The sequence below is a fragment of the Psychrobacter sp. PAMC 21119 genome (genome assembly GCF_000247495.1).
Lineage (GTDB): Bacteria > Pseudomonadota > Gammaproteobacteria > Pseudomonadales > Moraxellaceae > Psychrobacter > Psychrobacter glaciei.
Genome location: NZ_AHVZ01000041.1, coordinates 1 through 57,671 on the forward strand (window position 1 = coordinate 1; position 57,671 = coordinate 57,671).

43 protein-coding genes and 1 pseudogene (1 of these 44 running past the window's edge) are annotated in these 57,671 nt (G+C 43.0%); 18 read left to right on the forward strand and 26 right to left on the reverse strand.

What is annotated here, in order from left to right; genetic code table 11:
• Nucleotides 1–1,176: pseudogene (locus RH96_RS13490) on the forward strand (FAD-binding oxidoreductase); the annotation flags it as partial.
• 86 nt (nt 1,177–1,262) lie between these two features.
• On the opposite strand, the gene RH96_RS13495 reads toward RH96_RS13490, so the two are convergent.
• A complete protein-coding gene (locus RH96_RS13495) occupies nt 1,263–1,889 on the reverse strand; it encodes a BLUF domain-containing protein (RefSeq protein ID WP_010201745.1) in 627 nt (208 codons plus the stop codon).
• A 591-nt stretch (nt 1,890–2,480) separates the two neighbouring features.
• Here RH96_RS13495 and RH96_RS13500 point away from each other — a divergent pair.
• The 4 genes from RH96_RS13500 to lspA all read left to right on the forward strand — a co-directional run bounded on the left by RH96_RS13500 (nt 2,481) and on the right by lspA (nt 8,761).
• Entirely contained in the window at nt 2,481–4,118 is a 1,638-nt protein-coding gene (locus tag RH96_RS13500) for a carbon-nitrogen hydrolase family protein (RefSeq protein WP_010201746.1), read from the forward strand.
• Nucleotides 4,119–4,271: 153 nt separating this feature from the next.
• Complete coding sequence (locus tag RH96_RS13505; protein ID WP_010201747.1) at nt 4,272–4,823, forward strand: protein disulfide oxidoreductase; 552 nt, start codon at nt 4,272–4,274, stop codon at nt 4,821–4,823.
• 433 nt (nt 4,824–5,256) lie between these two features.
• On the forward strand, nt 5,257–8,118 hold the full coding sequence (gene ileS, locus RH96_RS13510; RefSeq protein ID WP_010201748.1) for an isoleucine--tRNA ligase: 2,862 nt from the start codon (nt 5,257–5,259) through the stop codon (nt 8,116–8,118).
• Complete coding sequence (lspA, locus tag RH96_RS13515; RefSeq protein ID WP_010201749.1) at nt 8,111–8,761, forward strand: signal peptidase II; 651 nt, start codon at nt 8,111–8,113, stop codon at nt 8,759–8,761. The genes ileS and lspA overlap by 8 nt, the downstream gene beginning before the upstream one ends.
• An 87-nt stretch (nt 8,762–8,848) precedes the next feature.
• On the opposite strand, the gene RH96_RS13520 is transcribed toward lspA, so the two are convergent.
• Nucleotides 8,849–9,514: a DUF1294 domain-containing protein gene (locus RH96_RS13520; protein ID WP_010201750.1), complete on the reverse strand. Its 666-nt coding sequence runs from the start codon at nt 9,512–9,514 to the stop codon at nt 8,849–8,851.
• 152 nt (nt 9,515–9,666) lie between these two features.
• Complete coding sequence (locus RH96_RS13525; RefSeq protein ID WP_010201751.1) at nt 9,667–9,984, reverse strand: hypothetical protein; 318 nt, start codon at nt 9,982–9,984, stop codon at nt 9,667–9,669.
• Nucleotides 9,985–10,319: 335 nt separating this feature from the next.
• Here RH96_RS13525 and RH96_RS13530 point away from each other — a divergent pair, with 335 nt between their 5' ends.
• Complete coding sequence (locus tag RH96_RS13530) at nt 10,320–10,817, forward strand: FKBP-type peptidyl-prolyl cis-trans isomerase (protein ID WP_010201752.1); 498 nt, start codon at nt 10,320–10,322, stop codon at nt 10,815–10,817.
• Between the two features lie 48 nt (nt 10,818–10,865).
• Nucleotides 10,866–11,906, forward strand: a complete 1,041-nt coding sequence (locus RH96_RS13535; RefSeq protein ID WP_010201753.1) for an aldo/keto reductase — start codon at nt 10,866–10,868, stop codon at nt 11,904–11,906.
• A 134-nt stretch (nt 11,907–12,040) separates the two neighbouring features.
• On the opposite strand, the gene RH96_RS13540 is transcribed toward RH96_RS13535, so the two are convergent.
• Nucleotides 12,041–12,841 carry a lysophospholipid acyltransferase family protein gene (locus RH96_RS13540; protein ID WP_010201754.1) on the reverse strand — a complete coding sequence of 267 codons (801 nt, stop codon included), beginning with the start codon at nt 12,839–12,841 and terminating at the stop codon, nt 12,041–12,043.
• A gap of 323 nt (nt 12,842–13,164) precedes the next feature.
• On the opposite strand from RH96_RS13540, the gene hflX reads away from it, so the two are divergent.
• The 4 genes from hflX to RH96_RS13560 all read left to right on the forward strand — a co-directional run bounded on the left by hflX (nt 13,165) and on the right by RH96_RS13560 (nt 17,423).
• Nucleotides 13,165–14,625, forward strand: a complete 1,461-nt coding sequence (gene hflX / locus RH96_RS13545) for a ribosome rescue GTPase HflX (RefSeq protein ID WP_010201755.1) — start codon at nt 13,165–13,167, stop codon at nt 14,623–14,625.
• Nucleotides 14,626–15,053: 428 nt separating this feature from the next.
• Nucleotides 15,054–15,482: a CidA/LrgA family protein gene (locus RH96_RS13550; protein ID WP_026037380.1), complete on the forward strand. Its 429-nt coding sequence runs from the start codon at nt 15,054–15,056 to the stop codon at nt 15,480–15,482.
• Between the two features lie 22 nt (nt 15,483–15,504).
• Nucleotides 15,505–16,194 carry an LrgB family protein gene (locus RH96_RS13555; protein ID WP_010201757.1) on the forward strand — a complete coding sequence of 230 codons (690 nt, stop codon included), beginning with the start codon at nt 15,505–15,507 and terminating at the stop codon, nt 16,192–16,194.
• Between the two features lie 407 nt (nt 16,195–16,601).
• Nucleotides 16,602–17,423 (forward strand): lytic transglycosylase domain-containing protein, encoded by an 822-nt coding sequence (locus RH96_RS13560; protein WP_010201758.1) that lies wholly within the window; start codon nt 16,602–16,604, stop codon nt 17,421–17,423.
• A gap of 146 nt (nt 17,424–17,569) precedes the next feature.
• Here the strand turns inward: RH96_RS13560 and tsf are convergent, their stop codons facing one another.
• From tsf to RH96_RS13610, 10 genes are all read right to left on the reverse strand, one after another.
• Nucleotides 17,570–18,454: a translation elongation factor Ts gene (gene tsf / locus RH96_RS13565; protein ID WP_010201759.1), complete on the reverse strand. Its 885-nt coding sequence runs from the start codon at nt 18,452–18,454 to the stop codon at nt 17,570–17,572.
• Nucleotides 18,455–18,935: 481 nt separating this feature from the next.
• Nucleotides 18,936–19,739 (reverse strand): 30S ribosomal protein S2, encoded by an 804-nt coding sequence (rpsB, locus tag RH96_RS13570; RefSeq protein WP_010201760.1) that lies wholly within the window; start codon nt 19,737–19,739, stop codon nt 18,936–18,938.
• A gap of 450 nt (nt 19,740–20,189) precedes the next feature.
• Nucleotides 20,190–20,639, reverse strand: coding sequence for a chemotaxis protein CheX (locus tag RH96_RS13575; RefSeq protein ID WP_010201761.1), 450 nt, complete (start codon nt 20,637–20,639; stop codon nt 20,190–20,192).
• 41 nt (nt 20,640–20,680) lie between these two features.
• Nucleotides 20,681–21,130 carry a chemotaxis protein CheX gene (locus RH96_RS13580; protein WP_010201762.1) on the reverse strand — a complete coding sequence of 150 codons (450 nt, stop codon included), beginning with the start codon at nt 21,128–21,130 and terminating at the stop codon, nt 20,681–20,683.
• A 30-nt stretch (nt 21,131–21,160) separates the two neighbouring features.
• Nucleotides 21,161–21,523, reverse strand: coding sequence for a response regulator (locus tag RH96_RS13585; protein WP_010201763.1), 363 nt, complete (start codon nt 21,521–21,523; stop codon nt 21,161–21,163).
• A 20-nt stretch (nt 21,524–21,543) separates the two neighbouring features.
• Complete coding sequence (locus tag RH96_RS13590; protein WP_010201764.1) at nt 21,544–23,781, reverse strand: ATP-binding protein; 2,238 nt, start codon at nt 23,779–23,781, stop codon at nt 21,544–21,546.
• Between the two features lie 12 nt (nt 23,782–23,793).
• On the reverse strand, nt 23,794–24,675 hold the full coding sequence (locus RH96_RS13595; RefSeq protein ID WP_010201765.1) for a substrate-binding periplasmic protein: 882 nt from the start codon (nt 24,673–24,675) through the stop codon (nt 23,794–23,796).
• 420 nt (nt 24,676–25,095) lie between these two features.
• Complete coding sequence (locus RH96_RS13600) at nt 25,096–26,355, reverse strand: multidrug effflux MFS transporter (protein WP_037033740.1); 1,260 nt, start codon at nt 26,353–26,355, stop codon at nt 25,096–25,098.
• Between the two features lie 243 nt (nt 26,356–26,598).
• Nucleotides 26,599–27,411: a crotonase/enoyl-CoA hydratase family protein gene (locus RH96_RS13605; protein ID WP_010201768.1), complete on the reverse strand. Its 813-nt coding sequence runs from the start codon at nt 27,409–27,411 to the stop codon at nt 26,599–26,601.
• A 166-nt stretch (nt 27,412–27,577) separates the two neighbouring features.
• The gene (locus tag RH96_RS13610) at nt 27,578–31,144 is read right to left on the reverse strand and encodes an ATP-binding protein (RefSeq protein WP_010201769.1); all 3,567 of its coding nucleotides are present in this window, start codon (nt 31,142–31,144) and stop codon (nt 27,578–27,580) included.
• A 575-nt stretch (nt 31,145–31,719) separates the two neighbouring features.
• On the opposite strand from RH96_RS13610, the gene cysM reads away from it, so the two are divergent.
• From cysM to RH96_RS13640, 6 genes are all read left to right on the forward strand, one after another.
• Nucleotides 31,720–32,679 (forward strand): cysteine synthase CysM, encoded by a 960-nt coding sequence (gene cysM / locus RH96_RS13615; RefSeq protein ID WP_010201770.1) that lies wholly within the window; start codon nt 31,720–31,722, stop codon nt 32,677–32,679.
• Between the two features lie 24 nt (nt 32,680–32,703).
• Entirely contained in the window at nt 32,704–33,528 is an 825-nt protein-coding gene (locus tag RH96_RS13620) for a 3'-5' exonuclease (protein ID WP_010201771.1), read from the forward strand.
• A 68-nt stretch (nt 33,529–33,596) separates the two neighbouring features.
• The gene (rlmD, locus tag RH96_RS13625; protein WP_010201772.1) at nt 33,597–35,138 is read left to right on the forward strand and encodes a 23S rRNA (uracil(1939)-C(5))-methyltransferase RlmD; all 1,542 of its coding nucleotides are present in this window, start codon (nt 33,597–33,599) and stop codon (nt 35,136–35,138) included.
• A 396-nt stretch (nt 35,139–35,534) separates the two neighbouring features.
• Nucleotides 35,535–38,087 (forward strand): RelA/SpoT family protein, encoded by a 2,553-nt coding sequence (locus RH96_RS13630; RefSeq protein ID WP_010201773.1) that lies wholly within the window; start codon nt 35,535–35,537, stop codon nt 38,085–38,087.
• 63 nt (nt 38,088–38,150) lie between these two features.
• A complete protein-coding gene (gene mutM, locus RH96_RS13635) occupies nt 38,151–39,101 on the forward strand; it encodes a bifunctional DNA-formamidopyrimidine glycosylase/DNA-(apurinic or apyrimidinic site) lyase (RefSeq protein WP_010201774.1) in 951 nt (316 codons plus the stop codon).
• Between the two features lie 468 nt (nt 39,102–39,569).
• Nucleotides 39,570–40,010 (forward strand): hypothetical protein, encoded by a 441-nt coding sequence (locus tag RH96_RS13640; protein WP_010201775.1) that lies wholly within the window; start codon nt 39,570–39,572, stop codon nt 40,008–40,010.
• A 99-nt stretch (nt 40,011–40,109) separates the two neighbouring features.
• Here the strand turns inward: RH96_RS13640 and mscL are convergent, their stop codons facing one another.
• The 3 genes from mscL to RH96_RS13655 all read right to left on the reverse strand — a co-directional run bounded on the left by mscL (nt 40,110) and on the right by RH96_RS13655 (nt 44,314).
• Nucleotides 40,110–40,559: a large conductance mechanosensitive channel protein MscL gene (gene mscL, locus RH96_RS13645; RefSeq protein WP_010201776.1), complete on the reverse strand. Its 450-nt coding sequence runs from the start codon at nt 40,557–40,559 to the stop codon at nt 40,110–40,112.
• A gap of 254 nt (nt 40,560–40,813) precedes the next feature.
• The gene (typA, locus tag RH96_RS13650; RefSeq protein ID WP_010201777.1) at nt 40,814–42,661 is read right to left on the reverse strand and encodes a translational GTPase TypA; all 1,848 of its coding nucleotides are present in this window, start codon (nt 42,659–42,661) and stop codon (nt 40,814–40,816) included.
• 357 nt (nt 42,662–43,018) lie between these two features.
• Nucleotides 43,019–44,314, reverse strand: a complete 1,296-nt coding sequence (locus RH96_RS13655) for an OmpA family protein (protein ID WP_010201778.1) — start codon at nt 44,312–44,314, stop codon at nt 43,019–43,021.
• Nucleotides 44,315–44,894: 580 nt separating this feature from the next.
• On the opposite strand from RH96_RS13655, the gene RH96_RS13660 reads away from it, so the two are divergent.
• The gene (locus RH96_RS13660) at nt 44,895–45,620 is read left to right on the forward strand and encodes a GspH/FimT family pseudopilin (RefSeq protein WP_227500975.1); all 726 of its coding nucleotides are present in this window, start codon (nt 44,895–44,897) and stop codon (nt 45,618–45,620) included.
• 42 nt (nt 45,621–45,662) lie between these two features.
• On the opposite strand, the gene recO is transcribed toward RH96_RS13660, so the two are convergent.
• The 9 genes from recO to RH96_RS13705 all read right to left on the reverse strand — a co-directional run.
• Nucleotides 45,663–46,433: a DNA repair protein RecO gene (gene recO / locus RH96_RS13665; protein WP_010201780.1), complete on the reverse strand. Its 771-nt coding sequence runs from the start codon at nt 46,431–46,433 to the stop codon at nt 45,663–45,665.
• Nucleotides 46,434–46,480: 47 nt separating this feature from the next.
• A complete protein-coding gene (gene era / locus RH96_RS13670; protein WP_010201781.1) occupies nt 46,481–47,614 on the reverse strand; it encodes a GTPase Era in 1,134 nt (377 codons plus the stop codon).
• Nucleotides 47,615–47,811: 197 nt separating this feature from the next.
• Nucleotides 47,812–48,609, reverse strand: a complete 798-nt coding sequence (gene rnc, locus RH96_RS13675) for a ribonuclease III (RefSeq protein WP_010201782.1) — start codon at nt 48,607–48,609, stop codon at nt 47,812–47,814.
• Nucleotides 48,610–48,875: 266 nt separating this feature from the next.
• Nucleotides 48,876–49,271 (reverse strand): DUF4845 domain-containing protein, encoded by a 396-nt coding sequence (locus RH96_RS13680; protein WP_010201783.1) that lies wholly within the window; start codon nt 49,269–49,271, stop codon nt 48,876–48,878.
• Between the two features lie 174 nt (nt 49,272–49,445).
• On the reverse strand, nt 49,446–50,348 hold the full coding sequence (gene lepB / locus RH96_RS13685) for a signal peptidase I (RefSeq protein ID WP_010201784.1): 903 nt from the start codon (nt 50,346–50,348) through the stop codon (nt 49,446–49,448).
• A gap of 80 nt (nt 50,349–50,428) precedes the next feature.
• The gene (gene lepA / locus RH96_RS13690) at nt 50,429–52,225 is read right to left on the reverse strand and encodes a translation elongation factor 4 (RefSeq protein WP_010201785.1); all 1,797 of its coding nucleotides are present in this window, start codon (nt 52,223–52,225) and stop codon (nt 50,429–50,431) included.
• 274 nt (nt 52,226–52,499) lie between these two features.
• Nucleotides 52,500–53,720, reverse strand: a complete 1,221-nt coding sequence (locus RH96_RS13695; RefSeq protein ID WP_227500976.1) for a capsule biosynthesis protein — start codon at nt 53,718–53,720, stop codon at nt 52,500–52,502.
• A 156-nt stretch (nt 53,721–53,876) separates the two neighbouring features.
• Nucleotides 53,877–56,414, reverse strand: a complete 2,538-nt coding sequence (locus tag RH96_RS13700) for a capsular polysaccharide biosynthesis protein (protein ID WP_010201787.1) — start codon at nt 56,412–56,414, stop codon at nt 53,877–53,879.
• A 65-nt stretch (nt 56,415–56,479) separates the two neighbouring features.
• Nucleotides 56,480–57,671: the 3' portion of a polysaccharide biosynthesis/export family protein gene (locus RH96_RS13705; RefSeq protein ID WP_010201788.1), read on the reverse strand. The gene runs 590 nt beyond the window's last position; 1,192 of the gene's 1,782 nt are visible here — the last part of the coding sequence; its start codon lies off the right edge, out of view; the stop codon is at nt 56,480–56,482.

A 57,671-nucleotide genomic window follows, 5' to 3' on the forward strand; every position in this document is an offset into this window, starting at 1 on the left:
CAGGACTCTCTGCTGGTGCTGTCGCCGCCAATGGCGAGATTGTCGTCAGTATGGATAAAATGAACCGTATCGGACAATTCTACCCTGCCGATCGCATGGTCGAGATTGAAGCAGGTGTGGTCACTCAGCAGTTGCAACAGTTCGCAGAGTCTAAAGACTTATATTACCCTGTCGATTTTGCCTCAGCAGGGTCAAGTCAAATCGGTGGCAACATCGGCACCAATGCTGGCGGTATTAAAGTCATTCGTTATGGCATGACCCGTCAATGGATTATGGGGCTGACTGTGGTCACTGGTAAAGGTGATATCTTGCAGCTGAATCGCGGTATGGTAAAGAACGCCACGGGTTATGATTTGCGTCAACTGTTCATCGGTAGCGAAGGCACGCTAGGGTTTGTCACCCATGCACAAATCAAGCTTGAGCGTCAGCCGCAAGACTTAAACGTCATGGTGCTCGGTATGGACAGCTTTAATGATGTGATGAATGTGCTATCTGCCTTTCAAGCGCAGATTGACTTAACCGCATTTGAGTTCTTTGACGATGTGGCGATTGAGAAGCTAATGGCACATGGTCAAGTACAAGAGCCGTTTGAGTCGCGTACCAAGTTTTATACATTGTTAGAGTTTGAAGCACCATACGAGCCGATCATGGATAAAGCCATGGCGATATTTGAGCACTGCATGGAGCAAGGTTGGGTCGTCGATGGGGTGATGAGTCAAAGCCTCGCGCAGGCTGAAGAAGCTGTGGAAATTGCGTGAGTATATCTCTGAGACTATCTCAATATTTACCCCTTATAAGAATGATGTCTCTGTATTAATTAGTTATGTGCCTGAATTTATCACCAAGATTGATCACATTGTCAGCAGTAACTATCCTGACTTTGAAGTGTGCTGGTTCGGTCATATCGGCGATGGCAATTTGCATCTGAATATTCTAAAACCTGAAAACATGAGCAAAGATGATTTCTTTGCAGAGTGTCAGATCGTCAACAAACACGTGTTTGAGACGGTACAGAAGTATGGCGGCTCAGTCTCTGCCGAACATGGCGTGGGTATGACCAAAAAGCCTTATTTACACTACAGCCGCAGCGAGACTGAGATTGATTACTTACGAGAGGTCAAAAAAGTCTTTGATCCCAATAACATTATGAACCGTGGTAAGATTTTTGATATGTGATTGGTATTTTAATCGCTTACCTCAAATAAAAAGACGCTAAACTCAAAAGTTAGCGTCTTTTTTAGCTCAGCTATAAAACTTATAATTTATAAATACAACAGTATCAGCGCTACTACCAGCAACATACTCAAAAAGCCTTGAACGATTAAAAAGGCCTGATGCGGTGCCGCAATATGACGAAACATATTGCCCAGTGCATTATAAGTAATGCCAGCGGCTTTTATATGGGGCGGGCTATCAAACGTTTTGATAATCTGCAAAAATTGCTCCGTACGCTTCGAGGTCCAGCCATGCGGGACAAACGGTAAAAAAGGCGACAACTGCATGGCTTGCTTCTTGGTCGCTGGCGACCACAACCAACGCTCCAAAAATAGCAGGCGCATACGCCAATCAGCAAAGCTGCGCTGATCGATCACTCGTAATAGCAAGATTTGCACATTTTTGTGACGACTATCGGCAAAAATACGCTTATGCAAAGCAAGCACGTTTGATTTTTTACCCTCAATACATTGTAAGAAATGACCATTGCCATAACATAAAGTACCCGTAATGCCATGCTGCTCATTATGATCCCGAGCATGACCTTCTACTTCATCAAATATTGAGGCTTTTAAGCGCGTACTGAGGGTGATACTACTGACATATACCAATTGAACCAATGCTGAATCCTCTACTGTTTCTAAAGGGTCGACCGTATGTGTCAAGGGTGCCATAAAATAATCCTAAAAAGCCGCCTATAGACCGCAAAATGAAGTAAGTAAAACAAAAAACATGCTCAGACCGAGCAAAGACAGGGACATCGATTCACAAAAACGTAGCAAATATTTACTACGCGGGACTGTCATTGACCCGTTACATTGGTATGATAACTATCGAAATATAAAGTAATAAGCCAAGTCATGATGAATAAGCGAAGCCAAAAGTAATAGGAGACGCTACAGAACTTCGATGCTGTTAGATTAGGTACTGTTAGAATAGATACTAATTACTAGACTAGAACAGATGCTATTCATGCAAGTAGGATTGATTCAGCTACTAACAAGGTTAGTCTTCTTAAATGTAGACACTTGCAAACCTGTTAAAGCCATCATTAAAATTCTTTAGATGATATGTAATCCGTATAACTCATTGTAAATAAAAAGATAAATTATTGTAACGATTATATAAGCATATTGGAATATTTTTATCGCTTTTGTTACACAAAAATCTTTAGGTCTATATATAGCTATAGACAATACATCAGATACTACACCGCACAACGCATTAATTTTACGATGTTCATTCACACCGCAGACAGGAACCTTATGAGTAAAATCGAAAAAATAGACGACTTTCACCTCACGATTGCTGAGATCAAGAAAAAAGATTATCCGCAGTTGAAAGCATTGATGGACCGTGTTTATGTAAATTTGGGCGGTGCATGGTCAAGGACCACTATTCATACCTTGATTGATGCCTTTCCTGAAGGGCAGATTGCAATGTTTGATCATGATCAGCTGATCGGTATCGTTCTCTCTATGCGCGTGGACTATGCCAAGTTCTCTAACCCACATACTTATGACGATTTGATTGGGCACAAAGAAATCATTAGAGACAATCCAGAAGGTGATGCTATTTATGGCTTGGATGCGCTGATTGACCCTGAGTATCGTGGCTACCGTTTGGGTCGTCGTCTTTATGATGCGCGTAAAGAGCTGTGCCGCCAGCTGAACTTCCGAGCTATCTTGGCTGGAGGCCGCATTCCTAATTACTATAATCACAAAGATTTGACCCCTGGTGAGTATATCGATGCGGTCGAATCGCGTGAAATCCATGACTCTGCCCTTTCCTTTCAGCTATCCAACGGTTTTATCGTTAAGCGTATTTTGACCGCTTATCTGCCAGATGACGCTCAATCTAAAGGCTTTGCTACTCTACTTGAGTGGGCCAATATTTATTATGAGCCGCAAGATTATAAGCCGAATACCCGTAAGTCAGAAGTGCGTATCGGTGGTATCCAGTGGCAAATGCGTGAAGTTGAATCGCCTGAGGAGCTCTTGCAACAAGTAGAATTCTTTGTCGATGTCATGGCCGATTACAACTCAGATTTTGCTTGCTTACCAGAGTTCTTTAACGCGCCATTAATGGGTCTGTGTGAATCCACCGATCAAAACATCGCCATTCGCTTTTTGGCCGGTTATACCGAGTGGTTCAAAAACGAAGTCTCGCATCTGGCAGTCAGTTATAACGTCAACGTTATTGTCGGCTCCATGCCGTTAATAGACGAAAACGATACGTTGTACAATGTCAGTTATTTGTGTCGCCGCGATGGTACGGTCGAAGAGCAGCGCAAAATCCATATTACGCCGCATGAGCGTAGCGCTTGGGTGATCGAAGGTGGTGACGAGGTCAAAGTATTTGACACGGATGCCGGTCGTATTGGTATCTTAGTCTGTTATGACGTTGAGTTCCCTGAGCTTGCCCGCTTACTGGCGCTTGACGATATGGATATTTTGTTTGTGCCTTTCTGGACAGATACCAAAAACGGCTATCTACGCGTGCGCCACTGTGCCCAAGCGCGAGCCATTGAAAACGAATGCTATGTCATGATTTGTGGCTCAGTAGGTAATTTGCCGCAAGTTGAGAGCCTAGATATTCAATACGCGCAGTCGTCGATTTTTTCACCGTCAGACTTTGCTTTTCCGCATGATGCGATTATGGCCGAAACCACAGCAAACACTGAGATGATCTTTTTCTCAGATGTGAACTTAGATAAGCTGACTCACGTCCGTAACGAAGGCTCGGTACATAACCTGATTGACCGTCGTGATGATTTGTTTAGCTTAAAATGGAAACGAAAAGCAAAAATTCCAGCGAGCAAATTAACCGACGAAGAGCGCCGTGAAAACTCAGGCAGTGTGCTCATTGGTAATCCGTTACAAAATCGTGCACAAAAGCCTTAATCGGTTATCTTAAAAAGTAACCACTAAAAACAGTTACATAAAATTGATGAGTAATACGGCTGACATTTACATAAAATTGATGAGTAATACGGCTGACATTTCAGCCGTTTATTTTTATCTATCAAACACATTTAGAGCAAAAATGCAGCCATTATGACGATTGATCTCGCAAATAAAAAAGATATTCTTAAGAAGACACCAAAGCAAAAGGTGCTTTCTATAGTTAAAACCTTGCTCATATATGGTTTGATATTTGCCGTTATTTATACTGCCATCAATTGGTGGCGACAACCCGTCATGCCAGCCAACCCACAATTGCAATTGATAGACTACCAAGGACAAACGGTTGATTTAGCAGCACTGAGTCAGGAGAAGCCGACACTGGTATATTTTTGGGGTACGTGGTGTTCAGTCTGTAGTTTCACCTCGCCAACCATAAACAAACTTGCCGCTGCAAATGATTATCCAGTCGTTACGGTTGCCATTAAATCAGGCACTGATCAAGAACTACACCGCTATCTTAATGAAAACAGTTATCGCTTTACGACAGTAAACGACCAAGAGGGTCATATCTTTGCTGATTGGCAAGGGCAAGTCACGCCTTCTTATGTCATCTTAAAAGATGGCAAGATGACGCAAGGATTGACAGGTATTCAACCACTCTGGTCGCTTAAATTGCGCTTGTGGTTATCCTCCGTTTTTTAGACCTACGCCAATTAGGTATAATCTAGGGTCTGTTGAACAATCGAACTTGCCAGACCTATGATTTAATGAGCAAAGTATTTATGCTGACATAAATGATTGGTTTTGGCTAAAAACAGGACGATACTGACCAGCTCTTTTTACCCTTCCCGTTTTGTCATATAATAGCTGCCGTTATCATCGGTGCTAGACTAATTATTCTGATAAATGCATTTTTTGTTGCAATCGTCCCGTTAGTATTTATTATGGACGTAACTATTCACAAGCAACCTATTGTAAGCAACGTTGTCTAAGACAACAAACGAGTATCGATTATCAAATATTTGACCCCATATTATATTTAACGTTAATCTTAAATTTCACACCTGACTTTACATCAATTTTTTAGTCACTTTTTAACCTATCTTTTAACCTACTTTTTAAAAAGACACCTTCTATGACTGATAAAAGTACTGATACGCCAAGCCAAGACTATAAAGACACGCTAAATCTTGCTGATACGCCCTTTGCGATGCGCGCAAACCTTGCCAAACGTGAGCCAGATTGGCTGGCTGCGTGGGAAGCGGATGACGTGTACGGCAAAATTCGCAAGGCGCGTACAGGTGCGACCAAATATATTTTGCACGATGGCCCTCCATACGCCAACGGTCAAATTCACTTGGGTCATGCGGTCAATAAAGTACTCAAAGACATTATCGTAAAGTCAAAAACCTTATCAGGCTTTGATGCACCTTATGTGCCCGGTTGGGATTGTCATGGTCTGCCTATCGAGCAAAAGGTCGAAGCCAAGGTTGGCAAAGTCGGTCAAAAAGTCTCTGCGACTGAATTCCGTGGTCTGTGCCGCGAATATGCAAGCACGCAGATTGAGCTACAAAAGGCAGACTTTAAACGTCTGGGTGTGTTTGGTGATTGGGACAATCCTTATTTAACGATGAACTTCCATCAAGAAGCCAACATCGTGCGCGCACTGGCCAAAATCCATGACAATGGTCATGTCACTCGCGGTATGAAACCCGTTAACTGGTGCTTGGACTGTAGCTCTGCGCTGGCTGAGGCCGAAGTGGAATACCAAGACAAAGTCTCAGATGCGATCTATGTCAGTTTTGACGTGCTTGATACGCAAAAGGTTGCCGCATTGAGCGAGATTGATGGCAATATCGCAGCGGTCATCTGGACGACGACGCCTTGGACGTTACCAGCTAACCAAGCCATCGCCGTACATCCTGAGCATGACTATAGTGTGGTGGCGACTGAAAAAGGCAACTTCTTATTAGCGACTGATTTGGTTGAAAGCGCACTGACTGAGTTTAAACTTAGCAATGAAGGTGTATTGGCAACTGTATCCGGACGTGAGCTTGAAGGTCTACGCGCCCAGCATCCACTGATTGTAGACCGTCAAGTGCCACTTATCTTGGGTGATCACGTAACCACGGATAGCGGTACGGGCCTCGTCCATACCGCACCGGGTCACGGTCTCGACGATTATATCGTTGGTCTTAAATATGACTTACCAGTTGAAAACCCAGTGAGTGGTACGGGTGTCTATTTAGAAAGTGCAGCAGTATTTGCGGGCGAGCATATCTATAAAGCCAATCCAAAAATCATCGCTGCCCTACATGACAACGGCCATCTCGTTAGCCATACCAAGATTGAGCACAGCTATCCGCATTGCTGGCGTCATAAGTCGCCGATTATCTTCCGCGCCACGCCGCAGTGGTTTATTAATATGGAAACCAAAGGTTTACGTGAGCGCGCGCTTGCTGATATTCCAGCCGTCAATTGGACGCCAGCATGGGGGCAGAACCGCATTGAATCGATGATGACGGGTCGCCCAGATTGGTGTATTTCACGCCAGCGTACATGGGGCGTACCGATTGCCTTTTTTACTCATAAAGAAACGGGTGAACTACATCCAAACACGCTTGAACTCATGGAAACTGCCGCGCAAAAAATTGATGCAGGCGGTGTGGAAGCGTGGTTTGATGCCAGCTGTGAAGACTTCTTAGGTGCGGAAGCGGCTGACTATGACAAAGCGACTGATACATTAGATGTTTGGTTTGACTCAGGTACGACGCATTTTGCCGTCCTTGAGCAACGCGATGAATTGACCAATCCTGCTGATCTGTACTTAGAAGGCTCGGATCAACATCGTGGTTGGTTCCAGACGTCGTTATTAACCTCTGAGGCCATGTACGAGCGTCCACCGTTTAAGCAAGTACTGACCCATGGTTTTGTGGTCGATGAAAACGGTCGCAAGATGAGTAAATCACTGGGCAATATCATCACGCCACAAGAAGAGATTAACAAAACAGGCGCGGATATGCTGCGTTTGTGGATTGCGTCGAGCGATTATCGTTATGAGATGAGCGCAGGCAAAACGGTCTTTAAAGGTGCAATCGACATGTATCGCCGTATCCGGAATACCTTGCGTTTCTTGCTGGCCAATACCGATGACTTCGATCCAGCAACCAATAGCATTGATATTAATGAGCTGGTCAGCCTTGATAAGTTTATCATTGAGCGTACGCAAACCGTGCAAGCACAAATCATCGACGCCTATGATGCGATGGACTTCCACCAAGTCACGCAACTTATTGCCGCGTTTTGCTCGCAAGACTTGGGCAGCTTCTACTTAGATATTATTAAAGACCGTCAGTACACCACCCAGACTGATGGACAGCCGCGTCGCTCTGCGCAGACGGCTATTTATCATATCGCCCAAGCGTTAATTCGCTGGATTACGCCGATTTTGTCGTTTACCGCCCAAGAAGCGTGGGAAGTGTTAGAAGGTAAAAACGGCAAGGAAGCAGGCTATGTGTTTACCGAAGAATGGTATACCTTCCCAGAGTTTGAGCTAAGTGCGATCAGTACTGATGATTGGCAACGTATCATGCTAGCCAAAGATATGGTGAATAAGCATATCGAAACCGCACGCGGTGAAAAAATCATCAATGCTAACTTATCTGCTGACGTTGATTTGTATGCTGATGGTGCGATGCATGAAAGCTTAGCCAAGCTTGGCGAAGAGCTGCGTTTTGTACTTATTACCAGTAGCGCAACATTAAAACCAATGAGCGATGCTCCTGCTGCTGCTAAGAATGACGCCACAGAGCAAGCCGAAAGCAGCACTAAAGAAACGGCCGACTTAGTGGTCAATGTGAGCGCCGCAACGGGCACCAAATGCGTGCGTTGCTGGCATATCCGTAACGACATCGGTACCGATAGCGCACACCCTGAACTATGTGCCCGCTGCGTCACTAATGTGACGGGTAACGGCGAGGTGCGCCACTATGCCTAATCCGACACCTAACTCAACGCCCAATCAATCAGAGTCACCTGAAGACAAGCAGCCGCAGTCTAAGTTCGACCACTCGCCAACCCCTGCCCATGCAACAACGGGCAGTTCAACGACACCGAGAAGTCGCTTGACTAAAGCACCAAAGATGATTGCTAATGGCAGTCGTGCTTTTATGTGGTATTTGGTGTCACTGGTTGTACTTATCATCGATCAGTGGACGAAGTGGCTGGCTGAAACCAACCTGACTTTTCATGAGCCAGTGCCCGTTATCGAACCGTTTCTTAACTGGACTTTAGCATACAATTATGGCGCTGCTTTTAGCTTTTTGGCGGATGCAGGCGGTTGGCAAAAGTGGTTTTTTTCAGGGTTGGCATTACTCATGTCGCTGTTTTTGATCATTTATCTGATTAAAGCACCTCGTAAAGCCACGCTATTATCGCTTGGACTGGCTTTAGTGCTTGGCGGTGCAGTTGGTAACTTAATCGACCGCTTACTACATGGTCATGTGATTGATTTTATCCATGTACACAATGCTGACGTTTGGCATTATCCGATTTTTAACATCGCGGATATGGGCATCAGTATTGGTGTCGCGATGATTGTCATCGATATGCTATTTTTAGAAAAGAAGCGTGAGGTTTAGCGCTTATCATCGTACATAGTTTTTAGATTTAAAAGGTGGGTTACGAATAAGTCACCCACCTTTTTTGTTGTTTGTTAGCCATCTTTTTTAGATCAGAGAATCAAGCAATTCTTTCAAATTTTCTAAACCGCCACCTGCCAATAAAAACAATAACCCTGCCATGTTAATCACCACGGTCAAATAATACGCCATACGAAACTCAGGTTTTTGTGATTTATGCCGCAAGTAAGTCTGTGCGACCATTGCTCCTACCCAACCACCCAATGCACTTAGCAGATGCAGCGTTGACTCAGGCGTGCGCCAATCACCACTTTGCGCAGCGGCTTTGTCTTTGGCATACATCATATAAGTAATCAAACCCAAAGCTACATACCAACCGACCACTAGCCAGCTTAGCTTATTCATGGCCGCTAATAAGATTAATACCCCATAAAATCCCACACCAAGGAACAAGCGTTTTTTCTGTCCTGCTTCAAACTCCGCTTGATGACTACGTTTGGCATTACGCTGACGGATTTTCTGATTCTTTTGTGCCATTTTCTGTTGCACAAAGCTCAGCTCTTGCACATCTTTTGCCTGCATTCGCCCTTGGCTATCTTGCCCAAGCGTAAATACGACTTGCTCACCCACTTCGGGGCGACGGCGTGCTTTAAACTCATTGATATGAAAAAATACTGAGTCACCCTGCTCAGTGTTGATAAAGCCAAAGCCTTTATCATCTTGCCACTTTTTAATGTGGCCTTGTTGTCTCACGCTTATCTGCTTAGTTCTCATAGCTATATATTTTTGACCTTGATGATTATTTATAACTATTATATAACTTTTTCGAACTCATAAAAAAAGCTAAGAGCTTTACTCTTAGCTTTTTAACGTTCATAAAAATGCATTAATACGATGTTAAAGTATTAACGGCATTTTTTCTGCTCATAGAGTCTAGTCAAGTTTTCACGGCGTTCTTTAGCTGCTTCAATGGCCTCTTCTGTATTAGAGTAAGTTCCAATCAATGCCGGCCAAAACAATACGGCAGCAGCTACATTTTTACCAGTCACTTTACGCTCAGCACGCGCTTCTTTTTCAAACTGTTCAGCTTCTTCAATTTCGCTAAGAATTTGTTGGCATGATAAATTAACATCACTTACTTTCTTAGTCTGTACGACATGTGGAGTCGCACAACCTTGTGCTAATAATGCAAATACACCGATCACCAAAATAGCTTTTTTCATAATCTTCTCAGAAGTTGTCTAACTTACAATTATTAATAAATAAGTTACGTTGCTTAAATTAAGTTTACATTTATATACATTAAGAAAGATAATGTCAACTTAATTTCACCACTCAAAGGCTCTAATCATCTATATTTTTTTATTGTGGTACTAAATCGTTGTATTTATTAACTTTTTATAAAGATATATCTAGTAGATTTATCTAAATATTAGTAATATCTGATAAAGATCTTGTAGGACATATTTATCACATGAAGGTCTCTAGTTTATGGGCTATGCTAAACTCTCTATTATGATTAACCCTCTAAATTCTATTTAATAAAAGAAACATGACTATGACCGACTCACAATTTATCAATCCCAATGAAGACACGCGCATCACTTTTGGCAGTCTCGTAAAGCTGCATTTTGAAGTATCATTAGAAAACGGTACGATGATTGACTCTACCTTTAGCCGCGATGCGCCTGTGACGCTGACCATTGGTGACGAGAGCTTACTACCGGGTTTTGAGCAAGTGTTAATGAACCTGCGTGCGGGTGACACACGCTCTGCTCACCTTGATCCAGAGCAAGCATTTGGTGATTGGAATCCTGACAATATTCAGCATTTTAGCCGCCCTCAGTTCGCGCTGGTCGCTGATAATCCAGAAATTGGCATGATGGTAGAATTTGAAGATAAAGGCAAAAATACCCTACCCGGCACCATCAGTGCCATCGATGATGACCAAGTCGAAGTGGACTTCAATCATCCACTCGCTGGGCAAGCTGTATTGTTTAAAGTAAAAATATTCAAAGTGACACCGCCCGGTGTAACGGGCATAAAGCTCATGTAAAACAATTCATTTAAAAATACTAGGTTAAATGAACGATAAGGATAAAAAATGCAATATCAAAAACTGCCACAAATTAATGAAGACGTTTCCAAAATCTGTCTAGGTACGATGACATGGGGACAACAGAATGATGAAACCCAAGCGCATGAGCAGATGGACATGGCGCTAAGTGAAGGGGTGAATTTTTGGGACACGGCAGAGATGTATCCATCGCCGCCGGACAAAGACAAGCAAGGCGATACCGAACGCTTTATGGGCACATGGTTTAACAAAACCAAACAGCGTGACAAAGTGATTCTTGCCAGCAAAATGTCACCGATGGATTTTTTACGCGACGGGCAAACGCGCTTTAATGCTGAGCAAATCAGCAGCGCTATTGATGGCAATCTTGAGCGTTTGCAAACCGACTATATTGATATTTATCAACTGCACTGGCCTGAACGCCAAGCGAATTTCTTCGGTCAGCGCGGTTATACTGAAGCGATGGCAGCGCAGTCACTAGACGATTTAACCCCTTTTTTAGAGACCATTCAAGCGTTAAATGATGAGATCAAAAAAGGCCGTATTCGTGCTTATGGGCTATCGAATGATACTGCGTGGGGTCTGATGCGCTACCTATGGGAAGCAGATAAAAACGGCTTGATTGCCCCCATCACTGTGCAAAATCCCTATAGCCTGCTGAACCGCTTATATGAAGTCAACATGGCAGAGATTGCCCATCGTGAAAACGTGGGTCTGCTTGCTTATTCACCGCTTGGTTTTGGTGTGTTATCTGGTAAATATCTCGATGGCAAACGTCCGACTGGCGCACGTCTGACTATGTACGACCGTTTTGGGCGCTACGTAAATGAACAAGCCAAATCAGCCACTGAGCAATATGCCAAGATAGCCGCTGATGCAGGTTTGGACATGGCACAGATGTCATTGGCTTTCGTCAACTCTCGTCACTTTGTCACCAGCAATATCATTGGGGCAACGACTACCGAGCAGCTCAAATCCAACATTGATAGTGTTAATGTCGAGCTGACAGCAGACATATTAGAGGCGATAGAAGCCGTACATACACAGCAGCCTAATCCATCACCGTAATCTGCCCTCTATCAGAGCGTAGTGGATTAAATTAAGTACGCTCTATTGAAGCTTCCACAAAAAAGGGCGCAAATCGCTAGCATTATCACTGCGATTTGCGCCCTTTTTTTGACTATTACTTCAACTGCAAATATTTAGTCTTTAGCTGGTACGTTAAGTACTCTTGAATGTAGTTCAGCCAACCCCTCTTGCATACGTGACTGCAATACATTGGTCAGCTCGCTTTTGCTACAGCCTGCTGGATCTATCGGCGCTAATGGCAATACATAAGCGGTTACGTCTTTGCTATCAAGCACTTTTTTCATGCTGTCCTTCATCGTCAGCTTGCCATAATATGGCAGTGCTTCGCTTAATGTACCGTCTTTATTGACATAAGCGATAACGATGGGGCGAACCGGAACGTCTGCTTCTATCGCTGCTTGTAGCAATGTCCCATGAATACGTTTGATTTTTTTACCATCGGTAGTCGTCGCTTCTGGGAAGAATATCACCGAAAATCCTTTCGCTAAAAAGCTAGCAATCTGCGCTGCCACCGAGCCTGCATCACCGGAACCACGCTCAATAAATACCGTGCCTGCCGCATGAGCCAATTTACCAAATACTGGCCACTCACCGATTTCTGCTTTGGATAAGAAAAAGGCAGGACTCACCGTGCCCACAACCGGAATATCCATCCATGACACATGATTGGATACCCATAGACCATGATGCTGTTGCACTGGCTCAACTTCAACGACCTTTACCCCAAAGGAGCCTGCCATCTTACGACAAAACGCTTGAATATAGCGTGGCAGTTTTTCGCGTGGTGGCTGCTTAAATGCGCCAATACGCTGAGCAGCCCTAAGACCACCAGCGATCGTCGTGGTCATTCCCGCGATTTGTTTACCGCGACCCCATTGTTGTTTGAGTGAAAAGCCTGACTTAGCTTGGCTCATCTGCGTCCCTCATGATTGAATGTTTGGTTTTTAGATAGTTAAAAAAACGAGCTAAGTATAACAAAGTTCTGTCACTCAGTGATAGCTTGTTCACTCAGTGAGTGTTTACTTTTATACAAATGGGTAATGAAGCAGATTTATAGAAAATCAGCCACCATAAATGCTGTAACATAAAATCATCGCTAATTATGCCAATACCCTTTAATATCAAGTGATAAGACCACATATAGACAACCATCTGAACGTTATATCAAAGCTTACTGAATCAAAGCTTACTAAATTGATAATAGCGATTTATTTACTTTATTAATAGGTGATACTCTTTGGATTATTTTGAAAGACATGAAGGTGGCGAACGCGCCATTATAGTACATTTAGACATCCGCCAAATTCAAGATCCTGACGATCTAGGTGAATTTGAGCTATTAGCAGACTCAGCAGGGGCTGATCGTTTGGCGTTGGTCACAGGCTCACGCCAAAGACCTGATGCCAAATACTTCGTCGGTAGCGGCAAAGCAGCAGAAATAGCAGAATTGGTGCGCGAGCATGACGCTGATATTGTCCTTTTTAATCACAGCTTATCGCCATCACAAGAGCGTAATATCGAAGCCTTAGTGCAGTGTCGCGTACTGGATCGTACCGGTCTGATTTTGGATATTTTCGCACAGCGTGCGCGTACCTATGAAGGTAAGCTACAAGTAGAACTGGCGCAGCTGAACCATTTATCGACACGTTTGGTACGTGGTTGGACGCATTTGGAACGTCAAAAAGGTGGTATCGGTCTGCGCGGACCCGGTGAAACCCAACTTGAGACCGATCGTCGCTTATTACAGACTCGTGTGAATCAGCTAAAAAGCAAACTGGAAAAAGTGCGCCAAACACGCGCTCAAGGTCGAGCACGTCGGCAAAAATCAGACGTGCCGACTATTTCACTTGTCGGTTATACCAATGCGGGTAAATCCACATTGTTTAACCGTTTAGTCGATGAAAACATCTATGCAGCGGATAAACTATTTGCCACGCTCGATCCGACTTTGCGCCGTTTAGACTGGCAGGGTGTTGGGCGCGTGGTCTTGGTCGACACGGTCGGTTTCGTCCGTCACCTACCGCATGAGCTAGTCGAGTCTTTTCATGCAACGTTAGAAGAGACATTAGAGGCAGATTTATTGCTACACGTCATCGACTCTTCTAGTGAAGACATGCACGAGCAAATTCAAGCAGTCAAAGATGTACTGGCAGAGATTGACAATGATGTGCCGGTACTCAATGTCTACAACAAGATTGATTTGACGGATGAGCCCGCTTATATTGGTTATGCTAGCGAAGGTCAACCCAACCGTGTCTATGTTTCCTCTAGAGAGAACCTAGGCATGGAAGGGTTGTCACTTGCTGTGCAACAGCTGCTGACCGGTGCTTTAACAACCTTTGATTTGACTCTTCCTTATAATGCAGGTCAATTCAAAAGTACCTTGTATGAGCTGGGCGTCATTTTAGAAGAAAGCTACGATGATACAGGTCATGAATGCTTGACCATTCGTTTGCCAAGTGACAGACTCAGACAGCTCCTTGGTCAAGCCGACTTGAATCCTCTAGATGTATTGCCGTTAGCACAAGCCACGCTACTGATGCCAGTCCTTGAAGAGTTCGAGCAGCCTGATGAAGATGAAGACGAAGACCAACTTATGACGAAAGCAGAAGAACAAGCTTTTGATGATTTTGATGCCCTTAACTCTGAGACGTTGAGCTCTGAGACATTGCACTCAGAAACATCAGAAGAAAAATAAGCGTAAAATTTGGGTGTATAGATTTGATTTGGATTTACAAATTCAAATAGCGTCTTCCCAAAACGCTTGGCTTCTCAATTAATAGGCCTTTTCATCAGTGGTTTCTTAACATAGAGTGTTAAATGATAAATGGACGGTATCAACGATATCGTCTATTTTTTTGACCTCCATTTTTTCACCATCATGTGTGACTAGATTTTTCGACTAAAAACTTAGAAGATCAATAACCAGTTCTAGCGTTTTAGAGGCTTTATTAGTTGGTTTGCTCTCTATATAATCAACTTTTATATATTTAACCCATTTAGACGTTATCGATTACATTGAAACCATAACCGAGCAAAGACATCCCTTTTTGCTATGCTCTTGGCGATACTGCCTACTCGATTTTATGAACACACTCTCTATCTCTGACTTGGCCAGCACTGCTTATGAATTCCACTCATTCCTCGCGTATGCCCCTATGGATGGCCGTCATCCTAACATTGGTCATGATCATTTTGGTCCGTGAATCTGCCGTTATCATCTGTCAGTGGGCGGGTATCGAAAAAGCCGCCAATATCGTCGGTTTAATCGCGATGTTCTTTATCTTGATGGCATGGCGTTTACTTAAAGGCCTGCCCAGTTGGCTTACCCAAGCCAGTAATGTCTTATTGGTCGATAGTGGCTTTGCTTTTTTGCCCGTGTCAGCTGGTGCAGGCTTGCTATTATTCGCATTAGGTGACGAGCTGTGGGGTGTGATGCTGACCATGTTAATCAGTACGCTCATACCACTATGGGGACTGGCCATTCTTGCCAACCATTGGCTAAGCGATAGCGCAAATACCAATACTACTCATAAGCAAAAACAGCAGCCTTGAGCTGTATAACCAAGGAAATGTAATGACTTTTGACAGCGTATTGATGGCGACCCTCGCAGCGATATTATTAACCTTGACAGCACATGTCATTGCCCGCGTCTTGGCTCGTAAGCTATCGTGGTTGCCAATGGTGATTACCGCGTTGATCCTTGTTCTTTTGTTCTTGTTTATACTGCAATGGGATTACAATAATTATTATAGCGTTGCCAAACCTGTATTTGACCATCTATTAGGCTATGTCACTGTCCTTTTAGCCGTGCCACTCGCGGCAATGAACTTCAAGGGTTTACCAGTTAAAAAGCTGACTTTGATCGTAGCCATGGCCAGCGTCATTGGTGCATTACTACCTATGTCATTGGCTTATCTATTTTCCTTAAGCCACGACACGATACTCGCCTTTGCCACCCGTTCAGTGACCACACCCATTGGCTTGAGCATCGCCGATTTGATTAAAGCGCCACTGGCCATGGCCAACTTGATTATTATTGTCTCAGGTATAATCGGTGGCACTTTAGCGCGATTTTTGTTTCGCGGTATCGATGATGATCGTGCCAAAGGTTTGGCACTTGGCTTGGCAGCCCATGCTTTCGGCACAGTAGAAGCTTGGCAAATCAGTCACACTGCTGGTCGTTATGCTGCCTTTGGTCTGGCGGTCAATGGTTTGGTCACTGCCGTGTGGGTGCCTATTTTTATCAGTGCCTTTTCCATTTAATAGCGTTCAAAAAATTCATCATTATCTTGAATAACTTTTCGTCTTTATTAATAATTCACCATCGCAGTGAGCATGTTGTGGCGTTTGTATCAGCTTAAAAACACTGAAGTAGACATGCAATCGATGCGCTTAAAAGCCTTAGTCTGTTGATTTTTTTACAAATTAAAGGCGGCTTTTGTGCTTTGTTCTGCTAATCCTATGCGCTAAAAAGTTATTATATGTTATAGTAAGCAACTATTATTTTTTGTATCTATCGTAAGTGGTTTCTTGTTAAGCGTGACCATTGCTAGGTAGCTATCTTCAATGTAGCTGTAAAATCCAGCAAACACGGTAACCGCTTTAACGCGCAACATGACGCGCCTATAGGCAAAACAATTTGCTATTATTCGATAAAAAGTGATATCTCTATGATAAGTATCTCCCCTTTGATTACCCGCTGTTTGTCTCCGCTTTTACTCAGCACCATTGCTAGTACACTTGCCCTCTCCACGCTTTCGATGACTGCTCACGCAGGCAATATGTATATCTATAAAGACAAAGGTGGACAAGTACTGCTCACCAATGTCAATCCTAGCGGCAACTTTGATAAATTCACCAAGAAAGTAAAGGTGACTTACTACAAAGACTCTAAGATGTATGATGGCAGTAATAGCAGCGGTAGTGATTATGGTAGCAGCACAGCAAGTAGTAGCGGTAGCCGCAACGCTTATGACAGCTATATTCGCGCCTCTGCCGAGCGTAATGGCGTAGATCCTGCCCTTATGAAAGCCATGATGCATACGGAATCCGCATTCAATCCCAACGCGCGCTCGCCTGTAGGTGCTCAAGGCCTGATGCAGCTAATGCCAGCCACTGCCCGCCGCTTCAAAGTGAGCAACCCTTGGAATCCTGCTGACAATATCGAAGGGTCTGCTAAATATATCGCTTGGTTGATGCGTCGCTTTAACAACAACGTCGAGCATGCGGTGGCCGGTTATAATGCTGGTGAAGGCAACGTCGATAAATATGGTGGCATCCCACCGTTTAAAGAAACCCGCAACTATGTCAAAAGCGTGATGAGCCGCTATCACAGCTTATATAAAAATGACTCAGGTCTGTCTGGTAGTAGCATGAGCGCCAGCAACAGCAATACCACTGCTAGTAATGGCCTACAAAACGTCAGCTATGGCACTAGCAGCAATACCAATAGCGCCAGTTATGCCAATTCAGCGTATGCGGCATTACGTTAATATAACTGTTAATGATATAACTAAATCAGCAGACACAAAAAAGCCCGTTAATAAATAACGGGCTTTTTTGTGCTTGATTGCTTCTTATGTCAAACAATCTATAAGTACTGAGCAAAAAAAACTCAGTACTTACTGCATTTTGAAACTTACTTATTAGCTAGTGCTTGAGTTGCAGCAACTTCAGCAGCGAAATCTTCTTGCTTCTTCTCGATGCCTTCACCAACTTCTAGACGTTTAAAGCCAAGTACTTTTACGCCTTCAGCTTTCAATACGTCACCAACTTTTTTCTCGTTGTCCATGACGTATGGCTGACGCAATAACGTTACTTCGTCTAGGTACTTACGTAGGCCACCTTCGATCATTTTTTCAACGATGTTGTCAGGCTTGCCAGATTCTTTTGCTTTGGCTTCGATGATGTCTTTTTCGCGCGCTAGTACGTCAGCAGCGACGTCTTCGTCATCTACTGCAACTGGGTTGAACGCAGCGATATGCATGGCAAGGTTTTTGCCAGTGTCTGCACTGCCGCCTTCATAAGATACCACTACACCAATACGTAGACCATGACGGTATGCAGCAATGTTAGCGCCTTCAAGTACTTCAACACGGCGAATCTGGATGTTTTCACCGATTTTTTGTACTAGTGATACACGTGCTTCTTCAACTGTTTGGCCATCGCCATAAGGCAATTCAGAGATAGCAGCAACGTCAGTCACGTTGTTCTCTAGAGCAATGCTAGCCACTTTTTCTGCAAATGCATTGAAGCTGTCATCTTTTGCAACGAAATCAGTCTGGCAGTTAACTTCTAGCAAGAATGCTTTGTTGTCGCCTTGAGCGATGATGATAGCGCCGTCAGCTGCGATGTTACCCGCTTTTTTAGCGGCTTTGGCTTGACCAGATTTACGTAGGTTATCAATGGCAGTTTCGACATCGCCGTTTGACTCTTCCAACGCTTTTTTACATTCCATCATGCCAAGACCAGTACGGTCACGCAATTCTTTTACCATTTTGGCAGATACTTTTACTTCTGACATAAGAGTTACCTTTTATATTGTTATGTATGGGAGTGCTTAACTTCTATTCAATGCTTTCATACTATTTATAGTTACTATCTATCTATAGGTACTATATTTTATAGGTACTATATTTTATAGGTACTATATTTTATAGGTACTATATTTTATAGGTACTATATTTTATAGGTACTATATTTTATAGATACTATATTTCATAGATACTATATTGTTCTTGTAGTGATGATTGCTCTTGTGATGAAAGTGCTCATCGTTGCTTGTGATAGCAGAAGTCGTTGTGATAACAGATCTTGTGTATCATGAGGGCAACTATAAGCGATAATACTCGCCTATTAACAAACAATCCATCAACAATAAGGCATGACGAGTAAAACTACATCATGCCTATTGTGAGCTTATACGCTGTTAATACCTTTATATGGATGCTGATAGCATAACTATCAATACATCCTTACAAAGGTAAACCTTTTAGGTCAGCTATTTATTCTGCTGGAGTTGCTGCTTCTTCAGTAGCCGCTTCAGCTGGTGCTGCTTCAGTAGCTGCAACAGGTGCTTCTTGCTCAGCTTTGCCGCCTGCTTGAGTCTGTGCGTATTCTTTACCAGCAATGATCGCATCAGCCATAGAAGTTACATACAAAGTCACTGCACGGATAGCATCATCGTTTGCTGGGATGATGTAATCAACGTTATCTGGGTTTGAGTTGGTATCAACGATACCGATAACTGGGATACCTAGATTTTTGGCTTCTTTGATAGCAATCGCTTCATGATCTACGTCTACAACGAAGATTGCGTCAGGTAGGCCGCCCATGTCTTTGATACCGCCTAGTGAACGCTCAAGTTTTTCCATATCACGAGTACGCTCTAACGCTTCACGCTTAGTAAGCTTAGCGAAAGTACCGTCTTCTGCTTGTTTTTCTAGCTCTTTTAGACGGTTGATTGACTGGCGAAGTGTTTTCCAGTTAGTCAACATACCACCTAACCAGCGATGGTCAACATATGGCATGCCAGCGCGGGCAGCTTGTTCACGGATGATACCGCTAGCAGCGCGTTTAGTACCAACGAACAATACTTTGTTTTTCTTAGCAGCTAAGCCGTTTACGTAAGTCAATGCTTCGTTAAACGCTTTTACAGTGTGCTCTAAGTTGATGATGTGAATCTTGTTACGTGCACCAAAGATGTACGGTCCCATTTTTGGGTTCCAAAAACGTGTTTGGTGACCAAAGTGAGCGCCGGCTTGTAGTAAGTCGCGCATTTCGATTTTGGTTGGATTCTTTGTAGCCATGTGAAATTCCTAGTGGTTGGGTTATGCCTCCACATCACAAAAACTGCCTATCTAGCGACACGCATCTGCTGAGGGTCAATGCTTATGAATACCGCACTAACTTTTTGCAAATTAATCAAGTCGCCAAACACCCAGCAATTTTTTGCCATGATGTGTGTGTCATTGGTTGATGGGTTGGTTTAAAAAACGAGCTATGATTTGAACTTAACGATAAACACTAAATTATAAAATAGCTGCGCTGTATTTTATCATAAAAGCACAGCTCACTGCTAGCGCTATTATCATGAGCCGCACAAGCTAAATATCAAATAAATGAACAAGCTATGGGACATAGCTTTGGATAAAAACCATAAAAAAAACGACGCTTTAACGTCGTTTTTTTCGCTGATTACTATCATTAGATCCACAAACAGCTACGTTCAGTGCCATGCTCAGAGGATCAAACACGCCCTAAGCGATACAGATACCAATCACAGCCTTGTAGCCACGCCACGTAAATGGCGTGATATAGCTTTGGCGATCTTTAGGCAAATAAGACACACTAGGTGCGCTCTCAACAATCTGTGGCGGAGAAATAATAAACTCTGAACCGAATTCGGTACGCGCATTACCAGAGATGGTGTTGGCCATTTCACCGAGCAAATCTTTCATCATAGTGATGGAAGAGTCAGGCTCACCCATCACCTTTATCACTTCTCGCAACATCACGCTTGGCGCACTGACATAGACGCAACCTTCAAGAGGCCCTGATATCTTAATGACACCGCTATAGTCAAAACCAATCGCGCTTTTATTGTTGTTCAAATAAGGGGTATCAATAGATACTTCTGAGCCATCGATCTGCGCAAAAAATGCATTGATCGAGCTCAAAAACACACCCAATTTTTCTACTTTAAACATAATATATTAACATCCATCTTTATTACGTGGCAGCAGCCTCATTAGTCCTGCAAACAAACCACAATCTCGCCAATTTGCGAGTGCCAAGTGATGGGAATGATAAAAGAACGCTCATCGTTCGGCAACACAATACTTTGCGGTGCGCCTTTGAACACAAATGGCACAGAGATATGAAACTCTGAGCCAAACTCTTTGCGCGCATTACCCGCTATCGTATTGGCAACTTCACCAGCCAAATCGATGTAGTTTTCATCACTCTTATCAGTTTCTCCCATGCTGTCCAATATTGAAGACAGTAAATCACGGGTTGCTGAAAAATACACCACGCCTTTTTGTCCGCCTGATATACCGATAACACCCGTATAATCATGAACTTTTGGCTGTTTATTTTCTAACAAGTAAGGTGTGTCAGCAACAAGCTCTTCTCCACCAAACTGATTAAAATAGTTACCAATAATACTTAAAAAAATCTGTAGCTTTTGTTCTTTCATAATGACATCTGCTTTAGTCGATGAATGGTATTAGTCTTGCATCAGCTCATACAAAGACTCTACAAGCTCCTCTTCTGAAAAGGGCTTGCATAAGAAACCACTGGCACCCAATGATAATGCTTCGATGCCAGTGGCTTTATCAGACAATGCTGACACCACTAAAATACGTACATTGGGATCAATCGCAATTATTTTTTCAATACATTCCAGACCGTCCATTTGTGGCATGGTCAAATCCATCGTAATCACATCAGGACGATGGATGTTGAACTTCTCAATGGCTTGCACACCGCTGGTCGCCGTAGCAACTAGCATGAACTGACCTGAATCATAAGCGCGCTGAATACGGTTTCGAATGATATTAGAATCATCAACAATCATTAATTTATACATAACGTCTTTCTTATCCTTAATTAAACTTTAGGTAAGGTAATGGTAAAGCGAGTCATTTGACCAAGCTCACTATTGACATTGAGCTTACCGTCATACTCTTTTACTTGGGCTTTGATAATATCCAAGCCAACACCGCGACCACCGTCTTCATCAGCTTGGTCTTTAGTGGAGAACCCTGACGCAAACAATTGTTTTAATAGCTCATCCTGATTCAGCTGAGCGGCAGCTTCTGCACTGAAGCGACCTTTAGTGATAAGTTTTTGGCGAATGCTATCGTAATCGATACCTTGTCCGTCGTCCTGCAAAGTAATAATGAGGTCGCGGCTGTCACCTTGTACTTCTAAATCAATAGTACCCACGGCTGGCTTATCAGCTGACTGACGTACTGCAGGTGTCTCGATACCATGCACCACGGCATTACGTAATAGCTGAATACTTATTTCTTTCACGACATTTTTGAGATGGGCTGGTATCGCCACCTGTGCTAACGTCTGACTATTCAATTGCACTTGCTTACCCTGTCTTGCCGCGATGTCTTTGGCAAAATCACGATAAAAAGACAGCTGATCGTCATTCGACTCATCACTTAAATCAATATCATTACCACCGGCAATAGCCATGTTTATGGCTGAATCATGGATCGCCGGATTTTCGCTAACGGTAACTTTTGGCTTCTGAATATCTGATGCAGGCGTGGCTCGTGGCGCTGCTGATTTAGTCGCATCGGCGCTTTTTGACACACTGGTGTTTTTTGGTACAGCTTGATTGATACGTTCACCTAACGTTTCAATAGTATTAGATAGGCTAAGCAAGTCATCTAAATGTACAGCTAACGGCAAGAAGTTATTACCTGATAGCTTGCCTTGATTTTGCAACACATCAAGTTTGTCTTCCGCATCGGAGGCAATTTTGGTAAAGCTGTGTAGCTTTAACGCAGAAGCTTCACCTTTTAAGCTATGCATTTCACGATAGATGGCTTTTAATTTACCTTCCAGTTCGAATTGTGAGCTACCTGGATTTTTCAAAATATTATTCATCTTGTCGATGTGCACTTTGGTATTACTAATAAATTCGTTAATGATTTTTGGATTGACGTTTAAGATGGTCGTTAACATCTCAATCTGCATATCATTTTGTGAGCGCTCTTTTTCTAGGCGCTGTTCTAAATATACCGCATCTGATACGTCATTGACGTTGACGAGGATACGAGCGATGTCTTTATCTTCATAAACTCGCGAAAACTTAAAGTCTAAATAACGACTGTCGGTACCTTCTGCTCCATGAGCATTGTGCAACATGACTTTATTTAACGGGTTTAAAGAATCAACCAGCTTTTCTTTGACACGCGGATTATATAGCTGCTCAATAAATTGGCGGGTGGTATTCAGATCTTTATCAGAAATACGGCCACGCAAGACATTGGTAAAGTTTTCTCCAGCTAAGGTGTCAGTGCCGATAATATTGGTCAATGCGTGAGAATGCTGCTGACCAATGTTCAGGTCTTTATCAAGTAGGAATAGACCTGTATTAACCGTTTCCATAATTTCTTGCGTTTCGCGACGAGCGGCAAACGCTTCAGCATCCGTCTCACGTAAGCGACGTACAAAGAAGAATACGAAGATCAAAAAGTAGGTAAAGATAGCGGCAACACCAAGTACCTGAATAAGACGAATAGTCGTCGCTTGACGTTCTGCACTGTTGAATACGTCTTTTGTCAAACTATCTAAAGAATCGTTAATAAACAAACTTGATGTCTTTGCCTGTTCCACAGCCTGCGTCAATTCATCAGCAGAAGGCACCATCACATTATCAGCATCTTTTAGGTATGCCTGAATCTTAGGCTCTAGTGCTGTCCACTGCTCATTAGCAGCAGCAATGTTTGCTTGAGCATCGCTATCGATGTTTGGCAAATCATAACTTTTGCCTTCAGCATCCGTGATCGTACCACCTTGCTCGATCGCAGCAATAGAACTGGTAATCAGTGTCGTATTTTGCTCTAAACGGTTAAGGACTCGTTGTATGTGCGGGGACTTAGTATCCTCACCATAACTACTGTCTAAGTCAAAAAGATCTTTAATTACTGCCTGTGCGCTATTAGCAACTTGGTTGGTTTGGTCAATTAAAGCAGTGTTTCTTTCTAATAGGTTTGAGGTATAAAACGTAAACGCTAGCAAGGCACCAATTAGAGATAAAAATAGTGCAATTGAAATAATTAGACCTTGATAGCGCTTGTTGTCAACATTCGGTATGGTTGCCATCTGCAGAATTCCTTAATTCAATTGCTTAGTAGTAGTATCAGAAGCGCTCTTATCCGCAGGCTCGGTTCCACCCAACCAGCGCGCCTCAATCTCTTTAAATGTCCCTTTTTGTTTGAGCTTTGCAATACCTTCATCCACATTGCTAATCAGCTCATTATTACCTTTTGCCATCAAGATAACCTGCTGTGCTGATGGATTGTCTTCGCCCTCGTAAGGAACGATCGTGACATCATATTCTGGATGGTTTTTTGCAGTGAACTGCAAGATCGGTAAATCATGCAAAATGACATCTACTTTGCCTTGCATCAAATCTTCATACAATAAGTAGGCTGTACTTTGAGTCGTCATCTGGCTATATTTACCCATAGCTTTGAGCTGATCTTCTTGCTTAGAGCCTTCCATCGCCGCGACATGCATACCAGCTAAATCTTCTATGCCTTTAATTTTTGCATCACTTTTTGCATACATGATTGAAGACGGATTAAAAAAGTAAGGGGTAGATAGGCCGTATTTTTCTGCACGATCATCTTTATATGAGATACCTGATATCGCAATATCACGGCCACCTGAAGCCACACTGTCAAACATATTCTGCCAAGTCTCTTTATAAAACTCGACTTTAAACCCTTGCTCTTCTCCGATAGCACGGATTGAGTCAATATCAATGCCCTGCATATTGCCGTAGTCATCTTGGAACGAGAATGGAGGCATCGTCCCTGTGGTAGCAACCTTTAAGGTTGGCGCAGTATCAGGCAGTTTACTGACAAACGTATCTTTACTTTCTGCCGCTATCGCCTTGCCAGTCGAGTTGGCGCTTTCTTGAGTAGAAGAATTACCACATCCGAATAAGCCAACACTTAACACAATCGGTAACATCCGATATATTTGCTTCATATCCTATCCTTAAAGTTTAAGGTTTTTCTAAATTTTAGTGAATAACAATCTAGCAAGGTCGAATAATCATTAAATAATATTTGCTTACAGAAAGTTACTTGGGATAATAATTGAGCAACTCTATGATTGCAATATTTATGTTTAGAGAATACATACAAATCGTTATATATAGCAACGTACGCATATATTTATATTAAACATAAATCTATCTATTTACGTATTTTATGATTTATGGCTGAAAAATAAGCATTATTCTAATTTTATAATGGATATTTGTTTATTAAAACAAGTAAAAATGTATATACGTTTTTTTAGCATAAAGTACATAAAAAAGCACTCATAACGCCCTTGACGTTTGAGTGCTCTTTAGCAAGTAAGTAAGAAATGATTTAATTGATCATTCAATAACTCATTTGGGACTTATTCGGCATCATCAAGATTTAAATTACGATCTATCTGCCAAATCAAAAAGCAACCGAGACTCATTAAAGAAAACATGGCAATACCGATTTTAAGTACTGGATTGACCGGAAATAGATTCAACAATAAACCGCCAAAAATACCCACGGAGAACATAAGCGAACCTTGCAATGCACTCGCCATACCTGCGCGGCGTTTTTGGAAGGCTAAAGCAATCGCAGAGGCATTCGGCTGCGTCAAACCAAGACCTGCAATACAAAAGAAAATACAGACCAATACTAGTGGTAGCCAGGCATCAGTACCCAAAAACAGACCAATCACGAATAGCAGGCCTGCAGAAATAACCTGCATCATCGCACCAAAACGCAGAATACTCAGGATACGAAAACGATTGGTCAGCCATTGATTCAGCTGAGTCAAACCAACAAAGCCTGCCGCATTCATGCCAAAGAGCCAGCCAAAATGCGTCGCCGATACCCCATATGTATCCATGATCAATTCAGAAGCCGAGCTGATATAAACAAACATCGCACCCATCAACAGACCGCCACCAATCGCAGGATAATTAAAGGTGCGATCTTTCAGTAAGTCCCAGTATTGACTCAGGACTTCTTTGGCAGGACGCACATTACGGTTTTCTTCAGTCAGTGTTTCAAAAAAGAAAAATTTGGTGAGTAATAAGTTGAGCGTGCCAAAAGCCGCTAAAAACCAAAAAATAGAGTGCCATGTAAAAAAACGCAAAAATACCGCACCAAGTGATGGCGCTAATATCGGTGCTAAACCCATCACCAATATCATGATAGAAAAGGCTTTGGCAGTTTGTTTGGCTGTTAGGCGATCGCGAATCGCGGCACGGGTAACCACAGCCCCCACGCAAGCACCCAGTGCCTGAAGGGTGCGTCCCACAAACAATACATATTCATCGTTCGTGGTTGCACAGATGATTGATGCGATGACATACAACGTCATACCTATATATAGAGGTTTGACGCGACCGACACGATCACTAAACGGGCCATAAAACAGCTGACCAAACACCAAGCCCAAAAAATACGCTGGCACAGAATTGGCCATAAAGGCAGTGGATACACCAAAGTCATCTGCCATCGAGGGTAATGCTGGCAAATACATATCAATAGACAGCGGCCCTACTGCCACTATGAGTCCGAGCATCATGATCCATGCTACAGGCAAATCGGCAGAGCGCACTCGTTCAGAAGCAAGTGGTTTATTGGGCAAAGAAGACTTTGGAGCAGACATAGTGAGACCGTTTTGTATAATGGTTATTATTTTATTATTCAAGCTTTGCGTGTGGCCAGTTTTTATTCAGGATAAAGGTATTCAAAATAAAAACTGGCAGCAAATCAATAATGCATATTTATGCACAGATACACAAGCAGACAGTGTTATATCTTACTGTCTGCTTGTATTTCAATAGCCATATGATGTTAATAAAACAAACACTAACAACAAAAACAACCTTTCACGAAGTACCTAAGATTTCTAACGGAATTGGCGCTTGGCAAATGCAGTGCTGGCTTGCTTGGCTTTTCTGAGCGCAAGCTTACGGTTGCGACCTAACATCATCTTTAGCTGCCAGACTTTTTCTTGATATAACGTCAACGCTGATTGTTCGTACATCGCATTGATGACACGCTTACTGGCCAGTACGGCATCTGGTGAGCGCTCTGCAAATTCAGCAGCGAGCTGTTGTGCTTGTGCTAAGGGTGTCTCGCTACAATGACTGACGAGACCTAACTCTTTGCCTTCGGTTGCATCAATCGTACGGGCACTCATCGCCAGCTCTTTTAAGACATCGACGCGAACCACGCCCAATGCAGACTGGGTCAATCCCATATCAGGCACGAGCCCCCACTTGGCTTCCATAATAGACAAGTTACAATCAGGATGACTGATGCGCACATCACACGCCAGCGCCAGTTGTAGCCCTGCACCAATACAATACCCTTCTAGTACCGCAATCACAGGGACAGGCACATCACGCCAAACCAAACAGACGCGCTGAAAGAGGCTCTGCCAAGGTTTCATTAACTCCCAAAGTGCAAAAGCTTTGTTTTTTGGATGGTTTAAGTCGCTCAAATCGATACCTGCACAAAACGTATCTCCAGCACCATTCAAAATCACCGCACGTATCGTTTTATCTTTGCTAATGCGCCCTGCTACTTTGATCAACTCATCTATCATCTGAAAACTCATGGCATTCTTTTTTTCAGGACGGTTTAAAGTAACGGTTAAAATATGGTCAGTCACACTCACTTGTAACGTTTTATACTGGTACGTGGCAATCGCGTTCATAACAATTCTCATTAATAAGTGAAGTAAATAGTCTGCTAATGATGCCAATATAACAGGGTTATATCTGCCATATCATATGAATAACTGACTGTCAGGATACCGCCCATCTATCAATCAATAGAAAACAGCCAATTTGCAGACAAAACCATCTGATATCTTATCTGCCTCAAATCATCTTCCACGTCATATCATTTTCACTCAGACGATGATAATTCAGCTGCGCATAAGACGATAAATCCAGCGCTTGTAAGTTATTTAATGCCGTTAATAACGCTTCATAATAGGGCTCAAGCATCGCAAACTGTGCAGGCGTAGTGTGCTGAATATTCAACAAGCTCTTGTCTTCCAAATCTTGGCTGGCCTGACGTAGCTCTGGTACACCAGTATAGCGACTACCGCCTAAGATGCGATGGGCAATTTGTGCAAGGGCACTACGGTCACGGGCATCCCACGCTTGAGTGAGGGCGCGCTTTTCCTCATTGATCGTATCGAGCATCATAATTATGAGCTTGGCTGCGAGATCCGGTTTATTCGCTGAGCGAGTCAGCGCATCTTGCCAGTCTAAGATATGGGAGGTGCTCGTATCATTAGCGCTTAGGTTGAGGTTTATGTGCTCGTCTAACTTATCCTCGGTACTTGCTAGTACCTCATGATTGCTGCTGCCTGATATTTGGTACGGAGGATACAGTAGCGATGCTTGTCTTTGCTGTTGATAGCGCAAGCTTTCATAGCGTGGCTGGCTTTCGCGCAGCGTTCCTTGTCTATAGTCCTCACGAGGCTGGCTGTCCTTTAGATAGTCATCACGGATTTTTTTTAATGATAAAGGTCGGGTTACTTTTTGCTGATTGATAGCTTCGGACACCTGACCATTATAATCGTCACTACCTTTAACCATCGGATAAGCCGGTGCTGCAGTGCCTACATACGAACCTAAAGATTTTTCCACAGCGGTATTCGTTAAGGGGTCAGTTTGTACATCAAAACCTTTTGCATCAAAATCTTTAGTAGCGATATCAGTACCGACATCAGTACTGATATTTTGAGTACCAGTATTTTGAGTACCAACTTCTTGCTCTGGATTGGCTCCAGCCACAGCGGTTAACTGCGGCACTGTCGTCGTGCGCCCTAGCCATTTTTGTAGCACTTGTAACAACTGTGGTTGGCTAATGGGCTTACCCACATAATCGTTAATGCCACTCGCCATGAGTTTATCGCGCTCGTCAGCCAATCCATGTGCTGTCAACGCAATAATGGGAATACGATTATCAGCATTCTCGATATTACGAATTTGTCGAGCGGCTTCATGCCCTGACATCCGCGGCATTTGTATGTCCATAAATATCAAGTCGATGCTGTTTTTATCCTGAGCATTAGCTTTACTCTGAGTAGTGCTTTTGTCTTCATTATTGTTATCTTCAGAGTATAGGGAACTGCTGGCGGCTTTACCCACTTCGTCGCGCGTTTCCGCTTTTGAAATTTGGGTCTTTTTCGACAAACTTTGCTTATCAGCTTTGGCGGTTTTGATATTTTTGGTTTGTTGCTTGCTGATAAGCTCTATGGCTTCAAAACCACTATTCGCCGTAATCACCTGAATGCCAAGCTCACTAAGTAAGGCATCGAGCACCAGTAGGTTGGGCAGATGGTCATCAACTGCCAGCACGGTCACGCCTTTCCAGCGCGGCTCTTGCATATTTTTGGGTGCGCTGCGCTTCTGCGTATCAAGCATACCGTAGAGTTGGCGTTTGTCTAACGGCTCATACAATATATTGGCATGATAACGATTTAACAGCGCTTGATCGGCAGCGACCTGATAACCAAACACTGCCAGCTTGCCTTGATAATGCAGGCGAATCTGTTTGAGCAGCGCCATCATATCGTCTTGTTTGTCATCATCGACGATGACCCAATCCCAATAATTGCCGCGCTCTTTTAGTGACTCAAGCACGCCTGGCAACGAATTGGCTTGGGTCAGCTTAATCGGTAAGTACTGCAAGCTGGCTTTGAGTACCTGTATCGAAGCAGGATGATTAATCCATACCAACACATTAAACTCATCCGTGGCACTTGCCAGCGGTGCTAACACGGGTAGCGCAATCGTCTGCCCAGTAGCCGCCTCTAGCACATCGACATGGGCTGGCATTCGAAACCAGAACGTCGCGCCTTGATTGGCAATGTTCTCTTGTGCATTATCATAAAAACCAATATCACCGCCCATCAAACGGGTTAGTTGCTTAGAGATAACTAGGCCTAAACCTGTACCACCATACTGGCGGGTAATTGATGGATCGCCTTGGCTAAAGCTTTGGAACAGCATTTTTTGATCGGCCAAAGAGATGCCTTTACCACTGTCTTGTACGCTAATCATCAAGTAATTGTCGCGATGGTCATCTAAGCTGACACGCACCACCACATCGCCACTGTCTGTGAACTTAATGGCATTGCCCACGATATTGGTCAGTACTTGTTTGAGGCGCAAGGCATCACCATTCACGCGCATCGGCACATCATTATAGAACAGCACCGCCATACGCAGACCTTTTTCCGAGGATACCGGTGACAGCATGTCGACCACATCATAGATGGTGTCATACAAATCAAATTCATGACGATCGAGCACCAATTTGCCCGCTTCGATTTTAGAAAAGTCCAAGACATCATTCACTAAAGCAAGCAAGTGCGCTGACGATTTTCGTATGGTCTGCACATACAAGTCTTGTTCAGGATTGAGCTCGCCATGACGCGCTAGCAAATTAATAAAGCCGTCAATACTATTTAATGGTGTGCGCAGCTCATGGCTGATATTGGCCAAAAATGCAGATTTGGCTTGGCTGGTTGAGATGGCGGCATCACGTGCATTTCTAATAGAAATGTTTTGCATTTCCATCTCATCAAAGGCCAAACGCAAGTCATCTTCGGTTTGCTCAGCGTGGTCCTTAAGCTCTTGAAAGCTACCATGCAAACGGCGTAGAGTCCTAATCAAATCCTGTTGTAATAAATTCAGCTCACCAGTTGACTCGACCGAAGCGGGTTGGTATAGATTGTCGACATGGGTACGTTGTAATTGCAGGCGCAACTCATAAATTGGTGCAATCCAACGTTTTGAATAAATATTCAAACTCAGCAACAAGATTAAAATAGTAAACAAGCCAGTAATGACCAGTGCCATGGCGATGCGGTAACGGGCGATATAGAGCGGTTCGTTGTCCATATCAATCATTAACCACAGCTGCTGACCGTCAAAATCACCCAGCATGCTGCCATAGGCGGTACCGATAGGTGTTGGCTTTTGCGATAAGAACTCCCCTGTCGTGGCGATCAGAGGCCACGCTTCATTCGCCCCATAGCCTACCGTCACCAGTACTTGATTGCCCTCGTCAATAATCGCAATACGCTGTACATGCTGCTCCGACTGCATAAGCCCAAGCCTATCTTGGAGGCCGCTAAGTGTAACAGCTGATTTTTGCGGTGTCTCATTTGCCTCACTTGTATTGACCTCATCTATCGCTTGCTGACGCTGCTGCTCTAGTAGTTCGGGAATACGCTCGGCAATCGTGGGTGTATAACGAATAAGCATCGCCTCTGCTAATGCTTCTTGCTCTGAGTTGCTGGCACGCATGGTTTCGTGAAAGACCAAGATACCACCGACCGCTGCTAATAAACAGATCGGCAAAAACACCAATATAATCAGCTGACCATAAGCGCTGCTGGTATCGAAACGTTTCTTGTATGCCATACTGGTGTTACTCTCCACTGATATTTTTGCGATAAATACTCATGCTGCTTTCACGTCTTATGCCGCAGCCAATAACTGGTGCTCGATATTATCTTAACAGGATTTTATGAGTGGCTGTTAAACATTCATAGCGCGTACCTTAACCTTTATAATCCTGATAAGAGAACCCTCATCCATTGCTAATTTTGACAGTATCCATGTTCAAGTCTTTAATATCAGTAGCAATGCATTTACCAATAATACCTGATGTCATCAGCGCGGCTGAAAACAAAATGATATAATGACGCAACTTTTTATTTGTCATCATTTATACCTCGTCATATGACCAGATTAACGGCGTAATTACGACCCTCGCACTAATTGACTGGCTGACGATTGAGTAACAACCTTTATAGTAGCAGTCTCAGAATTTATAGGGATGGTCTCAAGCGATTGTTGGACGATAACAACAGTGTGTTAATCAGCAAGCCGTTATTTAAAACGCGGTGCTTCAGACGACTGTTAAATGAATAACGCTCTAAAAAAATACCTAATATTAAAGAAATTGTCCTCTAAAAAACCAATAAGGATACCTTATGTCCACGACGACCACGTCAAATGCCAACTTTATCACGCAAGTGACTGCCCTTGCCGATTGCGTCGGTCAAACACCATTGGTGAAACTTCAGCGTCTGCCTGAGCAGGAGCACATTACAAACGGTGCGGTTTTGCTCGCCAAACTTGAGGGCAATAATCCTGCTGGCTCTGTCAAAGACCGCCCTGCTTTTAATATGATTTACCAAGCGGAACAGCGCGGCGACATAAAGCCTGGAGATATGCTGATTGAAGCCACCAGTGGCAATACAGGCATTGCGTTGGCTATGGTCGCTGCGATGCGTGGCTATCCGATCACCCTACTGATGCCAACCAACTCGACTCAAGAGCGCAAAGACGCCATGATTGCTTATGGTGCGACGTTGATTGAAGTGGACGAAGGTATGGAAGCGGCGCGTGATTTAGCATTGCAGATGCAAACGGATGGCAAAGGCATCGTCTTAGATCAATTTAATAATCCTGATAACAGACAAGCCCATTATCTAACGACTGGCCCTGAGCTATGGGCGCAAACTGCGGGTAAAATTACCCACTTTATTAGCTCGATGGGCACGACTGGTACTATTACCGGTGTCTCGCAATACCTAAAAGAACAAAACCCAGCGATTAAAATCATCGGGCTGCAACCTGACGAAGAAGCATCTATTGCTGGTATCCGCCGTTGGCCTGCCGCTTATATGCCGGGTATTTTTGATGCAGACTTAGTCGATGAAGTGATGGATATTGACCAACATATCGCTGAAGTTTATATGCGCAAACTGGCCAAAACCGAAGGTATCTTCGCGGGTGTATCTTCAGGCGCTGCTGCATGGGCTGCCGTACAGGTGGCTAAAGAAAACCCTGATGCCGTTATCGCCTTTATTGTCTGTGATCGTGGAGACCGTTATTTATCGACGGGGCTGTATAGTGTCGATGACAGCGTAGACAATGCAGCACCATAATCTCGAAACTAATTAGGTTTATCTATGTCACATGCCCTACCCTCCGACCCTATATTGGTCTTTGATATTGAAACTGTCGCGGATACAGCTGCCGCGCGCCGTATTTACCCGCAGCTGGCGGATCTAAATGATGCGGACGCACTGAGCGCATTGACAGCGCTACGTACACAAGAGGCTGGGCACGATTTTATGCGTTTGCCGCTGCAACGTATTGTTTGTATTTCAGCGTTATATATAAAAGATGGCAAGTTGTCGTTGTTTTCGTTGACTGCAGATAAGTTCAGCGAAAAGGAAATTCTCGTTAAATTTTTTCGAGCGTTTAGTGACATTGAAAAATTGCCACAGCTGATCAGCTGGAATGGTTCAGGTTTTGATATTCCGGTATTGATTTACCGCGCCATGCAGTATGACTTATCAGCACCATGGCTATTTGAAGAAGGCGCACGCATCAAAAACATGCGTTTTGATAATTATGTCAATCGCTTCCATACTCGCCATCTTGATTTGATGGACAGATTTAGCCAATACGGTGCCAGTCGCCGCGAAGCGATGGATATCGTCGCAAGCTTGTATGGACTTCCCGGCAAAACCAGTGTCGATGGCAGTATGGTTGGCGATCTTGTCAGCAATGATGATTGGCAGACGCTGTCTATTTATTGCGAGTCTGACGTGATGAATACCTGGCTAATCTATCTGCGCTGGCTGCGTTTAACGGGTCAACTGTCCTCACAAGATTTTGATGCTTGGCAGCAGCAAAGCCATGACTATCTAGCAAAATACACCCAAGCCGATGGCAGTGCACGTCATCAAGAATTTATTGCTGATTGGTCATTTACGCCGTCAGTATAAGCATGATTCTTTGTACCAATCTCCGTACTCACCTTTTTAGTTATTTATTATTTATTTAAGGCAGGTTTATGCAACCCACCGATTCAAAAACATCTACCGCAGCTGATGCAACGCTGCAGGCGAACGATACCCAAACCATTACCATCCCGCCTAACAAGAAAAAATCCAAACCGTCATCAAAGACCCGTCGCCGTCTAAAAGAGGCTGAACCCTTACCGTTTAATATTGATGGGTTGTCGCATGATGGTCGCGGAGTGGCAGTATATGGCAATGGCTTAGGTGAAGCAGAAGGTCATGCCGTAGACAAGCATGGTAAAAAAGTATTTGTCAGCTTTGCTTTGCCGGGTGAAAGCGCTTTGGTCAAGCTTACCAATAGCCGAACCAGCTTTGAAGAAGGTGACGCAATCAGCATCACTGCCAACCCAAATCCTGAACGTGTGGTACCGCCCTGCCCGCACTTCGGTGTCTGTGGTGGCTGTAACTTGCAGCATTGGCAGCCAGATGCCCAGATTAATTTTAAGCAGTCTGTCCTTGCTGAAATGCTGATGCATCAAGCCAAAGCCGAGCCTGATCATTGGCTAGCACCTGTAATCGGCGATCGCCTCGGTTATCGCACCAAAGCAAGAATGGGTGTGCGTTATGTGACCAAAAAAGAAACCGCCTTGGTGGGCTTTCGTGAACGCTCAAGTAACTTTTTGGCTGAGCTAAATGAGTGTCATATTCTAGATCCTCGTATTGGCTTTGAGCTTGAAAACTTAAAAACCCTTATCAGTACTCTAGAGAGCCGTGACAAGATTGCCCAGCTTGAATTGGCGATGGGTGAAGAGATGCCAGACCTACCAGATGGCAACCAGCCAGTCGCCCTCATTGTGCGCAACTTAGCGCCGTTATCTGATGCTGATGTAGAGAAGCTAAAAGTGTTTTTTGCCGCGCGCAATTGGCAGCTGTATTTACAATCGAAAGGCGTTGACAGCATCCAGCGTATCGCCTTGACGGATGCTGATGATCTGAGTCAAAAATTTGGACGTTTGTATTACCAACTGCCAGAATACGACCTTACTTTTGAATTTATCCCAACAGATTTCACCCAAGTTAATCTATCGGTGAACCGTCAGATGACCAAACTTGCTTGTGATTTATTAGACCTAAAAGCCGGTGAACGCGTACTTGATTTGTTTAGTGGTCTAGGTAACTTTAGCTTGCCATTGGCACGATTGGTTGGCGAGACTGGCTCTGTCGTCGGTGTTGAAGGTAGCGAAGCGATGACCGCACGCGCCGCTGACAATGCACGTCGTAATGGTATCAATAACACTGAATTCTATAGCCAAGACTTAACGCAAGACTGTACTGATAAGCCTTGGGCCAATCAAGGCTTTGATGCGCTATTGATCGATCCGCCTCGCTCTGGTGCATGGGAGATTATGCAGTATCTGCCGAAATTTAACGCCGAGCGTATTGTCTATGTCTCTTGCAACCCTGCAACGCTTGCTCGCGATACAAAAGCATTATTAGAGCAAGGCTACCGTCTGACTCATGCTGGCGTAATGGATATGTTTTGCCATACTGGACATGTTGAGTCTATTGCGCGCTTTGAAAGGGTCGCTAATTAACATTGATTTTTTCGCATATTTTCTTGTATGAGTTATTAGGCATGCTATCAACACATTTTGCTTATTTATAAATTAGGTCAAAATATGCTATTAAAGTAGCCGATATGTTAATCGATATTTTAATCATAGTGACATGAGCATTACAGAGCCTCTCTTGATTTGTCGTCTTAAAATGAGATAATAATAGTCGTTCTTTCTATGCTTATAGAATTCGCATGTAGCAGTTATTAACACTCATAATCTTACATATTCTACGTACAACTCTATGGCTGCTAAAAATGGATTTTTAGCGGCTGTATTGATTTCTAGTTGCCCACTTATATATTGTATAAGTTTGGGTTTCGTACGTAGTAGATGAGGTTATAATCAATTCGAAATAGCTAAGAGGAGTCGGCTATGGTAAAAATTCGTGAAGGATTACCGTTGGTAGATGGACAGACCACACAAGCCGACAGTGCGACGTTAGCGGCACAGCTGGTTGCGAGTCAACGCTCTCATCAGTCTGCTAATAGCTATGCTCAAATTCCACTCGATATCAAATACCAACTGGCCACTCATAAGCTGCATACGACTTTTGATCGCTCTGCACAGCATGCTTACCACAGTCATGACCCAAATCTTGAAAATGAATATTTGGACAATCAGCTTTTAGATGATGCTCATATTCTCTCAGAAGAGGAGCTTGAAGCAATCGATCTAGACAATGCCAATATTGATGTACCTGCGTGGTTAGATAACGTGGCCAAGCGTATCGGCCAAGAGTCTGTGCCCAACCTCAGCGCTGCCTGTGACTTTATTCGTAGTCATATGAATACCAGCGAATCTGAGCGCTCCGGTGCTTATGTCACTGGTATCGGTATGACTGATATATTGACCTACCTTTATCAAGATGAAGATGCACTGGTTGCTGCGATGCTCTATCGCAGTGCCCGCAAATCAATCATCAGTCTGACTGAAATTGAGCAAAAATTTGGCAAAGACATCTCCACCTTGGTCAAAGATACTTTGGCAATGGGTAAACTGTCGGAAATTATCGAAAGTAACAAACGCTTAGAAGATCACTTCGTAAATAATCAGCGTGACCAATTATCAAACATCTATAGCATGCTCATCTCCGTCACCAATGACGTGCGTGTGGTGCTCATCAAGCTGGCTGAACGTACCTTCGCCATGCGCGAATTGACCTTTTCTCATTTAGAGCGGCAAAATCGGGTGGCACGTGAGGTCATGACGATCTATGCGCCACTGGCCCATAGATTGGGTATTGCCCAACTAAAATGGGAGCTTGAAGACCTCGCCTTTCGATATCTCGCCCCTGAGCGTTATAAAGAAATAGCCAAGCTGTTGTCAGAAAAACGCAGCGAACGTGAGTCTTATATTCAGCGTGTGCAAGATAAGCTCAATGAAGCCTTGGCGGAAGCAGATATCGCGGGTGAAGTGTCAGGACGCGTCAAGCACATCTATTCTATTTATCGAAAAATGAAGCTCAAAGGCTTATCCTTCGATCAGCTTTACGATATTCGTGCGCTGCGTGTGTTAGTGACCAATCCTTCCGACTGTTACCACGTTTTAGGATTGGTACACGGTCTGTGGCGCTATATCCCTGAACAGTTTGATGACTATATTACCAATCCTAAATCAAATGGCTATCGCTCGCTGCATACGGCGGTGATTGCCGAAAATAAATCGCTTGAAGTACAGATTCGTACCCATGAGATGCATTTTGAGGCTGAGCTTGGCATGTGCGCGCATGTCAATTACAAAGAAGGGCTAAAAAACAAGAAAGACAATTATCTCAACCAGAGAATCAGCTCGCTGCGTCAACTGCTTTCTATCAATAATGAAACACGTAATCAGCCACGCTCATCCATGTTGACTGGTGATGAGCTAGAAGAAATAGAGTTCGATGAAGAAGAGCAACTGGTTGATTTTGATGAACTTGAGCGCATTTATATCTTTAGTCGTGATGGTGATATTACCGAACTTCCAAAAGGCGCGACCGTCCTTGATTTTGCCTACTATGTACATACCCAAGTCGGTAACCGTGCGCAAGCCGCTCGGGTCAATCAACGCTATGTGCCTCTGACTTATCAGCTCAAAACTGGTGAGCAAGTTGAGATTATTACCAAAGCTTCTCGCGAGCCCAATCGCGATTGGCTGGTTGCCTCACTCGGTTATATTCATACCAATCGAGCACGCTCAAAGCTGCGTCAATGGTTTAATAAGCAAGACCGCGACAAAAATATTGAGATCGGTCGGCACATGCTGAGTAAAGAGCTGGAGCGTTTATCCGTCCACCCCAACAGTATTGATTTAAATGATTACACTCAGTTTTTTCACGTCAATAATACAGACGACGTCATTGTTGGTTTGGTCACAGGTGATATCAGCCTAAACCAGCTGACCAGCCATATCTCTCGTCAGCTACACTTAGAACCAGAGAGACCTGAGGAAGATTTCACACCCAGTGTCGATGCTAGAGATGCTGGCAAAATTGATGCCTATAAAATTCATATCGACGGTCTGGACAATATCGAAGTCAACTTAGCAGGTTGTTGTCATCCTGTACACGGTGAGCCGATTGCAGGTTACATCACTTTGTCACGCGGCGTTAGTGTACATAATCGGGGCTGTCCAGAATATTTGCGCCTTATCGAACGTGACCCTGAGCGCCAGATAGATGCTGCTTGGCGCGTAAAATCAGGTCGCTACCAACCCGTAGACATTCATGTAGAAGCTTATGATAGACGTGGATTGTTGCGCGACTTAACTCAAATTATCGACAAAGAAAACGTCAATATTCGTCAAGTTGAGACCCTGAGCAATGATGACAATATTGCCTTTTTAAAGTTTCATATTGAGGTGTCAGGATTGGCGCATTTGTCCAAACTCTTAGCCAAACTTGAACAGCAGCATGGCATATTACATGCACGGCGTGCGGTTGCTTAAGTAAAATGCTAAGGCTTTGCGCAAACCTATCCATTTAATAATCGAGTTATTACCAAAAACACTATGCCTGAATTGCCTGAAGTAGAAACAACCAAAACCAGCTTAACCCCTTTATTGGGGCAACAAGTGATTGATGTAAAAGTATTCCAGCCAAAGCTGCGCTGGTCTATGCCTGACGATTTAGATGCCTTGGACGGTTATACTTTGGGCAGCATCGAGCGACGAGCGAAGTATTTGATACTAGAGTTTTTACCGCCCTTATCTAAGCATAACGCTACTACTGAGCTTGATACATTGGCACCGCGGCAGCTTCTCATTCATTTGGGTATGTCCGGTAGTTTACAGCAGCACAGTAAGGGTACAGAGAAGCGAAAACATGACCATTTGGTGATGGTATTTGGTAGCACTGATAAAAAGCAAATACAATTACACTATCATGATCCTAGACGCTTTGGCTCGGTGCTGTGGCATGAGGATTATGGTGCTAAGCTATTAGATCACTTGGGTGCTGAGCCTTTATCAGAGGAATTCACTGCTGATTACTTGTATCAGCTCATCCAACGCACGAATCTATCTGATAAAACCGCCATTGGAACTACGGCTGGTAAAAAAACAGCGAGTAAAGCAAAATCGAAAAAGCGGCCAATCATGCGAGCCATCAAATCCGTCATTATGGAGCAGCAAGTGGTCGTTGGCGTTGGCAATATATACGCGACCGAAAGTCTGTATTTATCAGGGATTCATCCTGCGACCCCTGCTCATCAATTATCGTATGATGATATTGTTATTTTGGTCGATCATATTAAAACCATTCTACAAAAAGCGATAGCGCTTGGTGGCTCGACCTTACGAGATTTCACGGTCGCTAGCGGGCAAACTGGGTATTTTCAACAGACTCTAAACGTCTATGGTAGACAGGGTGAAGCTTGTCCGCACTGTCAAACGACGCTAGAAAATATCAAGCTAAATGGACGTGCTAGCGTTTACTGCCCCGACTGCCAGCCCCTAGCGTAGTAAGGGAAATGCTACGACATACTTGATAAGCATTAATGTTATCAAGCCTCACTGATACAGTAGAAAATATTTTTTAAGGTTAGGGTCTGTTGAACATTCAAATGTGGAACTGGCAGTGGCTAAAATCACCCCAAACGTTGTTGTAAACCTAGCTAAGGTCTCGACATTATCGTCAGTTTACGCCTAGTTTGATGCGATTTTAGCAATCAGCAGTCCTAATATTTGAATATTCAACAGACCCTAGTAAAGTTTGTGATTACAGTAGCTGTATCACACGCATTTTTGTTGCTTATTGGCCCACGTCTTGCTTTAATAGTGAAAGAGCTTACATAAATAGTGCAAACCATTTATTTATCTGTAATAATTAATCTATTTATCGTTGCCGCATTGCTTGTATAGGGAAATTTTCTCTGTATGAAAATAGCAGCAGCCATCCATTATACTGCTTACGAGTTCTAGGATATCATTATGACTGTTAAAGCCCATACACAGCGCACCGTCAAGCGCAAAATTTTTACCCTGATTACAAGCGTAAGCTTGATTGTGGCCAGTATGCAACCTGCTTTGGCAGCGATAGAAATAGATGAAGATGACTTTGGGCCTTCTTACGGCACTATGGCAGTAGATACTATCGTTGGCAAGCCACTGGGTTTAGTGACTGCCGTGGCTGGTACGGCAGCTTATATTGTCAGCCTCCCTTTTTCTCTAATCGGTGGTAACGCTGATCAAGCTCAGCAGAAGCTATTTGTAGAGCCTTGGGATGCGATGGGACGGTGCTTAGGCTGTACGGTTGCCGAAGACAACTATTATAAATCGCAGGTCGTTGACAATAACGTTGTGCGTATCGTCGTTGATCAACCATCAGAGATTATTATTAATACCAATGACTATGTTGTTGTTAGACCCTAAACATAACTACCATTAAATAGTTATAAAAAATCCAATAAAAAAAGGCTAACATGACGTTAGCCTTTTTTATTTTTTAATCTGACGGTCAGTAAAATGTGTTTACTTATTAATATTGCCAAGCTTAGCGCTAATTTCACGAAGCAATTGCACTTCTTCTGACGGCTCTTCTATTGCTTCTTCTATTGCTTCTTCTACCTCATCTGCACGGCGTAATCTGTTGACCATTTTTACCATCATAAAAATAATAAATGCCAAGATTAGAAAGTTAATCAGTACGGTAATGAAGCTACCGTAAGCCAATACAGGAATGCCAGCAGCTTTGAGGGCATCATAGGTTCTTGCCACACCTTCTGGCGCATCACCCAATATCAAAAACATATTCTTGAAATTAATTTCGCCGCCAACGATAAAAGCAACAATGGGCATGATCACGTCTTCTACTAAAGACGTTGTGATCGTAGCGAAAGCCCCCCCGATGATTACACCGACGGCCAGATCCATCACATTACCCTTTAAAGCAAATTCTTTAAACTCAGATACCATACTCATAATTTCTCTCCTTAAAAATCTTATCGACCATAAGATAAGCGTATAAATGATGAATCTAACTTGGGATTTCAATAATAACCGTAAAATTACTTTTTTTTACTAAATGATATCCGACTATTGTCTTTTTATTCTATGTAAAATGCAACACAAAAAAAAGCAGCATAGAATAGTTGGTATACTACTATTCTATGCTGCTCACTATATATCTTTAATGCGGAACCAAATAATGGATAACCACTATTTATTGTTCAATATTACGCACCTTTCTTACGACCATGACGCTTACGCTCACTTTCAGTCAAGTAACGCTTACGTAGACGAATCGCTTTAGGTGTTACTTCAACCAATTCGTCATCTTGGATGAACTCAAGTGCTTGCTCAAGCGTAAACTTAACTGCTGGAGTCAATGTCAATGCTTCATCAGTACCACTAGCGCGAACGTTAGTTAACTGTTTAGCAGTCGTTGGGTTAACAGCCATATCATCGTTACGTGAGTTAAGACCAACGATCATACCTTCGTATACTTCAAGCTGTGGCTCAGCGAATAATTTACCGCGCTTTTGCAAGTTGAACAATGCAAAGCCTAGGCAAACGCCTTTAGCCATAGAAACGAGTACACCGTTAGAGCGGCCACCAACATCACCAATTTTCTGTGGACCATAATGTGAGAAGCTTGACGTCATGATTCCTGAACCTGATGTTAAGGTCAAGAATTCAGAACGGAAACCGATCAAACCACGTGCTGGCATAGTTGCTTCAATACGCATACGACCTTTGCCATCAAGTTCCATGTTAGTCATCTCGCCTTTGCGTAGACCAACCTGCTCCATGATAGAACCTTGATGCTCATCTTCAATATCGAACACAACGTTTTCATACGGCTCTTGTAGTTTACCGTCAACTTCCTTAACGATAACTTCTGGGCCTGAAACACCCATCTCAAAACCTTCACGGCGCATGTTTTCGATAAGTACAGATAAGTGAAGCTCACCGCGACCTGATACTTTGAATTTATCTGGAGACTCAGTGTCTTCTACACGTAGTGCAACGTTATGAATCAATTCACGCTCAAGACGCTCACGAATATTACGTGAAGTCACAAACTTACCATCACGACCAGCGAACGGTGAGTTGTTTACTTGGAAGTTCATTGATACGGTTGGTTCATCAACCGTTAGTGCTGGTAATGCTTCAACGTTAGCTGGATCACAAATCGTATCTGAGATATTAAGTGCATCAATACCAGTGATACAAACGATATCACCAGCTTGTGCATCTTCAACATCAATACGATCAAGACCATGATAGCCCATGATTTTTAAAATACGGCCATTGCGCGTGTTGCCATGCTTATCAATAACAGTTACTTGTGTATTAAGTTTAACTTTACCACGCTGAATACGACCAATACCGATAACACCAACGAAGCTATTGAAGTCAAGGCTTGAGATTTGCATGCGGAACGGTGCATCTGCATCCACTTGTGGTGGCTGCACGACATCAACGATAGTTTTGAACAGTGGCGTCATATCATCAGCTAAATCATCAGCTTCTAAGCCTGCAATACCATTCAATGCTGACGCATAAACAACTGGGAAATCAAGCTGCTCATCAGTTGCGCCTAGGTTATCGAACAAATCAAAAATTTGATCCATTACCCAATCAGGACGCGAACCAGGACGGTCAATTTTGTTGATAACAACAATAGGCTTTAGACCTTGCTCGAACGCTTTTTGCGTTACGAAACGAGTCTGTGGCATTGGGCCATCAACAGCATCGACCACTAGAAGTACACAGTCAACCATCGACATGACACGCTCAACTTCACCACCAAAATCGGCGTGACCTGGGGTGTCAACGATGTTGATGCGATACTCTGTATCCGAAGATTTATCTGTCCAGCGGATAGCTGTGTTTTTAGCCAAAATGGTAATGCCACGTTCTTGCTCAATATCGCCTGAATCCATTGCACGTTCAGCAATGTTTGCACGATCGCCAAAAGTGCCAGATTGATGTAATAGTTTATCAACCAAAGTTGTCTTACCGTGATCAACGTGGGCAATAATTGCGATGTTACGCAGGTGTTTGATATCGTTCGCCATATAAAATGCTCTTTTCGTCTTAAAAAAAATGCAGTAGCAGTAAGCACCGCTGGATAAACTTTTACCATCAACCAGAGAGATATGACTACAGGACTTTTAAATGAGTACACAATAGGTGAGTTCATTTAATTAATAGTAGTAAAATCAAATACCTATGCTGGAAAATCCATCGTACAGATAGCTATGCTAATGTACACTTTGTTAATCTACAAAGTGTTTGGGTCGATAGTATAACATTATTGCACGATAAATTTATGTAATAACTTACTTTTCTCAGTACATAAATAAAAAAAAGCCACCCATTGGGCAGCTTTTTTTGTAACGATATAACTTAGAAGATAATTATCTAACTATTATTTACTGAACAACCATATCTTTAGTTTGTTCAACAGTCATAGTTTTGTCACCAGTAATGATGGCATAAACACGACGGTTCATAGCGCGACCTTCTTCAGTGTCGTTTGGTGCGATTGGTTGGTCATAACCATAACCAACTGTTGATAGACGGTTTGGAGCAATACCAAATTCGTTAGTCAACATAGATTTCACAGCAACAGCACGGGCTTCAGACAGACGTTGGTTATAACGTGCTGAAGGACCAGTTTTAGAAGCATGACCTTCTACGCGTGCAGTTGAGTTAGGGTACTCACGCATCTTCTCTGCTACTTTAGCGATTTCAGGCTTGTACTGGTTTTTGATAGCTGATTTATCGTTATCAAAGAATACACGAAGTTCCATTTTCAGTTCGTCAGTAATATCTACTGGTACTGGGCAACCACGCTCATCAACAACAACATTCATTGGAGTGCCTGGGCATGCATCGATGCTATCAGGTACGCCATCACCGTCAGAATCAAGATCAGATTCAACAACAACGATTGGTGCAGTATCAACCATAGGCTCTTCCATTGGAGGAACAGCTACTGTAGGTGCTAGATGGCCACCAAGTACAACTTCTAGACCGGCTAGAGCCATGCCTTCCCACCAGTTGTTATCGAAGTTATGAATCGCACGAGCTTCACCACGTAGGCTTAACGCATCGTTGATGCGATACATAGCACCTAGACCTAGGTTACCGATAGTATCTTTTGAGCTTGATACTTCAGTACCAGCATCAACCGTGTCGCCATTAGAAGCAATGTAACGCTCTTGGTTTTCTACTTCGATTTTAGACTGACCAGCACCAACTAATACATAAGGCTTAAGTGCGCCATCAGTATAACCAGTGAATTCTTCAGTACCGATTAAGAAGTTACCAGAGATCATGGTTTGTTCAACGTCAAAACGGTTGATACCAGCATCTGCAGAATCTTCAGACGCTTCGCCGTTTGCATTAGAAACACCATATTCTACTTGGAACTGAGTAGAAGGAGTTAGCTCGATACCTAGTGCAGCACCAGTATATAGGCTACTTTCTTTGGCTACGCCGCCGTTGTTGTTACCACGTGAGCCATCACCAATTTGATCGCCATTAGCGTTTTCATAAAGGTTTTTACCAGTACGTAAGATGTCACGCTGTTTGTCAGCTGTGTCACTGATATCGTCAGTAACGTGATAACCTAATAATAGTGGGCTAATAGTAACGCCAGCATTAGCTGCTAAAGGTGCAACTGATGCAGCAACCAGAGCTAGAGCAATTTTATTCAATTTCATGGACTTCCTCCAAAGGATAATTTTAGTGATGCGTTAAGCAAAACCACTTCTCAAGATGCTCCAGAATAGACATCTTTTACGAATTTTAAATGACAAAGCAAAACTAATTTAGAAGTAGCTTAGCGATTATCGATTCAGTTTACAACTTTTTTCGTTAACGAGCTACACATTATTACACGATAATGTCGTAACTAAAACACAATAACCAGCTTAAGTTACTGAGAACAAACACACCTTACGTTTTTTACCTTTTGTGTATGAGCTCGCAATAGACTTTCAACCAAAGTGTCTGTGTTGGTTGAGGGTATTTTAATACAACTGGTACCTTTTCTCTATTGTTAAAATTACCTATTCACTAATTGAAACATTTTTTGACAGTAGACATATATTCTGTTTATATTGTAATAACAAACATTAATCTAATTTTTATCTTTGGCTAAAATGATAAGTACATAGACGATTAATATCTCAGCAACCTAAATATTATTAACAAAAATATTTATGAGGCTTAATCACAGGTATTGATCACATTCATTCTGACAAAGTGTCAAATACATTATTTGTTACAAGTAATAATCCTATGGCTATAGTATATAAAATATCGTCAAATTACCAACAACTATCTGCATATATTTTACTTAAATTTATTTTAGGTAAGAATAAACTTGCTCACCCATCCATTGTGATACCAAGGGCTAAGATTTATTTTATAAATGATAAACAAATCACATTGAATAAGAATTTTATGCTCGATAGACGTATGTCTAAAAGCTCAAGCCAAAATGGCTTTACATTAATAGAGCTCATCGTGACCGTAGCAGTATTAGCAATTATCATGATGATTGCCGCACCCGCTATCTTGACACAATTGGCACGCATGGAAGCTCAGCGTATCAGGTACGGAATAACAGACACGCTAAAATTAGCGAAAGCGGAAAGCGTCATTCGTCGCCAAAACTTATTAGTGTGTTTGTCGGATGGCAATGGTTTATGTCATAAGAACAGCAATAAAACCTTGCTGCTCTTTGTAGATAACAACGATAACCAGCATTTTGATAAAGGGACAGACGAGTTGTTAGAAACACAAAACCTGAATCCCAAATATGGTACCTTGCATCTACGTGCAGGAAAACGTCGTTACGTCAGGTTCTATGGTGATAGCGGTAAACCACGCGGGCATTTTGGTCATTTTAAGTATTGTGCAAACTCAACATACAGCCAGGCGATGTATCAAATATCATTCAGTCAAGGCGCTAATATTACTTTTAAGCCTAATGACAGCCATCCGACTGGGTGTGGTGACTAACATGCTTTGAGGTTAAAGCTTTTAAATTTTTTCATGCTTTAGCTATAACTGATAGCGCTGCTGCTGCTGCCAAAGCAAGCGACTTTGTAGCGGCTGATAATCTAGGAGGTGGTCAATCAATTGCCGATGCAAACGCGACCAAGCATTAAGTGTGACATCGCTTATTCCCTGCTCCACCATCATCACTATCTCACTGCCCTCAAAAACCGCTCGCCCCATATCAGCACTTTCTAAAAACTCACCTTGCACAATCGGCACCAAACCGGCATCCGGTAAGAACCGATAAACACTCTGAGACTCGATACTATCTTGAACATTATCCTGCGTTAGTGTCAAGGCAAAACCCAACTCATTAAATAGATACTGCTCAAACTGCCGCAAACACAAGCGCAGCTCATTAGCCGTTAATGGCTGTTTTAGCCTATCCAAACTGTCTTGGTAATGTTGCCATAGTTTTGGCATCGGATCTTCAGTGGGCAATAAGCGCCATAGTATTTCGTTTAGATACAAGGCAGCATATTGGTGTTGACCAGTGATATTCTCGTAGGGAATGGCTGTGAGCGTTTTTGCAGCATCGTCTTCTGGAAGTACGTCTGTCTGTACGACGTGCTGAGGTGCAATATTAATCTGACTGAATGTCTTTAAATCCCGCTTACCCGTGGCAAACAGTTGTAAAGGCATAAATAAAGGCGCGCCTTTTTTACCAATCCCATGTATGACACCATGCTGCTGAGAAAATAAATAGTATAAGGCACGTTTTTCTTGATAAGGGCGCTGGTGTAGTAAATAACCAATCAATGCTTCATTACGCATCTATCATTACCTCAGCGCTGATTATAAAAGACTAATTTTAATCGCTATTAATAGCCCAAACTGGTCAATGCACGTTCGTCATCAGACCAGCCACGTTTCACTTTCACCCACAGTGTCAGCATAATTTTTTTATCAAACAACTGCTCCATATCTTTACGAGCATCCATACCAACTTGCTTGATACGTTGACCTTTATCACCGATGACAATGGCTTTTTGACCACTACGCTCGACGTAGATAGTTGCATCGATGAAAGTACAAGCCTTACGTGGACGCCCTGTTTTTGGATCAGTGTGTGCAGGCTCATCTTTGAAACCATCAATCTGTACCGTTAAGTCATATGGCACTTCGTCACCGGCGCTACGCATGATTTTTTCGCGGATAATTTCACTGGCTAAGAAACGCTCTGAGCGATCAGTGATTTGCTCGGTATCATAAATAGGGGCAGCAATAGGTAGATGTGAGGCGATTACTTCTTGCAGGCGATCTAGGTTTTGGTTTTTCAAAGCGGAGACCGGGACGATGTCGGCAAAATCAAAGCTATCATTAAAGGTTTCCATCAGCGGTAAAACACTGCCTTTGTCCTTTAAGGTATCCGCTTTATTAATCACTAAAACTACAGTTAGATTAGTGTCGCCAAGCTTTTGTAAAACTAACAAATCATCATCACGCCATTGATCTGAATCAACAACGAATAATACCAAATCAACATCTACTAATGCAGATACTGCGGCTTTATTCATACGCTCATTAATAGCACGTACTTCATTGCGATGAATACCTGGTGTGTCAACGAATACTGCCTGCATTTCATGATTGGACAAAATACCGTGGATACGGTGGCGAGTCGTTTGCGGCTTACGTGACGTAATAGATAATTTCTGACCCAATAAATGGTTCATCAAGGTCGACTTACCCACGTTTGGACGTCCAACGATTGCCACATAGCCAGCTTTAAAGTCATCAGCCATACTCGCATTATTATTTGGCGAGAAAAACTCTTCGATGGCCAGATCGTTTTCTACATCGTTGCTTTCTGCCTCATTATTTTCTGAGTGCTCGGAATTTAAGTCAGCACTTTTTAATTCAGCATTTTCTAGTATTGGTTTTACGTCTGCTTTTTGGGTCATAGCGTTGGTATTATCTTCATTGTTTGATGGCAAGTCAGTACGATTGCTCATAGGTTTATCCTGTGGGGTTTATCATCAGCTCAACAGTTCTACTGCTATCTAAAATAAAGTAATATCAAATAAGATAGCAGCACCATGCTTGGCTTGAGAATATTTGCGGTTTTAAAATAAGTATTATTTAAAAATAACTCTTACTTAAAAAAATTGTAAATTCATTTTTTGGTCAAAATATGGTTTTGCTGTCTAGATTACGAGCGAGTTTTAGGCAGGCTTGGGAGCTTATGCAGCTGATTAATCATCAGCTCTGCTGCTTTTTGTTCAGCAATACGGCGACTTTCACCCGATTCAGTAATATCAGGGCAGTTACTAATGTTTACCTGACAGCGCACCACAAAAATTTGATGCGGTGCATTGCCACGGGTTTCCATAAGCTCATAATGTGGCAAATCAAATTGCTTAGATTGCAACCATTCTTGCAAGCGGCTCTTAGCGTCTTTTAGAGCTTTCTGGTCATTGACATTATCAATCAGGTCTCCATACCATGAGAGCACGCAATCACGAGTAATAGTCATATCCTGACTGTCTAAGTAGATAGCACCAATCAGCGACTCTACGGCATCCGCTAATATAGAAGCACGATTACGACCACCACCTTTACGCTCACCTATCCCTAATATCAAATGATTGGAAAGCTCTAGATTTTGAGCAATGATAACCAGCGATTCTTGGCGCACCAAAGTGGCACGCATACGCGTCAAACGCCCTTCGTTTTGACTGGGATAACGATGATATAAAGCCTCACCCACAATCATACCCAATAATGCATCGCCCAAAAACTCTAAACGCTCATAGTTTTTTTTGCTATCAAACGAGCGATGAGTCAGTGCCAGCTTGGGAAGTGTTAGATTATTAAACACATAACCCAGCTTGCGCGTTAATATGGCCAAGCGTTGGATGAATTCTGAGCTAACAATAAGCGTGTCGACAGACGTGTTATTTGTTTGGGGAGTAGGAACCGCCTGAGAGTGCTGCGAAGTTGGTTTCATGCGTGGCTTGTGGTTATCCCTTTTGTTTTACTGAGGTAATTGGTTAATAATGACTGGTTAATAACGATTAGTTAATAACGATTAGTTAATAACGATTAGTTAATAACGATTAGTTAATAACGATTAGTTAATAACGATTAGTTAATAACGATTAGTTAATAACGATTAGTTAATAACGATTAGTTAATAACGATTAGTTAATAAAAAATATGGTAGCAAATGATGTTTGACGAATAAATAAGAAATGAGCTATACACTCATTCAGTCTACTCTGCCATGGTTGCGTCAATATCACCTTCGAAGCGATTGACAATATCGACATTACCGAAAAGGTTATTGGTTTGTTCGTATTTCTTATAGATAGCTAGCTGACCCGTCTTTTTATTAGTGAAAGTAAACACGTCTTCTGCATTGGTATCATAATCAGCATTGATAGATAACTGCCGATTCACACGCTCGACGAATTGCTTGGCCGTCTCACCTTTGTCATTGGCTTCTTTAAGCTCCATTCCTAAGAGCTTAGTCAGCTGATAATCACCGATCTGTGCTGGTACAATAGCAATCATCAACTTGACAGCAATACCGAGAACAATGATAAATAATACAATGCTAGTCACGCTAGCGCCGCGCTGGGTAGACAAACCAGATAACTGCTGCACCATAACACCTCTCAACGGGTAAATTGCTATATTTTTATTAGATACTTCAATAACACTAAGTATCCATTTATTAAACTATTAGACAGTCACAATGATTGGATATTTAACATTATCGGATCATCATAATAGTAGCACGAAACTATTGTCCATAAATAAACACGCTGTTGCTCCATGACTTTAATCAATAGAGCCATTACGCGAAAAGGTGGGTACGTTGAGACCAGGTGGCTTATGCATCCAAATATAGACGGCCTTGCCTGCTAGGTTTTCATCAGGGACAAAGCCCCAAAAGCGACCGTCAGCACTGCGATCACGGTTATCACCCATCACAAAGTAATTACCTTCAGGAACCTTAATACGCCACTCATTTCCTTCTGAGCTAACCACTTCTGGTGACTGCTGCTGCAAAAACGGCCCATACTGCGAACTATTCATACCTTTCAAGTAGCGAACGAGATGCTCATGCTCACCCTGTGTTTCTTGAAAATATTGCGCCTCACCTTCTTCTTGTTGACCCATTGCTGCAGCGTTTTCTTCCGTAAGGACTTGCCCTGGTGCAATTTGTCCTGGGGGATACAGCTGTGCAGTGAGCTCAGCATTGGCATCAAAATCGATTGATTTGGTTGCTACTGGTACGTCATTGATAGCAAGCGTGCCTTGATCATAGCTGACCGTATCACCCGGTAAGCCAATGACGCGCTTGATATAATAAATACTTGGGTTTTCTGGGTAGCGAAATACCGCCACATCGCCATGCTCAGGCGCGCCTGTATCCAATACTTTATTATAAGTCAGTGGCAAACGCACACCGTAGGCATACTTGTTGACCGCAATAAAATCGCCAGTATATAAAGTTGGTACCATGGATGAGGAAGGAATATTAAACGGCTCAATTAAAAATGAGCGAACTATTAATACCACTGCCAATACAGGGAAAAAATCATAAGCCCAGCGTACCAATAAGCTCTCTTGACCGCGACCACGTGTTTTGCGCTGTTTAAACGCTAGCTTATCTAATAGCCAAATAATACCCAAGCCAATAGTTAATGGCACTAAAATCAAATTAAAATCGAAATCCATACTAAATTGCCTATTAACGAGCTGCTTATCTGACTATTTTAATTTATAAGACTAGCGATGATTATACGTATATCAATGTCTTAATCGACTTGCAATACTGCTAAAAATGCTTCTTGTGGAATTTCTACATTACCCACTTGCTTCATGCGTTTTTTACCTGCTTTTTGTTTAGACAGCAGTTTCTTTTTGCGAGAAACATCACCACCATAACACTTGGCCAATACATCTTTACGCATGGCTTTGACGGTGCTACGTCCAATGATTTGACTGCCAATAGCGGCCTGAATCGCCACATCAAACATTTGGCGTGGTATCAATTCTTTCATTTTAGTAACAAGCGCATTACCACGGTAACGAGACTGGGTTTCGTGCACAATCATGGCTAGGGCGTCGACTTTGTCACCGTTAATCAACACATCTACTTTGACCAGTTTGTCGACTTGGTAACGTTCAAAATTATAATCAAGTGAGGCAAATCCACGTGACACAGACTTTAGGCGATCAAAGAAATCCATCACCACCTCGCCCATCGGAATGTCAAATATCAGCTGAACTTGACGTCCCATAAAGCGCATATCAACTTGGACGCCGCGACGCTCAATACATAGCGTCATAACGTTACCCAAATAATCTTGCGGTACTAAAATCTGACAGCGGGCGATCGGCTCACGAAACTCTTCAATGTTATTAGGTTCAGGCAGTCTTGATGGGTTATCGACATAAATAATACTGCCATCTTTTTTTACAATCTCATAAATAACCGACGGTGCCGTGGTGATGAGATCCAAGTCATACTCACGCTCTAGGCGCTCTTGGATAATCTCCATGTGCAGCATACCCAAAAAGCCGCAACGGAAACCAAAACCAAGCGCATCTGAGGTATCTGGCTCAAAAAACAACGAGGCATCGTTAATTTGCAATTTTTGCAACGCTTCACGAAATTTTTCGAAGTCAGTAGATTCGACAGGGAACATACCGGCATAGACTTGCGGCGTCACCTGCTTAAATCCAGGAATACGATCAACATCAGGCGTTTTGGCATGGGTAATCGTATCACCAACGGGCGCACCAGCAATATCTTTAATACCAGCAATAATAAAGCCAACTTCACCGGCTTCCAAAACACCCGTATCTAGAGGTTTCGGTGTGAAAACACCAATAGAGCCGACCAAGTGCGCTTCTTTGGTGGACTTGATATAGAGCTTGTCACCTTTACGTATGGTTCCTTGACGCACACGTACTAAAGAGACCACACCCAAATAATTGTCAAACCATGAGTCAATAATCAACGCTTGTAGCGGGGCTTCACGGTCGCCGGTGGGTGCGGGAATAAAAGCAACCAAAGCCTCTAGTAATTTATCCACACCAAGACCAGATTTCGCTGATACACGTGGGGCATCGACAGCATCGATACCAATGATGTCCTCAATCTCTTGAATAACACGCTCAGGCTCAACTTGTGGTAGGTCAATTTTGTTTAAAACCGCCATCACTTCTAAGCCTTGATCGACTGCGGTATAGCAGTTAGCGACCGATTGTGCTTCCACGCCTTGCGCCGCATCTACGACCAATAGCGCCCCTTCACAGGCAGCCAATGAACGCGAGACTTCGTAAGAAAAATCAACGTGGCCTGGCGTATCAATAAAGTTGAGCTGATAGCGCTCGCCATTTGGGTGGTCATAAAACAAAGTCACTGACTGCGCTTTGATGGTGATACCGCGCTCACGCTCAATATCCATTGAGTCGAGTACTTGCGCCTGCATTTCACGGTCTTGCAAGGCACCGCACATTTGAATGAAACGATCGGCAAGGGTCGATTTGCCATGATCAATGTGGGCAATGATAGAAAAGTTACGAATATTGGCTAATGCAGTCACAAAGCGCCTACTAAATTAAGGGTGATAGAATAATGATCGGTTCGCAAAAAGGGCAATAACATCCATTGCTGCGACGTACCGATATATGCAGGTATTCTAGCAGTTTTCCACTGTAAAGTAAGGCGATTTTATTAGTAGGAATTAGAATGGCTGCTGACACTAACGACTGAATAGCGTTAACGGTTAAATAAGCGCTTAATTTAGCATTTTATAACGCAACGTTAAACGCTGTAATGAATCAAAGAACATTGATAGCCAACTCCTGCTTGATGAGCTATTTAGCCGTATCAGAGATTGCGCTGGTGTCTCTATTTGTTTGCTTTAGATATTTGTACATCCATGGCGATCGACCATAAAAAGCCCCATTGATTTGTGTCTGCTCGATCAGATACTCACGGAATCTTAAATAGAACTCATTGTCTGGGTCTTTAGGATGCTGCCAAAAATCATCAAGCGGCTTTGGGTCGGTCAGTTTTGGGGTGTCGTAAATTGCTCGACCCATCACCTTAGTAGGTTTTTTGTGGTATACCGACTGCAACCCTGTTGTACTGTTAATCGTCACCATGCCGATACTATGCTTCATCAAGGTTGGTAGATGCATATCGCAGCCATAAAAGACGCGGTGGCTGACCTGATAGCGCGTGGCTAAACTGGAGACCAATTCACGATAGTCTCGATGACCACGATCTAAGGGATGGTGTTTAAATACCAATAGCTGTGTTTGATTCGCATGACCTGCAAAGCTTGCAATGGCTTCGTCAATGAACTGTACTATGTCATGATAATCACTATGATGGGTAATCTGCGAGTCATTATGGACTTGTAAGCTGATCAAGAAATAATTATCACTTTCTTGTTTGGTCAGCCTCTTTTGTAGTTGTTTATCAGGTAAATACCCTCGCAATTTACGCCATGGCGCTTTGAGCCACGCGATTGCCTCTTGCCATGCCGTCATGCCACGGTAATGTGAATAATGCGGATAGCGGCTTTTGTATAGCCAAGCAATAATATAATAAACAATAGCAGCAATACTTAGCCGATAAAAGCGATTGTGCGTATAGATTGGATGGTCATTAGCCTTTTTGAGCGCTTTAATATCTTCAGTATTTAGGCGTGAATAGCCATTAATACCATACTCTTGCAAGGTAATATAATCAGGGCGTAAATAGCCTTCTTCAAACACAAAAAATGAGGTGCCTAATTTTTCACTGATACAGGACGCTTGCGTATGATGTGGGCGACAGTCGCCAAAACATACAATCGCATCAATATTATGCTCAGCAATAAAAACCTGCAACCAAGATGAAAAGTGCGCCAAAGTGCCCGTGTATTCATGCGTATTAGGATGGCTATAAAAAAAAGCATCGCCTGCATTAAAGTTTATTTTACTTACTTGAATATTTTGAGTTTGCAAAAATGTAGAAAAACGGTCAAAAAATCCGCCCATCTTTCCTTGTAACAGCAAAACGTGTCGATGAGTAAGCAAATGAGACATCGAAGCTGCCATAGTATTGAATTACCATTAATTGAAGGATAAAAGATAAAAGCAAGAGTGGTCGTTAGACCGCGTGAATAGACATTAATTATCAATGATTATACCGAAAAAGCCCATACTTGTCGCAATGGTTTTACATCACGTGTTTAGAGCAAATTAACGAAGCACTCTACGTAGACGCTGCTGCCATTGATGACGCTGCTGCATAAAACGGGTGGCAGCTTGGCGCTTGAACTGACTGGGTACGGCTGAAAGTTTTTGGGAAATAGAAATTATTTTGACCGAATTATTATTTATTTCAATTTGAGTTGCGGCAAAAGCGTTATTTTTTGGCGGGTACAAGTAATCAATGACTTGCTCGACTTGCGCCAGCCCATAACCATTAGGAAGTCGATATAAAGGATAGTCTATCAACGTGCAATGCAGCAGTTGTTCAAGTGTCAATGCTGTTTCTCGTTTGCGCCTGCTTAGATACTCAGCTTTTAATGGTAGCTGTGTATCAATATCGGTCGTTAGGCCCCAGCCTGCATAAAACGGTAAACCGTAGCAAGTCACTTTTAAACCACGCAACAAGGCTTCAAATCCCGTTAATGAACTCATGGTATGAACTTCATCGACACCCTCTAAACAGTCCGGCATCGCTGTATCATAAGCGACCGCTTGAACTTGTTTTAGATGCGCCTCTCCTACCTTACCTACGCGCAAGCCCGCCTCAACATCTGGATGAGGTTTATAAATCAGATAAGCATCTGGATTGTCTCGCTGTACACGCTCAATCAAGCCGCTATTGGTCTTAATTTCTGAACCACAATATTGCACCGATAAATCATCTTCGACTTGTCCAACGATAAGAATGCGGTGTTTTCCAGATACCTTTGCATTATGTATCCAAGAAGTATGCTGGCTATCAGCACTGCCGATATCAGTCCCGACATTGTATTTACTCACCCGCTGACTAAGCAACTTATCTTGAAGTTGTTTTACACGCCTACTTTGCTGTGGGCTCATCGCCTGACAATGACGTAATAACGTTTCCAAATCTGACGGCTGCGTCGCGTCATAATAGATACCTTGCTTGTCTATAACCACTGACAATGGCGCCAACAAGGTCGCACCCAAACCGTTTGAGCGAATAAACCCATCTTCCATGCAGTAAATAGGCGGCATCTGTGAATGCTGCTGCTTGGAAATCTTGGTCTGTAGTTTTTTTTGTACCTGTTGACGCTTCGCTAAACCCCATACCAATAGCGGCTGCTGATAATTGACCCGTAAGTGATCAGGGTGCAGTAAATTCTTGAGGCGTGGTTTGGGTTTTATAAACAGAGTGGTACGTGGCAGATGAACGAAAGCCTTCACAAACGGCAGCTTCCAGCGGCTAAATTCATATATCGTCAAATTACATTCAAGGCGTCCTTGCCAATATCGATTAGTCACTAGCCATTCAATAGCTGTGTCAATCTCGCAGGCTTGCTTGGTGGCTGGATCTACATAGCGGCTATAATCGATATAGGCGCTATAAAATAACGTTTCTAACGTCGCAGATGTTTTTTTAGGAAATGATTTAGGAAATGATTTAGGAAATAATGCAGGAGTTGAATTCCCCTTAGCCTCTTGTAGCTTGGTGACAAGTTTTTGACGACGTTTCTCGACCGCTTTAAGCAGATTTTTGGGTGCACCGCTATCATCGGTCAGTCCCCAGCCACTATACCAATTAACACCAAAGCAATGCACTGTCTTACCAAGCATCAATGCTTCAAAGCCCATATGCGAGCTAACGGTATAAACATCGCTAACTTGCGTTAATAATTCGATAGGGTTAAGCGTTTGGGTTAATAGTCGGACGTTTTTTGGTAACTTTAAATTGGTCAGATATCCTGATTTTGAGGCAGGGTGAGCCTTGATCCAAATATGTGCATTTGGATGACTACGGTATGCAGATTTTAACATCTTCTTAAACTGACGTTTGTTCGCACCAGCACCTTTAATAGACGCGTCGCCAACCACTTGGTCAATCAATAAAACATGCGATGTTAAAGCGCTTTCTTTTGGATTTGTATTTTCTTCATCAGCCAACTTGTCCAATGATGGACAATCGATAACTGAGTTGTACTTGCTAAGCCTTTCGTCGCATATACGTACCATCAATTGTCGAGCGCGTTCTTCATCTATACTTTTATTATTGGTCGTAATAGCATATTTAGTACGCTCAATAATCAGTTGCTCAAGGCGTGAGTGCTGCGTTAAATCAAAGTAAATACCAATATCATCAGTGATGACGCTCAGCCCATAGCGGCTACTGAGCCCTGAATCTAACGACCGTAAAAAACCATCCTCGATACTTAATGTAGGAATATCTCGGCGTTTGGCAGCATGCTTCGCTCGTTGATAGCTTTTCTTATGACCCCAACCGATAAAGGCATCAGGGGTTTCAATGCCTATATTAAGACGTTGTTGCAAGCTTGACCAAGGATACCAACGCTGAATGTCTGCTCGCAGGACACTCGATAGTAAAAGGTTATTACGGCACATACCTTTACCGACTACCGCCAGACGTTTTGGTGCTTTAGGTTTTAATACCTCAGGTTTCAATACCTCAGATATTAAAACCTCAGGCTTCAATAATGGCGAAAATAGTGCGTCATCAAAGGTAGACATTCCTTGCATCTCATCCTTATCTTTTACACTTTTTGCCATTCTCGATACCTTTATTAGTCATTATTAGTCATTGTTGTCTCAATCTACATAACCAGTATGAACCGTTATAGATCTAATACAACCTTAGCTGCAATTGCCAATTGATAAATAATTTGCGATAAGCCACGAGCAATTTCCACACGCTTGGTTTTGACTTTCGGTAATACCATAATCTCATCACCCTGCTGAATACGGTAGGCAGTGTTGACCACTTCGCTGGCGCCATTTTGATGAATAATCAAGATTTCTTTAACGTCGGCATTATCAGAGAAACCACCAGAATTGGCAACATAATCACCAACGGTATAATCAGGATTAAAGGTAAGTGCGCCTTGTGCTCGTACTTGACCATTAACGGTAATGACTGATGTCTGCGCTGGTATCTCAATAATATCGCCTTGCTGCAGAATAATATCCTGCCACGAGTTTGGCACAACAACAATCTGACCATCAGTCTGTACATTACGCGCCTTGGCGACGAACTGCTTAACCAGTGCAGCATCATCTTGGCGTAGTGCGGCTTCTTCACGAGTCGTTGACTGAGTGGCTAGTGTTAACTCTTCCAAACGATCAAGCGATTCATTAATCATGCGTTTTTGTTGTTCAGCAACAGATTGACGATATATGGTGAGATGCGTCAGTTTCGCCAGTGGACTCGGCTGCAATTGAGGGACGATATCTTTTAGGCGAGCACCGTATGGTACAACCATCGCGCCATTACCCGTATGCGCACCTTTCACCTGTACAGCGATTGTGCCTGCATAGCGATCTGAGGTCACTACCATTTGATCACCATTATAGACAGGGACATTCTGCGCTTCTGCAAGTGAATAATACTCTGCCGTTTGCGCTCGTCCTGCACTGCGAGTGATACTAACGTTGGTGGCATTCGCTGCTGGACTGGCCACTTGTAATACGTCACCAATGGTCAAATCATTCACATCAAATTCAAAGGTGTATTCATTCTGAACTTGCCCGCCCACTACAAACGTTTTTTTCTGCGGCGCAACCGTAATCACATCACCGTCACGAAACGCAAATGATTGCAGTTTACCCGCCAGTAAAAAATCATATAGATTGACTTGCTGTAGCATTTGACCATTGCGCTTGATTTGGATATCAATATAACTACCACGTGTTGGGTCGACACCACCTGCACGATCTAAATAAGACAACACCGAATCTGCGGCAAGCCCACCGTAGTAACCAGGCTGTTTGACAAAGCCAGTCACGAAAACCTTAACTGGTTGCGCTTGC

Excerpts from the sequence above, each read along its gene's own strand:
- RH96_RS13495 (WP_010201745.1), bottom strand. The coding sequence starts at position 1,889 with ATGGCACCCTTGACACATACGGTCGACCCTTTAGAAACAGTAGAGGAT.
- RH96_RS13500 (WP_010201746.1), top strand. The coding sequence starts at position 2,481 with ATGAGTAAAATCGAAAAAATAGACGACTTTCACCTCACGATTGCTGAG.
- RH96_RS13505 (WP_010201747.1), top strand. The coding sequence starts at position 4,272 with ATGACGATTGATCTCGCAAATAAAAAAGATATTCTTAAGAAGACACCA.
- ileS (WP_010201748.1), top strand. The coding sequence starts at position 5,257 with ATGACTGATAAAAGTACTGATACGCCAAGCCAAGACTATAAAGACACG.
- lspA (WP_010201749.1), top strand. The coding sequence starts at position 8,111 with ATGCCTAATCCGACACCTAACTCAACGCCCAATCAATCAGAGTCACCT.
- RH96_RS13525 (WP_010201751.1), bottom strand. The coding sequence starts at position 9,984 with ATGAAAAAAGCTATTTTGGTGATCGGTGTATTTGCATTATTAGCACAA.
- RH96_RS13530 (WP_010201752.1), top strand. The coding sequence starts at position 10,320 with ATGACCGACTCACAATTTATCAATCCCAATGAAGACACGCGCATCACT.
- RH96_RS13535 (WP_010201753.1), top strand. The coding sequence starts at position 10,866 with ATGCAATATCAAAAACTGCCACAAATTAATGAAGACGTTTCCAAAATC.
- RH96_RS13540 (WP_010201754.1), bottom strand. The coding sequence starts at position 12,841 with ATGAGCCAAGCTAAGTCAGGCTTTTCACTCAAACAACAATGGGGTCGC.
- RH96_RS13550 (WP_026037380.1), top strand. The coding sequence starts at position 15,054 with ATGAATTCCACTCATTCCTCGCGTATGCCCCTATGGATGGCCGTCATC.
- RH96_RS13555 (WP_010201757.1), top strand. The coding sequence starts at position 15,505 with ATGACTTTTGACAGCGTATTGATGGCGACCCTCGCAGCGATATTATTA.
- RH96_RS13560 (WP_010201758.1), top strand. The coding sequence starts at position 16,602 with ATGATAAGTATCTCCCCTTTGATTACCCGCTGTTTGTCTCCGCTTTTA.
- tsf (WP_010201759.1), bottom strand. The coding sequence starts at position 18,454 with ATGTCAGAAGTAAAAGTATCTGCCAAAATGGTAAAAGAATTGCGTGAC.
- rpsB (WP_010201760.1), bottom strand. The coding sequence starts at position 19,739 with ATGGCTACAAAGAATCCAACCAAAATCGAAATGCGCGACTTACTACAA.
- RH96_RS13575 (WP_010201761.1), bottom strand. The coding sequence starts at position 20,639 with ATGTTTAAAGTAGAAAAATTGGGTGTGTTTTTGAGCTCGATCAATGCA.
- RH96_RS13580 (WP_010201762.1), bottom strand. The coding sequence starts at position 21,130 with ATGAAAGAACAAAAGCTACAGATTTTTTTAAGTATTATTGGTAACTAT.
- RH96_RS13585 (WP_010201763.1), bottom strand. The coding sequence starts at position 21,523 with ATGTATAAATTAATGATTGTTGATGATTCTAATATCATTCGAAACCGT.
- RH96_RS13590 (WP_010201764.1), bottom strand. The coding sequence starts at position 23,781 with ATGGCAACCATACCGAATGTTGACAACAAGCGCTATCAAGGTCTAATT.
- RH96_RS13595 (WP_010201765.1), bottom strand. The coding sequence starts at position 24,675 with ATGAAGCAAATATATCGGATGTTACCGATTGTGTTAAGTGTTGGCTTA.
- RH96_RS13600 (WP_037033740.1), bottom strand. The coding sequence starts at position 26,355 with ATGTCTGCTCCAAAGTCTTCTTTGCCCAATAAACCACTTGCTTCTGAA.
- RH96_RS13605 (WP_010201768.1), bottom strand. The coding sequence starts at position 27,411 with ATGAACGCGATTGCCACGTACCAGTATAAAACGTTACAAGTGAGTGTG.
- RH96_RS13610 (WP_010201769.1), bottom strand. The coding sequence starts at position 31,144 with ATGGCATACAAGAAACGTTTCGATACCAGCAGCGCTTATGGTCAGCTG.
- cysM (WP_010201770.1), top strand. The coding sequence starts at position 31,720 with ATGTCCACGACGACCACGTCAAATGCCAACTTTATCACGCAAGTGACT.
- RH96_RS13620 (WP_010201771.1), top strand. The coding sequence starts at position 32,704 with ATGTCACATGCCCTACCCTCCGACCCTATATTGGTCTTTGATATTGAA.
- rlmD (WP_010201772.1), top strand. The coding sequence starts at position 33,597 with ATGCAACCCACCGATTCAAAAACATCTACCGCAGCTGATGCAACGCTG.
- RH96_RS13630 (WP_010201773.1), top strand. The coding sequence starts at position 35,535 with ATGGTAAAAATTCGTGAAGGATTACCGTTGGTAGATGGACAGACCACA.
- mutM (WP_010201774.1), top strand. The coding sequence starts at position 38,151 with ATGCCTGAATTGCCTGAAGTAGAAACAACCAAAACCAGCTTAACCCCT.
- RH96_RS13640 (WP_010201775.1), top strand. The coding sequence starts at position 39,570 with ATGACTGTTAAAGCCCATACACAGCGCACCGTCAAGCGCAAAATTTTT.
- mscL (WP_010201776.1), bottom strand. The coding sequence starts at position 40,559 with ATGAGTATGGTATCTGAGTTTAAAGAATTTGCTTTAAAGGGTAATGTG.
- typA (WP_010201777.1), bottom strand. The coding sequence starts at position 42,661 with ATGGCGAACGATATCAAACACCTGCGTAACATCGCAATTATTGCCCAC.
- RH96_RS13655 (WP_010201778.1), bottom strand. The coding sequence starts at position 44,314 with ATGAAATTGAATAAAATTGCTCTAGCTCTGGTTGCTGCATCAGTTGCA.
- RH96_RS13660 (WP_227500975.1), top strand. The coding sequence starts at position 44,895 with ATGGCTATAGTATATAAAATATCGTCAAATTACCAACAACTATCTGCA.
- recO (WP_010201780.1), bottom strand. The coding sequence starts at position 46,433 with ATGCGTAATGAAGCATTGATTGGTTATTTACTACACCAGCGCCCTTAT.
- era (WP_010201781.1), bottom strand. The coding sequence starts at position 47,614 with ATGAGCAATCGTACTGACTTGCCATCAAACAATGAAGATAATACCAAC.
- rnc (WP_010201782.1), bottom strand. The coding sequence starts at position 48,609 with ATGAAACCAACTTCGCAGCACTCTCAGGCGGTTCCTACTCCCCAAACA.
- RH96_RS13680 (WP_010201783.1), bottom strand. The coding sequence starts at position 49,271 with ATGGTGCAGCAGTTATCTGGTTTGTCTACCCAGCGCGGCGCTAGCGTG.
- lepB (WP_010201784.1), bottom strand. The coding sequence starts at position 50,348 with ATGGATTTCGATTTTAATTTGATTTTAGTGCCATTAACTATTGGCTTG.
- RH96_RS13695 (WP_227500976.1), bottom strand. The coding sequence starts at position 53,720 with ATGTCTCATTTGCTTACTCATCGACACGTTTTGCTGTTACAAGGAAAG.
- RH96_RS13700 (WP_010201787.1), bottom strand. The coding sequence starts at position 56,414 with ATGGCAAAAAGTGTAAAAGATAAGGATGAGATGCAAGGAATGTCTACC.